Here is a 57,671-nt window from a genome sequence, read left to right on the forward strand (position 1 = left end):
CGGCCGAGATGGCCGTTTTTTTGCGTTCACATTCAATTTCTATTAATGACCTGCTCCTGGGACGTGGATGAACGTAGAGTAATAAGTAAAGCCAACGAAAAAGACTGTCAGATAGGCTCCAAAAATATACATGTACATGCGTTCAGAAATGTTTAAGTATCCAAGAAGAACGAAGAAGCCGGTATTGGCAACCATCAACAATGATACTTCTACCATATCGCCGACATAAAATAAAATTGCAAAGATTCCAGTCCACCATCCCATTAATTTAAACATATTATCCATGGGTAATCCCTCCTTTGCCACAATACAATAATCTCCTATTCATTATATAGGAAGACGAGTCTATGTGTAAACAAGGACTTCGGGCTAGTTTGTGACAAAGCGGTGTAGGTGTATCCATAAAGCGGTCTAAAGCTATAGGTACCTGCCCTGAAAGCCTGGATTTTAGGGCTTTGAGGCGTTCAAATAATTATTTTGGTATTTTCGATATTCAAAGGCCATCTGTGTGCTTATACTAATGGGGAACGGAGAGGCAGCCTCCGCTCGCAGACCCGGACAGGAGGTGACTATGCAAGATATCATTGAACGCCGATGCTTCGACCTATTGTATTCCGCCGTAGAAGAAAAAACCACCGATATCCACATCAGGCCAGAACCCCGCGATTACAGCATTACCTACCGGACGTACAACCATTTCAAGCCGGTGGCGAAAATCCCCTTCGATTTAGGCGATCGCATGATTGCTTACTTCAAATACCTCTCCCTTTTGGACATGAGCGAAAAACGAAAACCCCAAACCGGCTCATTCCATCTCCAGATGAATGGCCATACCCACCATTTCCGAATTTCCACATTGCCATCCGTGATGACGAAAGAAAGCATCGTCATCCGTGTCATTCCAGACAGCACAGCGTTATTTCTTGATGAATTGGCGGCATTCCGCGACTCGGCCAGGCTGCTCGAGAAACTTGCCGGCGAACGGCAGGGCTTGATGCTGCTGACGGGCCCGACCGGTTGTGGCAAATCCACCACTTTGTATTCTCTTCTGCGCCACTGTTCCGAACGGCTCAATCGCAATGTCATCACGCTCGAAGATCCAGTCGAGCGCCAAAACCCTGCTTTTCTTCAAATTCAAGTGAACGAAAAGTCGGGAATGAATTATGCGACTGGCTTGAAGGCGATTTTAAGGCATGATCCCGACATCATCATGATCGGTGAAATCAGGGATGCCGAAACTGCTGAAATAGCCGTCAGGGCCGCCTTGACAGGGCATTTGGTGTTTTCGACGATCCATGCCAGGCATTCGGTCGGCTGTCTTCACAGGCTCCATGACCTGGGGATTCCATATGAAGACATGCTGCAGACGCTTATCGGCATCGCGGCCCAGAAAATTGTGCCGATGTACGAGGACTTGCAGCAGCTCGAGACGAAGCATCGTGCGTTATATGAAATTCTGTGCGATTCAAGTTTAGCGGACGCCATCCGTTCAGCGAGACAGCAACAAGAGTATCAACTGCCGGAGCACTTATCGTTTGGTGGGCAGATCCGGGAAGGGGTGAGGATCGGTGCGCTTCATTCCGGTTTCGAGTTCTAGGCGCTTGCCGTTTCGCGAGCGCGCCCAGTTTTTGACCAGGCTTTCGGCGTTGATGTCGGAAGGCTATTTGTTTCCCGTCGCCATGACGCTTCTTTTGCCGATGCACACAGAACGTGTAGATGAAGCACTTGCAGGCATGGACCGAATCTTGAAGGGCGGCGGCAATGCTGCTGAAGTGCTGAAGTTTCTCGGGTTCCGCGAGCGCGTGCTGTTCCCGGTCGAGATTGCCGAGTTCCATGGCAAGCTCAGCGAAGCGATTCAAGGCATCGCTGCCGGATTCAAGCGGACTGAAGAAGTGCAGAAGAAACTTCGCAACATCCTCGTCTATCCTGTTTCACTATTGATTCTTACCGCCGCTTTGTTCTTATTTTTCAGGACCAATTATGTGCCCAATCTGACCGCTTTAATATCTTCGCTGCAGCACGGCGAAGAAGGTGCGGGGGTTCCGGTTTATTTGCTGCGCATTCCGGACATAGCGATCGCTGTTTTCACGGCTGCTGCGTTACTGGTTCTTGGCTTTCGTGAACACCTTAAACGACAGCCTGCCGAGCGCCAAATGGCGTTATTGATCAAGCTGCCGGTTATCGGGCCAGTTATGCGGCTTTATTGGTCGCAGCTCGCTTCTAGGGAGCTTGGCACGCTTTTGCATAGCGGAATTTCCTTGCAGGAAGCGCTAATCCTTCTGCGCAAGCAGCGCCATCACTCCATCATCAGCCAGATTGCTGAATCGCTTCACGACGAAGTCAAAACCGGTATCGCGCTGTCCGTTGCTGTGGACCGCCATGCATTTGCAGCGAACGATATGGCGGCATTCATCCGCCACGGGGAAGCAACCGGCATGCTCGGGAAAGAATTGGTGCTGTATAGTGAAGTGTTGCTCGACAGAATTGAACTGCAAGCCCAGCGTTCATTGAAAATCATCCAGCCCAGTTTCTTTGTGCTGATTGCCGTTTGTATTGTCGCCGCCTATTTGGCGATTCTCTTGCCGATGTATAATCTCGTCCATACGATATAAGGAGGAATACGATGAAACGATTAAAAAACCAACGGGGCTTTACGCTCATCGAAATGCTGATTGTCATGTTGATCATTACGGTATTGATCGCCATCGCCATCCCGAATGTCTCGAAACAGACTTCGGCTGTTGATGAAAAAGGCTGCAAGGCATTCGTCCAGATGGTCCAGGGCCAAGTGGAATCCTACCGAATGGATAAAAAAGCGGTGCCGGTGATGGCGGACTTGGTTTCCGAAGGCTATTTGAAAACAGGGGAAACGAGCTGCCCGAACGGAGAAGTGATCAATATTTCAGTTGACGGCGTGGTGAGCTCATCAAAAGCATCCTAAAAAGCAGTTCAGGCTTTACCTTAATTGAAATGCTGCTCGTATTGATGGCAGTCGGCATAAGCGCTTCGCTGGTTGTAGCTTCCGCTGCGCCGCTCGAAAAAAAGCGCGAAGAAGACCGGTTTTTTGCGTTGCTGGAACAAGACATCCATTATGCCCAAAGCCAGAGCTATTCACTCGGCACATCCGTAATTTTGGTTTTCAGGGACCACAAGCCAGGTTATGAAGTGATGTATGGCGTGACCCGCGCTGGGTATGTCAGGTCCATGCCGGAGTCGATTACCTTAAACGCATCCAGCAATCTGAGCAGAATAGACTTCTTATCTAATGGCTCAATCCACCAGCCAGGCACCTTGCGCTTTTCGACCAGCAGCGGTGAAAGGACGGTGACGGTCCATCTTGGAAAAGGGCGCGTGGTGGTTTCAAAATGACAAGGGCATCTCCATGGCGGAAACGATGCTCAGCCTGTTTATGGTATTTCTAGTCTTCGGTTCGCTCCTGCCGCTCGTCCATGATATGCAAGTGAGGCTCGAACTGAAAAAAGAGCGCCTCGCCGCTTATGAGACCTTGCACGAAGCGGCAAAAACCATTGCCGCTACAGGCAGTATTGAAGGCCAGCGCTCAGTAAACGGCATCTTGTATTCCTGGCAAGCTGATGGCCATTGTGTTGAGTATGTGGATTTTCAAGGAAAGCAGGTGCGTTTATGCATCGAGTGAACATCCGGTCGTCAAACGGGTTTACGTTTCTCGACAGCTTGTTGGAGTTAATGGCATTGTCGATCATGCTGCCGCTTGCCGCGATGTTTTATTTATTCAGCTCACATTTCCTGGTGAATCTGGATTCTGGTGCAACGGAGTTCCGGCTGTTTGCGCTGGAGCTGCAGCAGTATCTGGATGGCAGCGAACAAATTTACATCATGCGCGATGGAAAAGGTGTGCGTATTGTTCGTGAAGGGGTTGTTTACGATATCGAATTGTATGGCAGCGTTGTGCGCAAGCGAAAAGACCAGCTAGGTCATGAAATCATGCTAACCGATGTGAAAAACAGTTTTTTTCAGCTAGAAGACAAGCGTTTGACCATCCAGCTGGAGTTCCAAAGCGGCGCAAAAGAGGAGGCCGATTATGCGCTCTCGCTTCCTGATTAGCCAATCCGGCGCTGTCTATCCGCTGTCCCTCGTGTTCTTTCTGTCCGCATTGGCGCTGTTATCCCATATGGTGCTGCTTTATACGATTGAATATCAAACTTATGATGGTTTGGAAAATGTTCATAGAAATGCTACTATACAACTACTGATGGAAATTGGGCAAAATAAAATCCCTGAGTAGGGTAGTACGGGTGGGAACAATGAACAGAATATATTTGATCGGTTTTATGGGCTGCGGCAAAAGTGCGGTCGGCAGGAGGCTAAGTTTTTTATTGAAGATGCCCTATTATGACATGGACAAAGAAATTGTCCGTCAAATGGGCATGACGATACCGGAAATCTTCGAGCGTTTTGGCGAAGAATATTTCAGGAATCTCGAAACGGAATTTTTGCAAAATTTGCAACAGGATCATTGCATCATTTCTACCGGCGGCGGTGTCACAATGCGTAAAGTGAACCAGCGCCTCATGCGCCAGACAGGGCTCGTGTTATTCCTGGATGCACCGTTCAAGGAAATTTGGCGGCGCATCCATAAAGACCCGAACCGCCCGATCGTCAGGCGCTCGACGCGCGAGGAAATCGAAGCGCTCCACAAATCACGTTACCGTGATTACAAGCGGACGGCGCATATCACCATCCGGACCGAGCACCGCACGCTGCGGCAGATTACCCAATATGCTGCATTTCAAGTTAAACGCCTGAAAACGAATGATCAGCACGCATAATAACGAAACATTCGTGTTTGAAGCGTTAAGGTAAAAAAGATTGCGCTTTCGTCGTTTCAATGTTAGGATGTAGTCGAAGTTATACTATTCTGTATAGCGGGATGGACCAATTCAACATTGATTTGGGCGGATGATTGTACGGGGAGAGAACGCATTGGCGTCGCCGAAGGAGCAAATGATTAAATCATGAATCTCTCAGGCAAAAAGACTCGTACAGGACGCATCTCTGGAGAATGCTGACGATGTGCAGCTACCGATGAGGAAAGCCGTTACGGTAAACTTTCAGGTGCCAGGACAGAGAATTCCCTTTTATTGTAAAGGGGATTTTCTGTCCTCTTTTGTGTGCTTTGAAAACAGGAGGGAAAGAGATTGGGACAATTGAAGCGAACACCTTTGTTTGACTCGTATGCACGCTACGGCGGCAAAACGATCGATTTCGGCGGATGGGAATTGCCGGTGCAATTTTCTTCCATCAAGGACGAGCATGAAGCAGTCCGCACTAAAGCGGGGTTGTTTGATGTTTCCCATATGGGCGAGATATTCGTCTCGGGCCCGGACAGCTTGTCTTATTTACAGAAATTGCTGACCAATGATGTATCGAAGCTTCAGGACGGCCAGGCGCAATACACGGCGATGTGTTATGAAGATGGTGGCACGATCGATGATTTGCTCGTCTACAAACTCGAAGATGAGCGCTATTTGCTGGTGGTCAATGCATCGAATATCGACAAGGATTTCGAATGGATGCAAAAACATCGCGAAGGCGAAGTCGAACTTGATAATGCCTCAGAACGTTTTGGCTTGTTGGCGCTGCAAGGGCCGCTGGCTGAAAAAGTATTGGCTGCGTTGACGGAAGAAGATTTATCGGCGATCCGCCCGTTCCGCTTCAAGGACCAAGTAGAAGTCGCTGGGCAGCAAGTATTGGTGTCGCGCACCGGCTACACAGGTGAAGATGGGTTTGAAATCTACGGTAGCCCAGAAGCCGTTACGGCTCTATGGGACCGGATCTTGGAAACAGGTGAATCGGAAGGCGTCGTGCCGGCAGGACTCGGTGCACGCGATACGCTGCGTTTTGAAGCGGGCCTTGCGCTTTACGGGCAAGAATTGTCGAAAGACATCACACCGCTTGAAGCAGGCATCGGATTTGCCGTCAAATTGAAAAAAGACTCCGACTTTATCGGAAAACAGGCTTTAGTGGATCAAAAAGAAGCTGGGGTACCCCGCAAATCCGTCGGCATCGAAATGATCGACAAGGGCATCCCGCGCCATGGCTATGCAGTGTATAAAGACGATGAGAAAATCGGCGAAGTCACGACCGGTACACAGTCGCCGACATTGAAGAAGAATATCGGGCTGGCTTTGCTGGATGCTAAGCATAATGAGCTGGGCACGGAAGTGGATGTCGAAATCCGCAATAAGCGGCTTAAAGCAAAAATTATCGCAGCGCCATTTTATAAACGCTCTAAATAATCCGAATAAAGAAGGGGACTGCACACGATGAAACATCGCTATCTACCAATGACTTCCCAAGATGAAAAAGACATGCTCGAGACGATTGGCGTCCAATCGATCGACGAATTGTTTTCGGACATTCCTGAAAAAGTACGCTTTAAAGGTGAATATAACATCAAGCCTGCAAAATCCGAATCGGCCTTGACGAAAGAATTGGCACAGCTCGCCGGCAAGAACGCAGATTCTGTCCGGTATGCCTCTTTCCTCGGCGCGGGTGTCTATGACCATTACAAACCGATCGTTGTCGATCACGTCATCTCCCGTTCTGAATTTTACACAGCCTATACGCCTTACCAGCCGGAAATCTCCCAAGGGGAATTGCAGGCGATCTTCGAATTCCAGACGATGATCGCTGAACTCACCGGCATGGATATTGCGAACTCTTCCATGTACGACGGCGGAACAGCGCTCGCAGAAGCAGGCATGCTCGCAGCCGGTCAGACGCGCCGCAAGAAAATCCTTGTTTCCCGTGCTGTCCATCCGGAGTCGAGAGACGTTGTCCGCACTTATGCACTCGGACAGTCAATCGATGTTGTGGAAATTCCGCTCAAAGACGGCCGCACGGATATAGACGCCTTGAAAGAAATGATCGATGAAAACACCGCGACCGTCATGGTCCAATACCCGAACTTTTTCGGTCAAGTCGAGAACTTAAGAGAAATCGAACCGATCGTCCACGAAGCAGGCGCTTTGTTCACGGTATCGTCCAACCCTCTGGCACTCGGCGCACTTACGCCTCCAGGAAAATTCGGCGCAGATATTACCGTCGGCGATGCACAGCCGTTCGGCATTCCTGAAGCGTTCGGCGGGCCTCATTGCGGCTATTTCGCTGTAACGCAGAAATTGATGCGCAAAGTTCCAGGACGCCTTGTCGGCGAAACGACAGACGATGAAGGACGCCGCGGATTCGTCTTGACTTTGCAAGCGCGCGAACAGCATATCCGCCGCGACAAAGCGACATCGAATATTTGCTCGAACCAAGCATTGAACGCTCTGGCGGCATCTGTTGCCATGACGGCGCTCGGCAAGGAAGGCACGAAGGAAATCGCCGTGCAGAACATTACCAAGACCCATTACATGAAGCAACAGTTGAAGAAATCCGGATTCGAGATCGCATTCGATGGCGCCCATTTCAATGAAATTGCCGTCAAAGTCGGCTCATCGGTCAAGGAATTGAATGCGGCTTTGTTTGAAAAAGGCATGATCGGCGGCTATGATCTCGGCTTGAGCTATGACGAGTTGCAAGGGCATATGCTGATTGCGGTCACTGAGCAGCGTTCTAAAGAAGAAATCGACGCGTTTGTACAGGAAATCGATGCATTCGTGCGAGAAACGGAGGCTTCCCATGCATAAAGACAACCAGCCACTCATTTTTGAAATGACCAAACAAGGCCGTGTCGGCTACAGCCTGCCGGAACTTGATGTGCCGGAAGTAGACTTGACTGAATTGCTCGGCCAAGAGCTAGTACGCGAAGAGTTTGCGGAATTGCCGGAAGTCTCGGAACTCGACATTATGCGTCATTACACGGCGCTATCAAAACGCAACCACGGTGTCGATTCCGGATTCTATCCGCTCGGCTCGTGCACGATGAAATACAACCCGAAAATCAATGAATCCGTTGCCCGTTACTCTGGATTCGCGAACATCCACCCGCTGCAGGAAGAATCGACTGTCCAAGGCGCGATGGAATTGATGTATGACCTTCAGGAACACTTGAAGGAAATTACCGGCATGGATGAAGTGACACTTCAGCCGGCTGCCGGGGCACACGGTGAATGGACGGGTCTTATGATGATCCGTGCTTTCCACGAAGCGAACGGTGATTTCAACCGCACGAAAGTCATCGTGCCGGATTCTGCTCACGGAACGAACCCAGCTTCTGCGACAGTCGCTGGATTCGAGACAGTGACTGTTAAATCGAACGAGCACGGCCTAGTCGATTTAGAAGACTTGAAGCGCGTAGTCGGCGACGACACCGCGGCACTCATGCTGACAAACCCGAACACGCTCGGCCTTTTTGAAGAAGATATCCTTGAAATGGCATCGATCATCCACAAAGTCGGCGGCAAGCTTTACTACGACGGGGCGAACTTGAACGCCGTCATGTCAAAAGCACGCCCTGGCGACATGGGCTTTGACGTTGTCCATTTGAACTTGCACAAAACCTTCACAGGCCCGCACGGCGGCGGCGGCCCAGGATCTGGCCCGGTTGGCGTCCAAGCGGACCTGATCCCGTATTTGCCGAAGCCGATCCTCATCAAGACCGATGAAGGCTATACATTCGATTACGACCGCCCTGAATCCATCGGACGCGTCAAGCCGTTCTATGGCAACTTCGGCATCAATGTCCGTGCCTATACGTATATCCGCACAATGGGGCCGGACGGCTTGAAGAAAGTCACTGAATATGCCGTATTGAACGCCAACTATATGATGAGAAGGCTCGCGCCTCATTTCGATTTGCCGTACGACCGCCATTGCAAGCATGAGTTTGTGTTGAGCGGCCGCCGCCAGAAGAAACTCGGCGTCAGAACGCTCGACATGGCGAAGCGCCTGCTCGACTTCGGTTACCATCCGCCGACGATTTACTTCCCGCTTAATGTGGAAGAAGGCATGATGATCGAGCCGACCGAGACGGAATCGAAAGAAACGCTGGATGACTTTATCGATGCAATGATTCAGATTGCTCGTGAAGTGGAAGAAAATCCGGAGATCGTCCAAAATGCGCCGCATACGACGGTCATTAACCGGCTGGATGAAACGAAAGCAGCCCGCAAGCCGGTTCTTCGTTACCAGAAACCGACAGACAGCGAGTGACATAAAAAAACCCCGGAAGCATTTGCTTCCGGGGTTTTTGATTATTTGGATTTGATTTTGCCTGTCCATTTTTTGAAGCCGCCCTGCAATTGGAACAATTGCTCATAGCCTTTTTTCTTCAGGAACAATGCAACGCGTCCGCTTCTTGCCCCGTTCTGGTCGTACAGATAGACCGGTTTGTCGGCGCGGATTTCCTTGTAGCGCTGACGCAATTGCGATTGCGGGATGTTGCGCGCCCCGAGGATATGGCCGGCTGCGAAATCTTTAGGTTCCCGGACATCGATGAGCTGCGCTTTTCGGTAGCCTTGGATAAATTCTTCCTGGTTGAGATCGGTGACCGCTTTGCGGATGCGGAGGAAGGAGACGACCGCAAAAATGAGGATGGCGATGACGACACCCAATGTGATATACAATAATTCCACTGTTCTTGCCCCTTTCTATACTTACTCATTATAAGAGATAAGGTGACGGATATTCAATGGCTATGTTACAGTAATCGGGGCAAATCAGAGGCAATCCTGTGAAGCCTGCGGGCAGGAAGCGTGCTGCAGCTGGACTTTCAGTTGTCAAGTGCTTTCAACAGGAAATTACATCGATTTTTGCGCTGATTTATGCGAACATACGTGTCTTTCGTCTCATTTTAACAAAAGCCAAATCGCGAAACCCTTGTCATTGCTCGGTTATCTGCCGAGTCGAATTTTCCATCAGAAAAATGTCATTGCGAGTGAGTTTCAATATATAGTATCATGGGAATTGTAATAATACTATATATAGTGTTAACTCCATATAATATAAAGGAGGATTTGTCAAATGGTTTCCGCCACACAATCCGAATATACATTAAACGTCGAGTCCCTGAACAAAGACATTGAAGCTTTCCCGCAAGTCCACGCGGTAACGAAGGACATGAAGAAAACCCATAAAGGCGTATCCCGCCTGGTCATGATCGACCGCTATTCCTTCAAGGACACGAGCAAAAGCACATTGAAGCCGGGCGATTTCGTCGTGTTGACGGTCAAAGAAGACCCGAAATTCCCAGCACGCGGCCTCGGATATATCGTCTCGATCGACCAAGATGCGAACAAAGCACGCGTGTGGATCGAAGAAGATTACCGCAGCGCCATTGACAACCCTGAAGAAGTAGAACAAGGCATCGTCAACCGGCCGATCGATGTTATCGAAAAACCGCTCGAAGTATTTTACGAGCAAATCGCCAAACGCAATGCCACTGGCCTTTCTGCAGTCGAGAAAACCCCTGAAAAACAAAGCGAATGGTTCACGAAATTCTACGAGCAGCTCGTCAACTTGAATTTCGTCCCGGCTGGCCGTGTGCTGTACGGAGCAGGCGCTGACACCGATGTCACGTATTTCAACTGCTACGTCATGCCATTTGTCGCCGATTCGCGCGAAGGCATCTCAGACCATCGCAAGCAAGTGATGGAAATCATGAGCCGCGGAGGCGGTGTCGGGACGAACGGATCGACTCTTCGCCCGCGCAATACACTCGCTCGTGGCGTCAACGGCAAATCATCCGGTTCTGTATCGTGGCTTGACGATATCGCGAAACTGACGCATCTGGTCGAACAAGGCGGTTCACGCCGCGGCGCCCAGATGATCATGCTTGCTGACTGGCATCCGGATATTGCGGAATTCATCATTTCCAAAATGCAAAACCCGCGTATTTTGCGTTATTTGATCGAAAACACAGAAGACGAAACGATCAAACGCCTGGCGAACGATAAATTGAAATTCAAACCTTTAACTGAGCAGGAAGAAGCGATGTACCAAGGCTTGCTCAACTACCGGACCATTCCGGGCATGGGCGGATTCAACGAAAAAATCATGCGCGATGCAGAAACGAAACTGCGCGACGGCGGCACATTCTCTGTTCATAATGAAGAATTCCTCACTGGTGCGAATATTTCTGTCACCTTGACGAAAGACTTCATGGAAGCAGTCGAAAAAGACGAAGATTTCGAATTACGCTTCCCGGCAGTTGAATCTTATTCAAAAGAAGAGATGGCGGTCTATAACGAAGAATGGCATAAGATCGGCGATGTCCGCGATTGGGAAAAAATGGGCCATAAAGTCCGCACATACCGCGTGATCAAAGCACGCGAATTATGGAACTTGATCAATGTATGCGCGACCTATTCCGCAGAACCCGGCATCTTCTTCATCGATAATGCCAATGAAAAAACGAATGCCACTGCATACGGTCAAAAAGTCGTAGCGACGAACCCGTGCGGTGAACAACCGCTTGCGCCTTATTCCGTGTGCAACTTGGCGGCTGTCAACTTGGCACGCTTTGCTGATCCGAAAACGAAGCAAGTCGATTTTGAAGCCCTCAAAGAAACGGTCCGCGTCGGCGTGCGCATGCAAGACAACGTCATCGATGCAACTCCTTATTTCCTGGAAGAAAACCGCATCCAGGCACTCGGCGAACGCCGTGTAGGGCTTGGCGTCATGGGCCTTGCCGATTTGCTCATCTATTCGGACCGTGAATACGGCTCTCCAGAAGGCAACGAGCTGGTCGATGAGATCTTCAAGACGATTGCAGTCGCAGCTTATGAAGCTTCTACAGAGCTCGCTGAAGAACGCGGCAGCTTCCCGTTCTTAGTCGGCGAAACAGATGCAGAAACGGAGAACTTGCGCCGTGCATTTACCGAAACCGGCTTTATGCAAGGGATGCCGGAAGAAATCCGCCAAGCGGTGCTCGACAAAGGGATCCGCAACTCCCATCTATTGACGGTTGCGCCGACAGGCTCGACTGGCACGATGGTTGGCGTATCGACAGGCTTGGAACCATATTATTCATTTACTTATTACCGCAGCGGGCGCCTCGGGAAATTCATCGAAGTAAAAGCGGATATCGTCCGTGAATACTTGAAGAACAACCCGGACGCAGATGAAGAGAATTTGCCGCAGGCGTTCATCACGTCAATGGACCTCGCACCTGAAGCACATGCCGATGTCCAGTGCATCATCCAGCGCTGGATCGATTCCTCGATCTCAAAAACGGTCAACGCACCGAAGGGCTATACCGTCGAACAGGTTGAAGGCGTTTATGAGCGTCTCTACAAAGGCGGTGCCAAAGGCGGCACAGTCTACGTCGACGGCAGCCGTGATTCACAAGTGCTGACATTAAAAGCTGAAGACAATACTTTCGAAGAAGACCACAAGGAAGAAGACACTGGCAAGCGCCCGGTAGTCTTGATCGACACGATCCAAGACTTGCGCTCGACCAATGTCACGATCGGATCGGAAGTAGGCAATACCTGCCCTGTCTGCCGTAAAGGGACAGTGGAAGAAATGGGCGGATGCAATACATGCACGAACTGTGCAGCCCAATTGAAATGCGGACTGTAACAAAAAACTTCATATAGCCGGAGCCATATCCTCCAGTGACAAAAAGCGGAAGCCAAAATAGGCTTCCGCTTTTTTTATGTCTGCTCTTAAGCCCGTCTTCTGGCTTGCCGCGAATTGATCGTATGCTAAAATGGAAAAGGAAAGCCAAGAAAGGGGTGCAAGGGCATGAGAGTCCTGGTGTTGAACGGTCCCAATTTAAACCGTCTCGGCAAACGCGAAAAACAAGCGTACGGAAGCTTTACATTGCAGGAGCTGGAGCAGGAACTGGCGGATTTCGCAGAAAGTGAAGGCTTTGAGCTGATCTGCCGGCAGTCCAATCACGAAGGCGAACTGATCGACTGGATCCACGGTGCTGACGATGATGCCATTTCCGGCATCGTTCTAAATGCCGGTGCCTATACGCATACGAGCATCGCGATACGCGACGCCATCGCATCGGTCCAAGTGCCGGTCGTTGAAGTACATATTTCCAATATCCATGCACGTGAAGAGTTCCGCCACCATTCCCATATCGCGCCGGTAGCCATCGGGCAAATCGCCGGCTTCGGCAAGGACGTCTATCGGCTGGGGCTCCAGTCGCTCTTGCTTCGACAACAGAAAGGATGAAACTGATGAAATTGATGAAACTGCGCGAACAAATGCAAAAGCGGGAACTGGATTCCCTGCTGGTGACAAATCCGTACAATCTTCGTTTTATTACAGGCTTCACCGGAACGGCTGGGCTTGCGCTCATCACGCCGAATGATGCTTGGTTCATTACCGATTTCCGATACACGGAACAGGCAGGGGAGCAAGTTAAGGAATTCAAAGTGGTCCAAGCGCAAAAAGGCTTGCTTGACGAAGTGGCACGCATCGCTAAGGAAGCGGCAGTCGAGCGATTGGCATTCGAACAGGATTATATGACCTTTGCCACATATTCGCAGTATCAGGAAAAATTATCTGCTACGCTCGAACCGGTCAGCGGGCTGATCGAAAAGCTGCGCATGGTGAAATCTCCTGAAGAACTAGAAGTGCTGAAAGCGGCAGCCAAGATTGCTGACGATGCGTTCGAACACATCTGCTCTTACATCAAGGCGGGAATGACAGAACTGGAAGTTTCGAATGAACTGGAATTCTTCATGCGTTCACAAGGCGCAACTTCTTCTTCGTTCGACATCATCGTCGCATCGGGCTTGCGCTCGGCATTGCCGCATGGCGTAGCATCCAATAAGAAAATCGAACAAGGCGACTTGATCACGCTCGATTTCGGCGCCTTGTACAATGGCTATGTATCGGACATCACGCGCACGGTGGCAGTCGGCGAACCGTCTGACAAGCTTAAGGAAATATATCAAGTGGTCTTGGATTCACAAGTGCTGGCGCTGGAGAAAATCAAGCCGGGCATGACGGGAATCGAAGCGGATGCCATCGCACGCGATTACATCAAGTCAAAAGGCTACGAGGAAGCGTTCGGGCATTCAACCGGCCACGGCATTGGTCTCGAGGTCCACGAAGGGCCAGGGCTGTCGTTCCGTTCGGAAACTGTACTTGAACCCGGAATGGCTGTCACAGTTGAACCGGGCATCTATTTGCCGGGAATTGGCGGAGTGCGCATAGAAGATGATATACTGATTACCGAAACGGGGAATGAGCGCTTGACGCATTCTTCAAAAGAGCTTCGCATTTTATAACAAACGGAGGAACTATTACTATGATTTCAGTAAACGATTTTAAAACAGGATTGACCATCGAAGTGGATAACGATATTTGGCGCGTGATGGAATTCCAGCACGTCAAACCGGGCAAAGGTGCGGCATTCGTCCGTTCGAAGCTCCGTAACTTGCGCACGGGAGCGGTCAATGAAAAAACATTCCGCGCCGGTGAAAAAGTCGCGAAAGCGCAAATCGATAACCGTAAAATGCAGTATTTGTATTCGAATGGCGATATGCACGCATTCATGGATACAGAAACTTACGACCAGATCGAATTGCCGGAAAAGAGCATCGCCTATGAGTTGAAATTCCTGCAGGAAAACATGGATGTACAAGTCATCCAATACCACGGCGAAGTGCTGGGCGTCGAATTGCCGAACACAGTTGTCTTGGAAGTGGCTGAAACAGATCCAGGCATCAAAGGAGACACAGCAAGCGGCGGATCGAAACCGGCGATTCTGACAACAGGGCTTTCTGTCCAGGTGCCATTCTTCATCAACCAAGGGGATAAACTAATCATCAATACGACCGATTCTTCATACGTCTCGCGTGCGCAATAAGTAGGAAAGGCCTCTTTTAAGGGGCCTTTTTTTAAAATGTCGGCCTTGCTATTTCAAAATGATTCAAAAAAGTCTAAAATGGTGGAGTAGCTAAAATTAAATACATAACAGGGGAGTAGGTATTATATGAAAATCCAAGAAATTCGCGAAATCATCAAATTGGTGGATCAGTCATCCATCGACGAGTTCAGCTATGAATTCGACGGAGTCAAAGTGAAGATGAAGAAAAACTCATCCAACCCTTCACAATCAGCAGCCGTAAAGTCAAAAGCTGTTGAAGAGCCTGCACAGGCACCTGCACCAGCAGCTCCAAAACAAGTTGAAGCAGCTGAAGCTGCACCGACAGAACAGCCGGTGCAAACGGAAGCGCCTGAAACTGGCAACGCGTCAAACGAAGATTTGCACAAAATCCTGTCTCCGATGGTCGGCACTTTCTACCAATCGCCATCACCGGAAGAAGATGCTTATGTAGCTGTCGGAACGAAAGTTTCTGCAGACCAAGTCGTTTGCATCGTTGAAGCGATGAAGCTTTTTAACGAAATCGAAGCAGAAGTGGATGGGGAAATCGCTGAGATCCTAGTCAAAGATGGCCAATTGGTCGAATACGGTCAGCCTTTGTTCCTCGTAAAAGCAAACTAAGGGGGGCTGACGATGATGAAAAAAGTATTGATTGCCAACCGCGGGGAAATCGCCGTTCGGATCATTCGCGCCTGCAAAGAGCTCGATATCCAAACCGTAGCGGTTTATTCAGAAGCGGATAAAGAAGCGCTCCATGTTGAACTAGCCGATGAAGCTTATTGCATCGGGCCGAAACTATCAAAAGACAGCTATTTGAACTTTTCCAATATCATCAGCGTCGCAAAACTGACGAATTGCGACGGCATTCATCCGGGTTATGGCTTTCTTGCCGAAAACTCGAGCTTTGCTGAATTATGCGAAGCGTGCGACATCATGTTCATCGGCCCGACAGCAGCAGCGATTTCGAAAATGGGCACAAAAGATGTAGCCCGTGAAACGATGCGCCAAGCAAACGTACCGGTCGTTCCAGGCTCTACAGGAATTGTCGGAAGCGAAGAGGAAGGCTTGGAAATCGCCGAGAAGATCGGTTTCCCGGTCATCATCAAAGCGACGGCAGGCGGTGGCGGCAAAGGGATCCGCGTGGCGAGAACGCGCGAAGATTTTGTCAAAGGCTTGAATATGACGCAAAAAGAAGCAGCGGCAGCATTCGGCAACCCAGGTGTCTACATCGAAAAATTCATTGAGGATTTCCGCCATATCGAAATCCAGGTGTTAGCCGATTCGCATGGCAATGCCATCCATCTCGGCGAACGTGATTGCTCGATCCAGCGCCGCATGCAAAAACTTGTCGAAGAAGCGCCGTCTCCTGCTTTATCAGCTGAACTGAGAGCAGAAATGGGCGAAGCGGCCGTAAAAGCGGCGCAAGCGGTCAATTACCGTGGCGCTGGGACGGTCGAGTTCATCTTTGATGTAGAAAACCAGAAATTCTACTTTATGGAAATGAACACACGCATCCAAGTGGAACATCCGGTCACCGAAATGATCACGGGCATCGATTTGATCCAGCAGCAGTTGAAAGTCGCTTCCGGCGAGACCCTCGCCTATAAACAGGAAGACGTTACGTTCAAAGGCTGGTCCATCGAATGCCGCATCAACGCCGAAAATCCGCTGAAAAACTTCATGCCTTCTGCAGGGCGTGTGGATATGTACTTGCCGCCAGGCGGCATGGGCGTACGCGTCGATTCAGCGATGTATTCAGGTTATACGATCCCGCCTTATTACGATTCAATGGTGGCTAAGCTCATCACATTCGCCGATACACGCGAAGAGGCCGTGGCCAAGATGAAGCGCGCGCTGGACGAATTCGTAGTGGAAGGCGTCTTCACGACCATTCCATTCCATCTTCGCCTCATGGACCATGAGGTGTTCAAATCCGGGGACTTCAATACGAAATTCCTGGAAAAATACGATGTAATGGGCTCCTGAGGAGGAACATTCAAATGGCAGAAAAAGTAATCCCATATGTAAAAATGAAATCACCCGGTGCTCAGGATCTCGGGAATATCGAAGTTGCCTCGGAAGTGTTGGAAATCATTGCCAGCATCGCTGCGACTGATATCGAAGGCGTTGCCAGCATGCGCGGCAATTTTGCTTCAGGCGTCGTTGAACGTTTGGGCAAAAAAGTCCATGGCAAAGGCATCAAAACCGAACTATCGGACGAAGGCCTGGCGATCGACGTATATTGCGTTATCGATTATGGCGTATCGATCCCGAATACCGCCAAGAAAATTCAGGAACAAGTCCGCCAGACCTTGGAGACCATGACTTCGCTGCAGACGCAGGAAGTGAATGTGCACATTACCGGTATACATTTCGACAATCCCCAAGTGGACTGATAAGCAGGCTGCCCGGACATGCTGATGCATGTGTCGGCCAGCCTTCTTTTTTATGGATGCGCTGCGCCAGCGGTGATTTGTTGGAACATTTCAAACTTGGAAGTTCCGCGCGATTACCTGTATAATGGGGGGATAATCAGCTTGAAAAAGGAGACCGGAATTATGATGAAACGACACGAAGCACGGGAAAAAGCGCTTCAGACGCTATTCCAGCTCGATGGAACCGAATTGACGATTGAAGAAGCGATGGAACATGTCATGGAAGGGGAAACCGACCAGTTCTATAAACTGCTAGTAGAAGGCACCAATAGCAAGCAACAGGAAATCGATGAAAAACTAAAAGGCCATTTGGAAAATTGGTCGCTTGAGCGCTTGCCGAAGGTAGAACGCACCATTTTGCGCATGGCTGTTTTCGAACTTGAATATATGGATGATGCGCCAAGCCGCGTCGTTTTGAACGAAGCGATCGAATTGAGCAAGACCTTCGGGGACGATAAATCAAGCCGTTTCGTCAACGGCGTTCTTTCGAAATTCACTGACCAAACTGCGAACTAATCATTGGAGGAATCTACGTGACTGCTGAATTGATTGATGGAAAAGCCGTAAGCCTGAAAATTAAAGAGCGAGTGCAACAACGTGTAGAGAAACTGAAAACAAACGGAATCACCCCTGGCCTGTCGGTCGTTTTAGTGGGCGATGATTCCGCTTCGCAAACTTATGTCAAAAACAAAAAGAAAACATGTGAATCATTGGGCATGCGTTCGGATCTTCATTTATACCCTGCTTCACTGACCGAGCAAGAACTGCTCGAGAAAATTGATGAATTGAATAACGACCCGGACATACACGGCATTTTGGTGCAATTGCCGCTTCCTGCCCAGATCGATGAATTCAAGATCATCACGGCAATCGCTCCCGAAAAGGACGTCGATGGCTTCCACCCGATTTCTGTCGGCAATTTGATGATCGGCAAGGACACCTTTTTGCCATGTACGCCCCATGGGGTGATGGTGCTCCTTGAGCATTACGGCATCGATCCTGCAGGCAAGCATGCCGTCGTCATTGGCCGCAGCAATATCGTCGGAAAGCCGGTCGGCCAACTGTTGCTGCAAAAAGATGCGACCGTGACCTATTGCCATTCGAAAACACCGGATTTGAAAGCGATGACCCAGCAGGCGGACATCATCATTGCGGCAATCGGCCGTGCGAAGTTCATCGGGGCAGACCATATCAAAGAAGGAGCAGTCGTCATCGATGTCGGCATGAACCGTGACGAAAACGGCAAGCTGTGCGGCGACGTCGATTTCGAGGCGGTGCGCGAACGAGCCAGCTTCATCACGCCTGTACCGGGCGGCGTTGGGCCGATGACCATCGCAATGCTGATGGAAAATACATTGCTGTCGGCTGAAAAAGGATTATCGAAAGACAAAGCTGCCGAAAGCGTGTAAAATGAATAGCAAATAGAGCTGTTTTTCGAAAGAAAGACAGCTTTTTACTTTCTATAGACAGGGGTTGACATTTTGGCGACCGACCCGTACTTAAGTGTTGCAGCGTTAACGAAATACATAAAAAAGAAATTCGATGCCGACCCCCATTTGCGTGATGTCTACGTAAAAGGGGAGCTGTCGAACGTAAAAATCCATACAAGCGGGCATATCTATTTCACGTTGAAAGACCAGAAAGCACGCATGCCGGCTGTCATGTTCTCAGCGAAGGCGAAATCGATGAAATTCCGTCCGGAAAGCGGCATGACCGTCTTGATCCGTGGGGATATCTCCGTGTATGAAGCATCGGGACAATACCAATTATATGCCCAGTCGATGCAGCCTGACGGCATCGGCGATTATTATTTGGCATTTGAACAGTTGAAAGAAAAGCTCAGCAAAGAAGGCTTATTCAATGCTGCGCATAAACAGCAGCTGCCTGAATACCCTGAAAAAGTCGCAGTCATTACGGCACAGACCGGGGCAGCGGTGCGCGACATCATCACGACGCTCAGGCGCCGTTACCCGCTTGCTCGAATCGTGCTGTTTCCGGCACTGGTGCAAGGCCAGGGAGCCGTCCAATCGATCGTCCAATCCATCCAGCAAGCGAACCGTACAGATAGCGACGTCTTGATTGTCGGGCGCGGCGGCGGATCGATCGAAGACTTATGGGCATTCAACGAAGAAGCAGTGGCACGGGCGATTTATGATTCGCGCATTCCGGTCATCTCGGCGGTGGGTCACGAAACCGATACGACGATCGCCGATTTTGTGGCCGATTTGCGCGCAGCCACCCCGACAGCTGCGGCAGAGCTTGCAGTGCCGAGCCGCATCGAACTGCTCGAACGGGTCATGGGGCAGCGCCAAGTGATGTTCCGGCTCCTGTCGAATGATTTGGAACAACGGCGCATCCGTCTGACGCAGCTGCAAAATTCCTATCCGATGGCATACCCGGACCGGCTCTACCGCCCTTTCATCGAACGCATCGAACGGGCAACGGATGCGCTGCAGCGTGAGACCGTGTTGACGGCCAGGCGTTCAAGCGACCGGTTGGCCATGCTTTCACGCCAATTGGAAAATCGCAACCCGTCTGACCGCATCCGCCAGGCTGAACGCGATTTAGCCAGTCTCGGAGACCGGCTCGACCAGCGCATCACCCAAGTTTTCCGGCAGCGGGACCAGCAATTAAAGTCTGCGATCCGGACACTGGATGCGCTCAGCCCTTTGAAGATCATGGACAGGGGCTATGCGATTCCGTTCAAAGAAGGCAAAGTGGTGAAATCAGTGGAACAGTTGAAGCTCGGCGACCGGCTGAGCCTTTCATTGAAAGACGGGGAAGTCGAAACCGTCATCGAAGCGATCAACCCAAAAGATAAGGAGCGCGACTAAATGGCAGAAAATAACATGATGTTCAACGATGCAATGGAGCAGTTGGAGGAAATCGTCAAGCTGCTCGAACAAGGCGATGTGCCGCTCGAAGAAGCGCTGACGCTTTACCAAAAAGGCATGGAGTTATCGAAGCTGTGCCACGATAAATTGAAGAATGCCGAAACCCAGCTGGTGACGATGATGAAAGATGGAAAAGAAGTGCCTGCTGAAATCGAAGGGGAAGGAAATGCGCAATGAACTTAAAACAATTCAGAACCCATTATGAACCGGTCATCCAGCAGGAGATGGCGGAGTTGATCAGGGCATTGGCCGTTCCGGAATCCTTGAAAGAATCGATGCATTATTCATTGCAAGCAGGAGGCAAGCGCATCCGACCGATGCTTGTGCTCGCGACCATGCATGAACAAGGGGCAGCCCACCCGGATGCCTTGAAAGTGGCAGCTGCAATCGAAATGATCCATACATATTCCTTGATCCATGATGATTTGCCGAGCATGGATAATGACGATATGCGGCGCGGCATGCCGACCAACCATAAAGTGTTCGGGGAGGCAGTCGCCATTTTAGCGGGAGATGCCTTGTTGACCTTCAGCTTCGGTATCTTGGCACGGCTCGAAGATGTGTCTGCAGAAGACAAAGTGCGGCTCATCGACTTATTGTCGACAGCGGCTGGTGCAGAAGGCATGGTCGGCGGCCAGGTTCTCGATATTGAAGGGGAAGAAAAGCAGCTGGGCTTGGAACAATTGGAGCAAGTGCATTTATTGAAGACAGGCGCTTTATTGACCTATAGCATCATTTCGGGAGCCATCCTGGCAGGAGCCAGTTCCGAGCAATTGGTGGCGCTTTCAACATTCGGCCGCCATCTCGGATTGGCCTTCCAGATCCAGGATGATATCTTGGATGTAACAGGCACTTCCGAGGAGCTCGGAAAAACAGCCGGTAAGGATGAAACGAGCGATAAAAGCACGTATCCCGGCATATTGACCTTGCCGAAAGCGAAAGAAAAACTGGATTACCACGCACAACAAGCGCTTGATGCGCTTGCGGAACTGCCTGGTGAACAGCAGCTATTGAAAGAATTGACTGAGCTGATCGTCCAGCGAAAAAGCTGAAAATAGGGCTCTTGTTTGTACATTTGCCCTGTCTTGCTATAATATGGGGAGACAACAATACAGGAAAATATAGAAAAAAGGTGTGTGATGGCAAATGGATCTTCATTCGATAACTGGTCCATCTTTCCTAAAAGAGCTGAATCCAGAGCAGTTGGAGCTCTTAAGTGAAGATATCCGTCGATTTCTCATAGAAAATCTTTCGAAAACCGGTGGCCATATCGGCCCGAACCTCGGCGTAGTGGAATTGACGATTGCGCTTCACCGTGTCTTCGATAGCCCAGACGACAAACTGATCTGGGACGTCGGGCATCAGTCCTATGTCCATAAAATTTTGACGGGGCGTGCAGATCAATTCGAGACGCTGCGTAAATTCAAAGGCCTGTGCGGATTCCCGAAACGCAACGAAAGCGATCACGATGTCTGGGAGACCGGTCACAGTTCCACTTCGTTGTCTGCGGCAATGGGCATGGCGGCAGCGCGCGATATTAAAAAAGACAATAATTACGTCATTCCGATCATCGGCGATGGCGCATTGACTGGCGGCATGGCATTTGAGGCGCTAAACCATATCGGGCACGCACAAACCGATATGACCGTTATCCTCAACGATAATGAAATGTCGATCGCACCGAACGTCGGGGCGCTCCATAGCGTACTTGGGCGCATGCGGACAGCCGGAAAATACAATAAAGTCAAAGACGATCTTGAATACTTGCTGAAAAAAGTGCCGGCAGTCGGCGGCAAGCTCGCTTCTACGGCAGAGCGCGTCAAAGATAGCCTGAAATATTTGGTCGTTTCCGGCATGTTCTTCGAAGAACTCGGATTCACATACCTCGGCCCGATTGACGGGCATGACCTCGAGGAGCTTGAAGACAACCTGGAATATGCGAAAAAAACAAAAGGCCCTGTCCTGCTTCACGTCATCACGAAAAAAGGCAAAGGCTATTTGCCGGCTGAACAGGATAAAATCGGCACGTGGCACGGAATTGGGCCCTATAAAATGGAAACGGGCGATTTAGTGAAATCTTCATCCACTGCTCCTTCATGGAGCGGCTTGATCGCTGAAACCACTCGCAAGCTTGCCCGTACCGATGAGCGCATCGTTGCCATTACGCCGGCAATGCCTGTCGGCTCTAAATTGGAAGGGTTTGCCTCTGAGTTTCCTGAGCGCATGTTTGACGTGGGCATCGCTGAGCAGCATGCGACCACGATGGCTGCGGGACTTGCAACGCAAGGAATGAAGCCATTCCTGGCCATTTATTCGACATTCCTGCAGCGTGCGTATGACCAAGTCGTCCACGATATTTGCCGCCAGAACTTGAATGTCTTTATCGGTATCGACCGTTCGGGCCTTGTCGGGGCGGATGGCGAAACGCATCAAGGCGTCTTCGATATCGCCTTCTTGCGCCATCTCCCGAACATGGTCTTGATGATGCCAAAAGACGAAAACGAAGGGCAGCATATGGTGAAAACGGCAATCGATTACAATGGCGGACCGATTGCGTTGCGCTATCCGCGCGGCAACGGCCTCGGAGTACCGATGGACGATGAACTGAAAGCTATCCCAATTGGAAGCTGGGAAGTGTTGGAAAAAGGAAAGGATGCCGTCATTTTGGCATTCGGCACGACGATTCCGATGGCGCTGCATGCTGCTGAGCAATTGCGCGAAGAAGGAATCCAAGTGGAAGTCGTCAACTCACGCTTCATCAAGCCACTGGACGAAGAAATGCTCGCATCGATTTTCGGCCGTAAAGTGCCGGTTCTGACAATCGAGGAAGCGGTCTTGCAAGGCGGTTTCGGGAGCGCGGTACTCGAATACGCGCATGACAACGGCCACGAAGGAGCTGTCATCGACCGCATGGGCATTCCGGATCTCTTTGTTGAACACGGTGATGTGGCCGAGTTGATGGACGAAATCCATCTCAACAGCGACGAAGTGGTCAAAAAGGTGAAAACACGCGTGAAGCAAAATTCACAACAGCAGGAGCGGTCGAACGCTCTATGAATAAAGTGAAAAAAGAACGGGTGGATGTCCTGCTAGTCGAGCGGGGCATTTGCGAAACACGTGAAAAAGCCAAGCGCGCCATCATGGCCGGGGTGATTTTCTCAGGAACTGAACGCCTCGAGAAACCCGGCGAAAAAATCCCTGAAGATGCGCCGCTTGAAAAAAAGGGCAACGATCTGCGTTATGTCAGCCGCGGAGGCTTGAAACTGGAAAAAGCGCTCGCTGAATTCGATGTTGCGGTGGAAGGCAAAATGATGCTCGATATCGGTTCATCGACCGGGGGATTCACCGATTGTGCATTGCAAAACGGTGCCCGCCATGGTTATGCGCTCGATGTCGGCTATAACCAGCTAGCTTGGAAGATCCGGCAAGACCCACGCGTCACCGTCATGGAACGCACCAACTTCCGCCATTCGAAACCTGAAGATTTTCAGGAAGGCTTGCCGGAAGTGGCGACCATTGACGTTTCCTTCATTTCTTTGCGCATTATCCTGCCGGTGCTGAAGACCATTTTGGTCCCGGGAGGCGATTGCATCGCACTCGTTAAGCCGCAGTTTGAGGCAGGGCGCGAGAAAGTCGGCAAAAAAGGCATCGTCCGCGATCCGAAAGTGCATCAGGAAGTGCTGCAAAAAGTAGCTGCTTATGCGGTCGATTGCGGTTTCGAAGTCAAGGCCATGACCCATTCGCCGATTACCGGCGGTGAAGGCAATATCGAGTTTTTATTCCATCTTATTTCCAATGAACAGGCAACAAAAAGTGAATTGCCGGATGCGCATTCGTTCGCTCAAACGGTGGAGCGTGCCCATTCTGCATTCAAGGAAAAACACGCACAATCCGATTAACCGGGCAGGGGAATTCATTCCCTGCCCTTTTTTTCTGTCTTGCTGTTGAAAATGAGTGAAGCTTGCCCATAAGGGGTAAATAGTTCTAGTGGGGCAGGAAGTTTCCTTGTTTTCAAAGTGGTTTAGATGTACGATATAAAGTATATGGAATAATTATTCACTCAAGGGGGAGCACCATGAATAAAGGACAACGTCATATCAAAATCCGCGACTTGATTTCAAATCGCGAAATCGAAACGCAAGATGATTTGGTCGACTTATTGAAAGCTGCGGGCTATGAAGTGACGCAAGCGACCGTTTCTCGCGATATCAAGGAACTGCATTTGGTGAAAGTCCCATTGCAGGATGGGCGCTATAAATACAGCTTGCCGGCGGACCAGCGCTTTAACCCAATGCAAAAACTGCACCGTGCGCTCACCGATGCGTTCGTCAGCATCGATGGGGCCAGTCATTTTTTGGTCATGAAAACCTTGCCGGGCAATGCCCATGCGATCGGTTCGTTGATCGACCATTTGGATTGGGAAGAAATTTTAGGGACCATTTGCGGGGATGATACGTGTTTAATCATTTGCCGTGACGTGGAACACCGCGAAGTGCTGAAACAGCGTTTGATTGAAATGCTTTAATTAAAGAGGTGGATGTATATGCTGCGAGAATTGGATATCCGCAATTTTGCGATTATCGATACATTATCGGTCAGTTTTACAGAAGGCATGACAGTTTTGACAGGGGAAACCGGTGCCGGGAAATCGATCATCATCGATGCCGTGCACTTACTAGCCGGAGGGCGAGGAAGCCAGGAATTCATTCGCCACGGGGCCCAAAAAGCTGAGATTGAAGGCTTGTTCCACATCGAAAGCGAAAAGCATCCGGTGCATAAAAAACTGGATGATTTCGGGATCCAGGCGAGCGACGGCGATGTTTTGCTGCGCCGCGAGCTGAACGGCAAAGGCAAGAACGTCTGCCGCATCAACGGCAAACTCGTGACCATTTCCATTTTGCGCGAAGTGGGGGCTGCGTTGATCGACATCCACGGCCAGCACGAGACGCAGGAGTTGATGGATGAAAAGCAGCATCTTCATCTATTGGATCAATTTGCCGGGAAATTATTGACCAAAGCCAAAGAAGGCTATAGCCATACATTTGATAAATATACGAAATTGAAACGTGAATTTGCCAGCTATAATGAAAACGAGCAGCAAATCGCACAGCGCATCGACTTATTGACATTCCAATTGCGTGAAATCGAAGAAGCCCAGCTCGTGCCGGGGGAAGAAGAAACTTTGCTGGAAGAACGCAAACGACTGCAGAATTTCACCAAAATCTTCGAGTCGATTTCACAAGCCCATGAAGCGATTCAAGGGGAGTCGAAAGGGCTGGATTGGGTCGGCAATGCGATGAGCGAACTGGAACACGCAGCCGCGGTCGATGAACAATTCCAGGAAGCGTCGGAATCGGTTGCAGGGGCGTTTTATCAGCTTCAGGACACGTCGACGGAAATCAAGCGCATACTGGATCAATTGGAATTCGACCCGGAGCGTCTCAACGAAATCGAACAGCGCCTGGCATTATTGCAATCCTTGAAACGCAAATACGGCGCATCGGTCGAAGACATGCTATTGTATCAGGAAGAGCAAGCGGACGAACTCGATAAATTGCTAAACCGCGACCAGCGTCTGCGCCTCGATCAGGAGAAATTAAAGGAATTGACTGAGGATTTGCGCATCGAAGCGGAAGAACTGACGATGCTAAGAAAGCAGGCGGCTGCCAAATTGTCGAAAGCCATCATGGAGCAGCTAAAAGAGCTCCATATGGGCAAAGCTTCATTTTCGGTGCAATTCAACTTGCTGCCAAAAGGAAAGTTCGACCGTTTCGGCCAGGACAGCATCGCATTCCATATCTCAACGAATGTCGGGGAACCTTTGAAGCCGCTGACGAAAGTCGCTTCAGGCGGTGAATTGTCGCGTATGATGCTCGCGCTGAAGACAATTTTTTCCAAACACCAAGGTATCACATCGATCATTTTCGATGAAGTCGATACAGGAGTCAGCGGACGCGTGGCGCAGGCAATTGCCGAGAAAATTGCTGCCATCGCCCGTCATTCCCAAGTGCTGTGCATTTCCCATTTGCCGCAAGTCGCCGCCATGGCAGACCAGCATTTGTTTATTGAGAAAAAAGTATCGAAAGACCGCACGACTACATCGGTGAAAGAACTGGCAGGGCGCAAACGCACTGAAGAAATGAGCCGCATGCTGTCAGGGGCGGAAATCACCGAATTGACCTTGCAGCATGCTGACGAATTGCTGACTTTGGCGAGGGACCGGAAGCTGTTGATGAAATAAGGGACCGGAGCCTGTATTTTAGGAGAGAAAATTATGGAGAAAATCAAAATCGCCATTGCCGATGACAACCGTGAGCTCGTGGAGTTGATGACTGAGTTTCTTGAATCGCAGCCAAATATGGAAGTGGTGGGCGTTGCGTACGATGGCAGGGAATGCATCGGCATCCTGGAACAGACCGAAGCGGATATTTTGCTTCTCGACATCATCATGCCGTATCTCGATGGGATTGCCGTGCTTGATGTTCTGCGTTCCGATGAGCGAATGAGCAAGATCCACGTCATCATGCTTTCGGCATTCGGCCAGGAGTCGATCATGAGCCAAGCGGCTGACTACGGGGCTTCCTATTTTATCATGAAGCCGTTCGAAACCGAGCGACTGGTCGTCCAGATTAACCACATTATGAAAAACGGAGACCAAACAGCGAAGAGCGGCATGGTGACAAAAGACGAGCTCATCACCTTGAGATTGAAAGACATCGGCGTGCCGCCACATTTGAAAGGCTATATGTATTTGAAAGCGGCCGTATCAATCGTCGTTGATGAACCTTCCGCACTTGGCAAAGTGACAAAAGAGCTGTACCCGAAAATCGCCTTGAAATTCGATACGACGGCGGCGCGGGTGGAAAGATCGATCCGCCATGCCATCGGGCAAGTATGGGTGCGCAGCGAGTCCGTCGCGCATATTGCTAGCGTGTTCGGCTATAGTGAATCGCACCTCCAGTCGAAGCCGTCCAATTCCGAATTCATCGCCATGATCGTCGACAGCCTTGGCACAAACGAATAATCATAGTTACCGACCGTCGCCTGTGAATGGCTTCGGTTTTTTTTGCGCGACAGCGCATCAGTAATAAATGTATTAAACTACATAAGGTTATATAGAAAAATCAAAAAACGCCCACAAGAAAGCCCCACACTTGCAGCTAGTTCATGAGATGATAAAATAAATTATTAAAGCTAGGTCCTATCCAGAAAAGGGGAGGAAGCTATGTCTGAAATTGAAATTTATGCGCATCGCGGGGCCTCGGGGCATGCGCTTGAAAATACATGGCAAGCATTTGAATTGGCGCATCAATTGCAAGTCGGCATCGAGCTTGATATCCAGATGACACGGGATGGCATCGCGATCGTTTACCATGACGATCAATTAAAGCGATTGGCGGGCACTCAAGCGGATATTCATAAAATGCCGTACGAATCGCTGAAGTCGTTATCGATCCGCAAAAGGTTCAAGCGTTTTGGGCGCCATTCGATTCCACTGGCCTTTGAAGTGATCGACTGGGCGAAAAAGAAAGGCATTCCGCTAAATATCGAGTTGAAGTCATCGGTTTCTAGGCATCCCGAGGGTGCTGAGATTGTCTGCGCGTTGTTGGAAGGGGCGGAAGATGTGCATCTCTCTTCTTTTGATGCGGAACTTCTTAAAAAGATGAAAAGTTTGATGCCGCATATTGAGATAGCGTGGATCTTGAAACGCGCCGTGCAGTGGAACGAGCTGGAGAATTGCCAGTGGCTCGACAGCTTCCACTTCCATAAGAGGTTCCATAAGCCAAAATGGATCGAACCGATTGCCGGAATGGGTAAACAGGTGCGGCTATATGGCATATCAGGACATGAACGCATTCTGCGTAAACTTCACCCTTCGGTCAAAGGGATCATCACAGACTATCCTGCGCGCGTAAAAGCTGTATGGGCGCAGGAAACCACCAAATTACAACCGTAACAACGAAAAAGAACGCCAGGAATTTTAGTCCCTGGCGTTCTTTTTAATTTGTTCAAATGCCTGCAGTCATTTATCGCTTTTGGAACCGTTCAGACACATTGCCTTTTTTACGGTCGCGGTTCAATAGGAAACCAGCAAAGAAACCGATGCCGATTACTGTAAAAAGCGTCCCGAGCGTGAATTGCATCCAAAGAGCCGGATACGGCTCGAGCAATTTATTAAAAAGGGTATCCCGCATTAATTTGATGCCGTAAGCGGCCATGACGCCGGGAATGAGCAAAATGATAAATGCAATCAATCGTCCCATCTATTCCACATCCTTCATGTTCCATTGTTTCCAATCCACTCAAAGTTGTCAAGAATTGTCCCCTGCGGTAGGCTAGAAATATGTGTGCAGCTCATTGCACGAATCGGGACAGAAAGGTTTGAAGAGAATTGCAAAAAGTGATCATTATTGGCGGAGGGATTGGCGGGTCCGCGATATTAAAGTTGCTCGTCGAATCTGGATGGTTTCACGTCGAAGGTGTCGCAGATATTCACGAGGATGCACCAGCGTTAAAACAAGCTGAAAAATTCCACATTGCCACCGGCACCGATTATCGCGAGTTGCCGAAAACGGTCGACATCGTCTTTAATGTAACCGGCGACGACGACTTGACGCAGCGGCTGCGCCGCTATTATCCCCCTCGGACCGTCATTATTCCAGGCAGCGTCGCGAACATCTTTGTCCGCCTGATGGATGAAAAAGAGCATTACATCAATCGACTGAGCAACGAGAGCCATAAAGGATCGATCATTTTTAATTCAATCGATGAAGGTATGGTCGGCATTGATCTGGATAACCACATCAATTTCATCAACCGCAGTGCCGCACGCATGCTTTCGGTCAAGCAGGATGAAGCCATCGGGCGCCATATCCACGAATTGATTTCGATGAGCGAATTACCGAGGATCATCGAGACGGGCAGGACGGAATTGAATCGGGAGCTTGAACTGAAAGACGGATCGAAAATCGTCACGAGCCGTTTCCCGATGATCGATGAAACCGGCGAATTAATCGGTGCCTTCGCGGTGTTCAAGGACATCACGGAAGTGGTTTCGCTTGCTGAGGAAATTACCGACTTGAAAGAAATCCAGACAATGCTGCAAGCAATCATCCAATCCAGCGACGATGCCATTTCGGTGGTGGACGAAAAAGGCAATGGCCTGCTTGTCAATCCGGCCTATACAAGAATCACGGGTCTTGAGATGGAGCAAGTGATCGGCCGCCCAGCATCTGCAGACATTTCGGAAGGCGAAAGCATGCACTTTAAAGCCTTGCAAACCCGAAAGCCCGTGCGTGGCGTTAATTTGAAAGTCGGCCCGGCCAAGCGGGAAGTCATCGTCAATGTGGCACCGATTATCGTCGACAATCAGCTGAAGGGGAGTGTCGGGGTCATCCATGACACGACAGAAATTCGCTCTCTCATGAAAGAGCTGGACCGGGCGAGAAGCATCATCCGGACGCTTGAGTCGAAATATACATTCGACGACATCATCGGCTTATCCCCTGAAATGCAATTATCGCTGCAGCAAGCGAAACTAGCTGCACAGACGCTTGTGACGGTGCTGCTGCGCGGGGAGTCTGGAACGGGCAAAGAATTATTCGCCCATGCGATCCACAGCGCCAGCGAGCGCCAATTCAATAAATTTGTCCGCGTCAATTGCGCTGCGGTGTCGAGTGAGCAGCTCGATGCCGAACTGTTCGGCTACGAAGAAGGTGCGACGATTGAACACCGGACGGGAGCGAAGCGAGGATTATTGGAAGAGGCGAACAACGGCAGCATCTTTCTCGATGAGATCGGGGAGTTGTCACCGCAGATCCAAAGCAAATTGCTCCGTGTATTGCAAGAACACGAAACGATGCGGATTGGCGGGACCAAGCCGATCCCGGTCAATGTCCGTGTCATCGCTTCGACCAATGCCAATATGGAAAAAGCGCTGCTTGACGGGACCTTCCGTGAAGATTTGTATTACCGGCTGAACCGCATGCCGATCTTGATTCCTCCGCTTCGTAGCAGGAAACAGGATATTCCGCGCATCGTCGACCGGCTGCTGTTGAAGCTTAACCAGGAATACGGGCGCAACGTCGAAAATGTTTCGGAGAAAGCTTTGCAATTTTTGAAAATGTACGATTGGCCAGGCAATGTGAGGGAACTGGAAAACATTTTGAGCCGCTCGATGATCTTTATGCAAATGAACGACAAAACGATGACAGATGAGCATATCCCCCTGAATATGCTGAAGGCAAAAGAAGCGAAGAACGAAGTGATTATTCCGGCATCTGCGCCATTGCAAGAACAGTTGGAAACGGTTGAACGCGGCATCCTTCATCGTGCACTCGAAGAGGCAAAAGGGAACAAATCAAAAACCGCCAAGCAGCTTCAGATTTCCTTGCGCACTTTATACTATAAATTGGAAAAATTCGGACTACTATAAGGTTTTGCAACTCTTTGCAAGGTTTTGCAAGAATTTGCAAAGAGAACTGCCGTATTTTGCAAATAAAACGCTTACATCCCTTATATCTCAAGCTTTCTTCTGTTTTAATTAAAAAGAATGAGGTGATAGATATGACCACTTTGCAGAACATCGTCGATGAAATCGACTTGCAGGACGAGCATGCAGTCGCAGTTGCAGCAGCAGCTGACCACGCAGTAATGGAAGCCATTTCATTAGCGCTCGACCAAAACCTCGCAAGCTTTCATCTATACGATGACGAAGCAACATTGAAGCAATTAATCGCAGCTGATTTCCCGCATTTGAAAGGGCATCCAAAACTGGCGCTCCATCATGTGAATGGCCCTCAGCAAGCGGCTAAAGAAGCGGTAAGGGCTGTCTTCATGAATGACGCCAGCGTCTTGATGAAAGGGCATATTCCGACCGCTACTTTGATGAAAGCGGCACTTAACGCGGATTACGGCCTTCGCACAGGCTCGGTACTGTCCCACGTGGCGGCTTTTGAAGTCGAAGGCTATGACCGGCTCATTTTCGTCACCGACGCCGGCATGAACCTCGAACCGTCGCTTCAGGAAAAAGCCCAGATTATCCGCAATGCCGTCCAGGTGGCGCGGGCAACTGGTGTCGAATTGCCGATCGTGGCGGCGCTGGCGGCGGTAGAAATCGTCAATCCTGCAATGCAGGCGACCTTGGATGCTGCAGCACTGACCGCCATGAACAAGCGCGGGCAGATCACCGATTGCATCGTTGACGGGCCACTCGCCTTGGACAATGCAATCTCCGTCGAAGCGGCAAAGCATAAACGCATTGAAGGGGATACGGCAGGGCACGCAGACATTTTGCTAGTGCCGAATATCGAAGCCGGCAACATCCTCTATAAATCGCTCGTCTATTTTTCCAAAGCCAAAGTCGGTGGCATTATCGCGGGTGCTAAAGCACCGATCGTGTTGACATCGCGCGCCGACAGTTCAGAAAGTAAATTATTTTCCCTCGCTCTAGCCTTGCGCTCAGCGACTTTATAAAAAGCAGCATGTATCCAAGGGGAACCTTGCTAATTGACTGCTACTAACCGAATCTATAAAAACTATAAAGCTTACACTATTAGGAGGAATTTACTATGGAAATTTTCAAAAAGATGGAAGAACACGATTACGAGCAATTGGTATTTTGCCAAGATAAAAACTCTGGACTTAAAGCCATCATCTGTATCCATGATACAACGCTTGGGCCAGCACTTGGCGGCACGCGCATGTGGAACTACGAAACAGAAGAAGAAGCGATTGAAGACGCGATTCGCCTTGGCCGCGGCATGACATACAAAAACGCTGCAGCCGGACTCAACCTTGGCGGCGGCAAAACCGTTATCATCGGCGACCCATTGAAAGACAAAAACGAAGAAATGTTCCGCGCTTTTGGCCGTTTCATCCAAGGGTTGAACGGACGTTACATCACAGCTGAAGATGTTGGAACGACTGTTGCTGACATGGACATGATCCATGAAGAAACAGATTTCGTCACAGGTATCTCACCGGCATTCGGTTCATCAGGCAACCCATCCCCAGTGACTGCTTACGGCGCATACATCGGCATGAAAGCGGCCGCTATGGAAGCTTACGGCGACGATTCACTAGAAGGCAAAACAATAGCAGTACAAGGCGTCGGAAACGTTGCTTACCCGCTATGCGAATACTTGCACAAAGAAGGCGCGAAATTAATTGTCACTGACATCAACAAAGAAGCGGTTCAACGTGCTGTTGAAGCATTCGGAGCTACGGCTGTCGAGCCAAACGAAATCTATTCGGTAGAGGCGGATATCTTCGCCCCTTGTGCTATGGGTGCCATCATCAACGATGAGACGATTCCACAATTGAAAGTGAAAGTGGTCGCAGGATCTGCCAATAACCAATTGAAAGAACAGCGTCACGGCGATGAGCTCGAAGCACGCGGCATCGTTTATGCACCAGACTTCGTTATCAACTCAGGCGGCGTCATCAACGTAGCGGATGAGCTTTACGGCTACAACAACGAACGTGCGATGAAACGCGTCGAAACGATCTACGACAGCATTACACGCATTTTTGAAATTGCCAAACGTGACGGAATTCCAAGCTATATTGCAGCTGATCGTATGGCGGAAGAGCGTATTGAGCGCGTACGCAACTCAAGAAGCCAATTCTTGCGCAACGGCCACGGCCATGACATTTTAAGCAGACGCTAAGATTGAAGGAAGAAACGGAGGAATCGATGTGCAAAAACAGCTGAATCGAATTCTGGTCATTAACCCCGGCTCAACTTCGACAAAGATCGGCGTTTTTGACAACGATGTCCAGATCCTTGAAAAGACTATCCGCCACTCGACAGAAGAGCTGGCGGATTTCCCTGCCATTATTGACCAGTTTCAATTTCGAAAACAAACTATATTAGAAGCGCTTGATGAGGAAGGCATGAATGTCTCGAAACTTTCGGCGGTATGCGGAAGAGGCGGATTGCTGCGCCCGATCGAAGGCGGTACCTACGTTGTCAACGAAGCGATGCTAGAAGACTTGCGTGAAGGCTATTCTGGCCAACACGCTTCCAATCTCGGCGGCATTATCGCTCATGAAATTGCCGAAGGGCTCAACATCCCGGCATTTATCGTCGATCCTGTCGTTGTCGATGAATTGTCGCCAATCGCACGCATTTCCGGCTTTTCATTGATTGAACGAAAATCGATTTTTCATGCCTTGAACCAAAAGGCAGTTGCAAGACGCTACGCCAAAGAAACAGGGCGTGCTTATAAAGACTTGCGCCTTATCGTTACACATATGGGCGGCGGCATCACGGTCGGGGTTCATGAAGATGGCAAAGTTGTCGACGTTAATAACGGCTTGCATGGCGACGGCCCTTTCAGCCCCGAGCGGGCAGGAACCGTTCCAGCGGGCGATTTGGTCGAATTGTGTTTTTCCGGGCAATATTACCGCCACGAAATCATGAAAAAACTAGTCGGGCAAGGCGGATTAGTTGGCTATCTTGGCACGAATGATGCCGTGACGGTCGAAAAACGCATCCAAAAAGGCGATAAAGAAGCAGCGTTGGTTTACGATGCGATGGCTTATCAAGTCGCGCGGGAAATCGGTTCTGCAAGCGCCGTGTTAAAAGGGCAAGTCGATGCCATCATCTTAACGGGTGGCCTCGCTTATGGAAAAGACTTCGTTAAAGCGATTTCAGACCGGATTTCCTGGATCGCCGATGTCGTGGTCCATCCTGGAGAAAATGAACTGCAAGCGCTCGCAGAAGGCGCTAGCCGGGTTCTCGACGGCGAAGAACAAGCGCGAATCTATCCAAACGGTTAACATTCCAAAGGAGGAATACCCAATGGCTCAAAATTACGATGTCGTCATTCTAGGCGGCGGTACGGGCGGCTATGTAGCGGCAATCCGCTCAGCCCAGCTCGGCCTCAAAACTGCGATTGTCGAAAAGGGCAAACTGGGCGGTACATGCCTGCACCAAGGCTGCATCCCGAGTAAAGCATTGCTCCGCAGTGCAGAAGTATATGCAACGACAAAAAACCATGCTGCCGATTTTGGCGTCAATACCGGTGAAGTATCGCTCGATTTCTCACGTGTGCAACAGCGCAAACAAGGAATCGTCGACCAGCTTCATGCAGGTGTACAAGGCTTGATGAAAAAAGGCAAAATCGATGTGTACGAAGGCATCGGCCGCATTCTCGGCCCATCGATCTTCTCGCCAAACCCAGGGACCATTTCAGTTGAAATGAACAACGGGGAAGAAAACGAAATGCTTATCCCGAATAATGTCATCATCGCGACCGGTTCACGCCCGCGGACATTACCGGGACTTGATATCGATGGAGAGTTGGTCATGAGTTCTGAAGAAGCACTCGCGATGGCCGAACTGCCAAAATCCATTTTGATCGTCGGAGGTGGCGTCATCGGAATCGAATGGGCTTCAATGCTTAACGATTTCGGCGTCGAAGTGACGGTTCTCGAATACGCAGACCGTATCGTGCCGACTGAAGACAAAGACATTTCTAAAGAAATGCAGAAGTTATTGAAGAAAAAAGGCGTAAAATTCGCAACTAGCGCGAAAGTCTTGCCGGAAACCGTTGAAAAAGGCGAAGGCCAAGTGTCGATCCAAGCAGAAATCAACGGCAGCAACGAAACATTCAGTGCTGAAAAAATGCTCGTGTCGGTCGGGCGCCAAGCCAATGTCGAAAATATCGGGATTGAAAATACGGATATTCTCGTCGAAAAAGGCTTTATCCAAGTGAAGAACACGTTCCAGACGAAAGAATCCCATATTTACGCAATCGGTGATGTCATTGGCGGCATGCAACTTGCTCACGTGGCTTCTCACGAAGGCATTACTGCGGTTGAGCATATTAAAGGCAATGCGCCACATGCCATCAACTACGACCTTGTGTCACGCTGCATCTATTCGAATCCCGAAGCGGCAAGTGTGGGTATTACGGAAGACCAAGCAAAAGAGCAAGGCTACGATGTGAAAACCGGAAAATTCTCATTCAAGGCGATCGGCAAAGCGCTGGTCTACGGAGAGTCGGATGGTTTCGTGAAAATCATTGCAGACAAAGAAACAAACGATATCCTTGGCGTCCATATGATCGGGCCGCATGTAACGGACATGATCTCAGAAGCCGGACTTGCCATGGTACTTGACGCAACGCCTTGGGAAATTGCAGAGACAATCCACCCGCACCCGACGCTTTCAGAAGTCATGGGCGAAGCGGCACTAGCAGTAGACGGCAAAGCGATCCATAGTTAAAGGAGGAAATTCAATGGCTACGAAACACGAAGAAGTAGGTTTGACGAACGAAGATGTCTTGAAAATATATGAAACGATGTTGACGGCACGCCGCGTTGATGAGCGCATGTGGCTCCTGAACCGTGCAGGGAAAATTCCTTTCGTCATTTCTTGCCAAGGGCAGGAAGCAGCGCAGGTCGGAGCGGCTTACGCACTCGACAATACGAAAGATTATGTCGCACCGTATTACCGCGACCTCGGAGTGGTCCTTCATTTCGGCATGACGCCGAAAGATCTGATGCTATCGGCATTTGCCAAAGCAGAAGACCCAAACTCCGGCGGACGCCAGATGCCTGGGCATTTCGGGCAGAAGAAAAACCGCATCCTGACAGGTTCTTCACCTGTAACGACTCAGCTTCCGCATGCAGTAGGTGTTGCGCTTGCTGGGAAAATGAAGAAAAAGGATTTCATCACATTCAACACGCTTGGTGAAGGCTCTTCCAACCAAGGTGATTTCCATGAAGGCTTGAACTTTGCCGGTGTACATAAACTGCCGGTCATCACAATGGTTGAAAACAACCGCTATGCGATTTCTGTGCCGTTTGAGCGCCAAGTGGCGAGCAAAAACGTTTCGGATCGTGCAGCAAGCTATGGGATGCCGGGTGTTACAATCGATGGAAACGACCCGATCGAGGTATATAAACACGTGAAACAAGCAGCAGACCGCGCACGCAACGGCGAGGGCCCGAGCTTGATCGAGACGGTTTCAGAACGCATGACAGCCCACTCATCTGATGATGACCACCGCCAATACCGTTCAGCGGACGAACTCGCGGCACAAAAAGAAAAAGACCCGATCTTGTTGTTTGGTGCTTATTTGAAAGAAAACAACGACCGCATCATGGCGCTCGTTAACGAAGCGACAGATTATGCAGAAAACGCAGCATATGCACCAGCAGAAAGTGCAATGAAATACGTCTATGCAGAAGAAGGAGGAAACGAATAATGGCAGTTATGAGTTATATCGATGCCATCACGCTTGCCATGAAAGAAGAAATGGCGCGTGACGAAAACGTTTTCGTACTCGGGGAAGATGTCGGGAAAAAAGGCGGCGTCTTCAAAGCGACACAAGGGCTTTACGATGAATTCGGCGAAGACCGCGTAGTTGACACGCCGCTTGCTGAATCAGCTATCGCAGGCGTTGGAATCGGGGCGGCCATGTATGGCTTGCGCCCAATCGCTGAATTCCAGTTTGCGGATTTCATCATGCCGGCAGTCAACCAGATCATTTCGGAAGCTTCGCGCATCCGTTATCGTTCTAATAACGACTGGTCTTGCCCGATCGTCTTCCGTGCTCCATTTGGCGGTGGCGTCCACGGCGCACTTTACCATTCGCAATCCGTCGAAGCGGTATTTGCCAACCAGCCTGGCTTGAAAATCGTCATCCCATCAACACCATATGACGCCAAAGGCTTGTTGAAAGCAGCGATCCGCGATGAAGATCCGGTCATGTTCTTCGAGCACAAACGCGCATATCGCCTAATCAAAGGCGAAGTGCCGGAAGATGATTACACAATCGAAATCGGCAAAGCCGACGTCAAGCGCGAAGGCGAAGACATCACTGTCATCACCTATGGATTGGCTGTCCATTTCGCGTTGCAAGCAGCAGAACGCCTAGCTGAAGATGGCTACTCCGTCCACATCTTGGATCTGCGTACGATCTATCCATTGGATAAAGAAGGCATCATCGAAGCAGCGAAAAAGACCGGCAAAGTCCTGCTTGTCACTGAAGACAATAAAGAAGGAAGCATCATCGGCGAAGTGGCAGCAATCATCGCTGAAAACTGCCTATTCGACCTTGACGCACCGATCAAACGCCTTGCAGGACCGGACATTCCGGCAATGCCATACGCACCGACCATGGAGAAATTCTTCATGATCAACCCGGACAAAGTAGAAAAAGCCATGAGAGAACTAGCCGAGTTTTAAGAAGAAAAGCGGAAATGGCCGTTTAGCTTCGACAGGCATAAAGCAGGCTGGCGAAGCGGCGCTTTTTGCCGTACAGCCAGAATGATTTATGACCCGAGAAGCTGGCCATTGCAGCTAGACAGAAGAAAAGCGGAGTTGCCCATCTAGCCCCGACAAGCGCTGGAGGTCATGTCAGCACTGGCGCTTTTTGCCAGTGCAGGCGGGACCGAAGCGACCTCGAGGGGCTGGGCAACGGAGCTGGACAGAAGAAAAGCGGAAATGGCCGTTTAGCTTCGACAGGCATAAGCCCGAGAAGCTGGCCGTTAACGCATAAACCTTATAAATGAATTTGCATCACAGATTGAAAAGGAGGAATCCCTTTGGCTATTGAAAAAATCACGATGCCCCAACTTGGCGAAAGTGTAACAGAAGGCACGATCGAAAAATGGCTCGTCCAGCCAGGCGACCATGTAAACAAGTATGATCCGTTGGCGGAAGTCAATACCGATAAAGTAACGGCAGAAGTTCCTTCATCCTTTACGGGGACGATCAAGGAATTGATCGCTTCTGAAGGCGATACATTGGAAGTCGGCGAAGTGGTCTGCACGATCGAAACTGAAGGCGGAGATTCTGCCCCAGTGGAAGAAGCAAAACCAGCTGAAGGCGAAAAAGCCAATGAAATGCCAGCTGCAGGAGCCGCACCGACCAAAAAACTCGAAGGTGAAAAAGGTTCGTCAAAACCGGCTAAACCACAGGGTGGCAAAGCACGTTATTCACCAGCCGTTCTTCGTCTCGCGCAAGATCACGATATCGACTTGAACCAAGTCGAAGGATCTGGAAACGAAGGCCGCATCACCCGCAAGGATTTGATGCAATTAATCGACAGCGGCAACATTCCTCAAGCTGGCAGCGAGACTGCACAAGCGCCACAAGCGGCTGAAACAGCAGAACCTGTTCAGCAAGACGCGCCGCAACAAACACCGAAAGCGCCAGCTGCTAAGGAAGAATCAATCGAATCGGCTCCTGGCGATATCGAAATCCCCGTCACCGGCGTGCGCAAAGCGATTGCAGCGAATATGCTCAAGAGCAAGCACGAAGCTCCGCATGCTTGGATGATGATCGAAGTCGACGTGACGGATCTTGCGCAATTCCGCGATTCCATCAAAGGCGACTTCAAGAAAAAAGAAGGATTCAACATCACGTATTTTGCATTCTTCGTCAAAGCGATCTCCCAGGCATTGAAAGAGTTCCCAATGATGAACTCGATGTGGGCAGGGGACAAGATCATCCAGAAAAAAGACATCAACATCTCGATTGCGGTCGCTTCAGACAACGCCTTGTTCGTTCCGGTCATCAAAAATGCTGACGAGAAATCCGTCAAAGGCATCGGCCGCGAAATCAACGAACTGGCGCAAAAAGCGCGCACAGGCAAGTTGAAGTCGGCAGATATGCAAGGCGGCACGTTCACCGTCAATAACACCGGGTCGTTCGGTTCTGTCCAATCGATGGGCATCATCAACCACCCGCAAGCTGCGATCATCCAAGTCGAGTCGATCGTCAAGCGCCCAGTCATCATGCAGGGTGGAATGATCGCTGCACGTGATATGGTGAACTTATGCCTATCGCTCGACCACCGTGTTCTTGATGGTCTCGTTTGCGGGCAGTTCTTGGCACGCGTTAAAGAAATCCTTGAAAAAATGAACAAGGACAATACACCAGTTTATTGATGAAAAGTTTGGAGTCTTCGGACTTCAAGCTTTTTTTTCCTTTCAGTAACTTGCAACGTCAGGTAAAATGGAGACAGAAAGCTTTGAGGAGGGAATAGTTTGACGATTGAATCGATGAAGAACATTCAGTTTCCTGAGCGTACATACGAAGAATGGAAACAAGCAGCAGAAGCTGCACTGAAAGGAAAAGATTTTGAAAAGGTGATGAAAACCAGCACCATTGAAGACATCACCCTCGAACCCCTCTATACGAAAGACATGCTGGAGCGATCCGTATCCGATGTGGAAGCACAAGTAGCCGCTGTGCAGAGCGGCAAGTTCGGTCCTTCCTGGATCGTGGCGCAGGAAATCACAGCGCATGATGCCGAGGAATTTTTGGCTGTGACAGAAGATGATCTGTCACGAGGAAATGAAGCGGTCGTCTATTCCGGTGCGCAGCCATTCGACTGGACCGAAGCGCAGCTCGAACAACTTGCGGATTTGATTGTCCGCTATCCGATTTATTTCAAGGTGACTGAAGATAACGATCCCATTTTAAAGGTGTTCGATATGCTTCCAGCTGAACAGCAGGCAAAAGTACAAGGCGTCATTTTCACGGAAGAGCCAATTCAGGCACCAGAAAATGTCCGGACGGGCTTGATTGATACTTTGCCGACGCATAACGCCGGCGGGACGATCATCCATGAACTTGGTGTGGCGCTTAGCATGATGGCCGAAGCGCTGGACCAACAGGATTTCGAATCAGCAGCGAAGAGCTTTTGGGTCCGTTTTGCAGTCGACACGCATTTCTTCCAGGAAATTTCCAAAATACGGGCATTCCGCGTATTGTGGCAGGCATTCTGTTCCGCTTACGGAAAACAAGCGCCGCGCATCCCGATATTTACGGAAACGTCGGTGCGCTCGTATTCCAAACTGGACCCTTACGTCAATTTGCTGCGGGCAGGCAATGCCACTTTTTCCGCCGTCCTTGCGGGAACGGACGGGCATACTGTGCATCCGCATGATTTCCTGACAGTTCCGACTGGTTCCAGCCGGCGCATCGCACGCAATGTACAATTGGTCATTAAAGAAGAATCCCATGTTTCGCACGTCACCGATGTTGCAGCTGGATCCTATTACATCGAAAGCCTAACGCGCGAATACGTCGATGCAGCATGGAACTATTTCTTGGAAATCCAGGAAGCAGGAGGCTATTCCGAAGTGAAGCGGACTGGCTGGCTGACAGACGACATTCAAGCCAAATGGCTCGATCGCGAACAGCAAGTAGCCAACCGCAAAGCTTCCTTGATCGGCACGAATATTTACGCCAACCCGCAGGAGCCGGTGAAAGACGCCAAAATCGATACCGCCCATTTGGAGTATATGACAGCCAAACGCTTGGCGACGCCTTTTGAGAAATTGCGTGCGAAAAGCCGTGAAACGAGCGTCAAATCGGCCGTTATCTTGTTGGAGCCGTTAAAAGCCGTGAAACCGCAGGCGGATTTTGTGCAAGGCTTCTTATCCGTCGCAGGAATCGAGCCAGAAATCAGCCCGTATCTTTCATCCGCTGACGAAGTGAATCGGTATATCCGTTCTGAAGAGCTCGACTACGCCGTTCTATGTGGAAGCCGTGAAACACTTGAAAAAACAATCCCGCAACTCGATGCGAAAGCGGCAATTGATGTTGCCGGGAAAATCGATAAAGAAACATTAAAAAGTTGGGAAGCAAACGGGATCCGCGATTCTCTCTATGCGGGCAAGCCGTTGATCGATAAATTAGAAGCTGTTTTGTCAATTGGAAAGGAGGCGCTGTAAATGACGACACCTGATTTTACGAAAATTGACGTCACAAAACTCGATACGGCTAAATTGGGCGACCGGGATGAGAGCGCTTTTATGACCAACGAAGGCATTGCCGTGAAACCGTTTTATTCTTCGAAAGACTTGAATGAAGAACAAACGAGCTATCCTGGATTTGCACCGAACGTCCGCGGGCCATACCCGACGATGTACGTGTCACGGCCTTGGACAGTACGCCAATATGCCGGTTTTTCGACCGCTGAAGAAAGCAACGCCTTCTACCGCCGCAATTTGGCAATGGGCCAAAAAGGCTTGTCCGTTGCATTCGATCTCGCGACGCACCGTGGCTATGATTCCGACCACCCGCGCGTTGTCGGCGATGTCGGTAAAGCCGGGGTAGCCATCGATAGCGTAGAAGACATGAAAATCTTATTCGATGGCATTCCTCTTGACCAGATGTCTGTATCGATGACGATGAACGGGGCAGTTGTGCCGATCATGGCATTTTTCATCGTCGCTGCAGAAGAGCAAGGCGTCTCTCCGGAGCAACTCGCAGGCACGATCCAAAACGACATCTTGAAAGAATACATGGTCCGCAATACGTATATCTACCCACCGGCGATGTCGATGCAGATTATCGCGGACATTTTCAAATACACATCTACCCATATGCCGAAATTCAACTCGATTTCCATTTCGGGCTACCATATCCAAGAAGCGGGTGCTACTGCGGATATTGAGCTTGCCTATACGCTGGCAGATGGGTTGGAATACGTGCGCACCGGTTTGGATGCAGGAATCGGCATCGACCAGTTCGCGCCGCGCTTGTCATTTTTCTGGGGCATCGGCATGAACTATTTCATGGAAGTCGCAAAAATGCGGGCTGGACGCGAAATCTGGGCGAAGATGATGAAGAGCTTCGACCCGCAAAACGCCAAATCCTTGGCGCTCCGCACGCACTCCCAAACTTCGGGGTGGAGTTTGACGGAGCAGGATCCGTTCAATAACGTCACGCGCACTTTGCTTGAAGCGAATGCGGCGGCGATGGGCCATACGCAATCCTTGCACACCAATGCACTCGATGAAGCGATTGCCTTGCCGACCGATTTCTCGGCGCGCATTGCACGCAACACACAATTATTCCTTCAAGAAGAGACTTTGATGAACAATACGATCGATCCATGGGGTGGTTCGTATTACGTTGAAAAGCTGACGGAAGAATTGATGGAAAAAGCGTGGACATTGATCGAGGAAGTCGAAGAGCTCGGCGGCATGGCAAAAGCCATTGAAACGGGGCTCCCGAAAATGCGCATCGAAGAAGCGGCTGCGAAAAAACAAGCGCAAATCGATTCGAATGAAGAAACGATTATCGGCGTCAACCGTTACCGTCTCGACGAAGAAGACCCGATCGATATTTTGAACATCGACAACACGATGGTCCGTAAAAAGCAGATTGAGCGACTCGATCGGATGCGCGATACGCGCGACCAGAAAAAAGTAGAGAAAGCGTTGCTGGAGCTGACAAAAGCGGCAGAAAGCAGCGAAGACAATATTCTTGCCTGCGCTATTGAAGCAGCGCGCCACCGGGCATCACTCGGCGAGATTTCGGATGCTATCGAAAAAGCTTCCGGCAGGCATAAGGCGGTGATCCGTTCTGTGAGCGGTGTATACAGTTCAAACTTCTCCAACCAGGAAGAAATGCAGATCGTCAAACAAATGACGGAGGAATTCATTGAAAACGAAGGCCGCCGCCCGCGTATCCTTATCGCCAAGATGGGCCAGGACGGACACGATCGCGGCGCGAAAGTCATCTCGACCGCATTTGCTGATCTCGGCTTTGATGTCGACATCGGGCCATTGTTCCAAACGCCTGCAGAAACAGCCCAGCAGGCCGCGGAAAACGACGTCCACGTCATCGGCGTCAGCTCGCTTGCAGCTGGGCATATGACACTTGTGCCGGATCTCGCGGCGGAGTTGAAAAAAGTGGGGCGTGAAGACATTTTAATCGTCGTCGGCGGCGTCATCCCGGCACAGGATTACGAATTCCTGCGCAATAACGGCGCAAGCGCGATCTTCGGGCCAGGGACAGTCATCCCGGTTGCCGCCCAAAAAGTCATCGAAGAAATTTACGCACGCCTCGGGTACGAGGAAGAGGCAAACTGATGGATCGCGAGAAGCAGTCCAGACAAGTCATGTCGGGTGTTTCAGATAAGCATGATGGCATGAATGCATTGCCAAGGAAAAAATTTAAAAAGCCGGCTGCCAACCAGTTTGATTTGGACGAGCTCGCACGCGGCGTGGAAAGCGGATCGCGCTTGCATTTAGGTAAGGCGATCACCTTGCTTGAAAGCACCAACCCCGATCACAAAAAGCGCGGCCAGGAATTATTGAATGCGCTGCTGCCGAAAACGGGCAATAGCATCCGCATCGGCATCACTGGAGTTCCAGGAGCCGGCAAAAGCACATTCATCGAAACCTTCGGGACGATGCTGACAGAGCTCGGCCACCGGGTAGCGGTGCTTGCGATCGATCCGAGTTCCTCGCGAACCGGCGGCAGCATACTCGGCGATAAAACGCGTATGGAAGAACTGGCGCGAAATCCTAAAGCGTTCATCCGGCCTTCGCCAACTGCAGGAACGCTCGGCGGCGTCCATAAAAAGACACGCGAGACGATGCTCTTGTGCGAAGCTGCAGGCTACGACGTAATCTTGGTCGAAACGGTCGGTGTCGGACAGAGCGAGACGCTCGTGCGCGGCATGGTTGATATGTTCCTGTTGCTTGTGCTGACGGGTGCTGGAGATGAATTGCAAGGCATGAAAAAGGGCATCTTGGAATTGGCGGATGCGATGATTGTCCATAAAGCGGACCAGAACAATTTGCCGCTCGCCAAGAAAACCGTGCGGGAATACAAACAGATGCTGCATTTTTTGCAGCCGGCGACCGAAGGGTGGACAACACGCCCTTTGGCGGTTTCGTCCATTGAAGGAACCGGCATGCAAGAGATCTGGGATATGGTCAAGGATTTTGAACAAACGGTGAAAGAAAGCGGCTATTGGGATACGAGGCGCCAGGAACAGACGCGCGATTGGTTCCATTCGATGATTACCGATGAATTGCTTGGCCGTTTTTACGGCGACCCAGAGCGCAAACAGCAGGTTAAAGACATGGAACAGCGTATTCTTGACGACCGATTGACGGTCTCGCAGGCGGTCACGGAACTGTTCAAGTAAGCTTTTTTGCAACTGTGCCGCCGTCCTGATATGATAAGAACAGCAATAATGAAGGAGTGGTACAGATGAGCATGGATTTTAATTTCCTGATGAATGATATTGTTACACAAGCCCGCCAAGAACTAACTGACGGTGGCTATACACAGCTCGAAACGGCAGAAGACGTGCAAGAGGCATTCGCAAAACCCGGCACGAGCCTTGTCATGATCAACTCGGTTTGCGGATGTGCAGGCGGCATCGCACGCCCGGCTGCTCTTCACTCGGTCCATTACGATAAACGCCCGGACCACTTGTACACAGTGTTTGCCGGCCAGGATAAAGAAGCAACAGCGCAAGCGCGTGACTTGTTCGGCGATGACCATTTGCCATCGTCACCATCATTCGCTTTCCTGAAAGACGGAAAATTAGTGGATGAAATCGGCCGCCACGAAATCGAAGGGCACGATCCGATGTCGGTCATTACGCATATCCAGTCAATTTTCGAAGAGCATTGCGAAGAAATGTAAGAAAAAATGCCCCCGGCAGCGGGGGCATTTTTGTATTTTGAGGGGAGACGCCTATGAAACTGAAACCTTATCGCATCGGCTATCGGACCATGAAAACAGCGCTCGGGGCCGCCATCGCCATTTATCTGGCCCAGTTAATCGGACTCGAATATTACGTGTCGGCCGGTATCTTGACGATTCTGTGCATCCAGCCAACGAAAAAAAAGTCGGTTCGTGCCGCGTTCTCCCGCTTTGTCGCCAGTATGATCGCCGTCGGATTTGCCTTAGTCTTTTTCGAACTAGGCATGTATCATCCTGTCACGCTCGGCATTCTCATCTTATTGTTCATTCCAGTGCTCGTGAGCCTGGGCTTTTCGGATGGCTTTGTATCCAGCGCAGTTATTTTAATGCACCTATATGATGCAAAGAATTTGACAATGGGGTTATTCCTCAATGAAGTCCTGTTGATGGTGATTGGTTTCGGCACGGCGTTGATCGTTAATATGTACATGCCGAGCATCGAGAAAAAGCTCGACCGCTACAGGGAAGAAGTCGAACGGCTGTATTCGACGATTTTCCGTGAAACGACCATTTACTTGCGGCACGGGGAATCGGGTTGGACCGGCAAGGAATTGATGGAATCGGAAAAGCTGATCGATAAAGCCAAAGCGCTCGCTTATCAGGACGTTGAGAATCACTTGCTGCGCCACGAAAACAAGTATTACCATTATTTCGATATGCGCGAGCAGCAGCTTCAAATCATCGAACGCATCTTGCCGAAAATCACGGCCCTCCCAGTGATCGTCGGACAGACCCAGCTTGTTGCTGACTTTTTGGAAGACTTGTCCGAACATGTGCATTCCGGCAATACCGCCGACCAATATATCACCAAATTGGACCGGCTGAAAGCGAATTTCGCCGAGATGCCATTGCCTGATACGCACGAAAAATTCCTCGCGATGGCGGATCTGAATGCCATCATTCAGGAAATGGAAACCTATCTCGAGATCAAGCAGAGCTATAAAGGCTTCCACAATAAAAAAGGGCTCAACCCAAGCCTAGCCTAATAAACCGGCCAGAGAAATCACGCTCTGGCCGGTTTTTGTGTGCGCACGAAAAAAAGGGCCCTCTCAGCGCGTAGTTCATGCGCGGAAAGAAGCCCTTCAGCAGATTTCAAATTAAATGACGAAGCTTAAGCCCATCATCAGGCTCGATAGCAGCATCAATCCGACCATTGCGTAGACAATGACTTTACGGAAAGCTTGGTTTCTCATGGATAGCATAGCTCCTTTTTTTCCTGTACTTTGAAAGAATCATACCACATATGGGCTGATTTTTAAACTGGCAGCGTCGCCATTTTCTTAATATTCGATAACAACTAGAGTTTTTGGCTTTGAATGGGTACAATAAAGAGGAAGCCAAAAAAGGAAGTGAATAAGGATGAAGAAAGTAGATCATATCGGAATCGCTGTAAAAGATTTAGAGCAGGTCCTGCCTTATTACACAGAGACACTCGGGTGTCCGTTGATGAAAATCGAAGAAGTGGAAGGGCAGAAAGTGAAAGTGGCCTTTATCGATGCAGGCAATATCAAGCTGGAACTACTTGAGCCGATGAGCGAAGACAGCCCGATCCACAAATTCATCGAGAAAAAAGGCGAAGGCATCCATCACATCGCGTTCGGTGTCGACGGCATCGAAGAACGCATGGCGGAACTTCGTGAAAACGGTGTCAAATTATTGAGTGACGAACCGAAACCGGGAGCAGGCGGGGCAATGGTCGCCTTTTTACACCCGAAATCGTCAAATGGCGTTTTGTATGAACTGTGCGAAAAGAAGTGACGGAGGAGTGGGGAAATGGACATTTATGAACGCATCAATGAGTTGTATGACAGAAAAAGAGAAATCGAACTAGGCGGCGGTGAAGCCCGCATTGACAAGCAGCACGAAAAAGGCAAACTGACAGCCCGCGAGCGCATCGACTTGTTGCTCGATGAAGACAGCTTTGTCGAGCTGAGCCCATTCGTTGAACACCGCACAACCGATTTCGGCATGGGCAAAGGCCCGGGAGAAGGCGTCGTCACTGGCTACGGCAAAGTGAACGGCCGCCCAATTTACTTGTTTTCTCAGGATTTCACCGTTTTCGGGGGAGCACTCGGGGAAATGCATGCGAAAAAGATCGCCAATGTCATGGATATGGCAGCGAAAAACGGCGCTCCGTTTATCGGTTTGAACGATTCCGGCGGTGCGCGCATCCAGGAAGGCGTATTATCGCTTGATGGCTATGGACATATTTTCTACCGCAATTCAATTTATTCGGGAGTCATCCCGCAAATTTCCGTCATCATGGGGCCATCTGCAGGCGGAGCGGTCTATTCGCCGGCCATTACCGATTTTGTCTTCATGGTCGACAAAACGAGCCAAATGTTCATCACCGGTCCGAAAGTTATCGAAACGGTCACTGGAGAAAAAATCTCCTCTGAGGATCTCGGAGGATCACGTGTACATACCGCCATCAGCGGAAATGCCCATTTCCGTTCAGGTTCAGAGCAGGAAGTACTCGAAATGGTGCGCCAATTGGTCAGCTATTTGCCGCAGAACAACCAAGAAATGTTTCCGCCCGGATCTGGCTGATATCGTCCCTTACGAAGCGATTCGCCCTTATGACGTCCGGAAAGTCGTTGAACAAGTCGTCGACAAGGACAGCTTCATGGAAGTGCAGCCGGAATTCGCACGCAATATCGTGATTGGCCTTGCCCGTATCAAAGGCGAAACGGTCGGGCTTGTTTGCAACCAGCCGAAAGTGATGGCAGGCGGCCTCGATATCGATTCTTCTGATAAAGCAGCGCGGTTCATCCGCTTCTGCGATAGCTTCAATATTCCGCTCATTACCTTTGAAGATGTCACTGGGTTCTTCCCGGGCATCAAACAAGAGCACGGGGGCATCATCCGTCACGGGGCGAAAATCCTCTATGCTTATTCGGAAGCGACCGTCCCGAAAATGACCGTCATTTTGCGGAAAGCTTACGGCGGCGCCTATGTGGCACTCAACTCGAAATCAATCGGTGCGGATTTGGTGTTCTCTTGGCCGAATGCCGAAATCGCGGTCATGGGCCCGAACGGCGCAGCGAATATCATCTTCGCCCGTGAAATCGACGCAAGCGACGATCCCGAAGCGACACGTGCAGCGAAAATCGAAGAATACCGCGAGAAATTCGCGAATCCTTATGTTGCCGCCGCACGGGGCATGGTCGATGACGTCATCGACCCGCGTGAAACACGCATCAAGCTCATCCAGGCTCTCGAGATGATGCGCCACAAGAAAGACGAACGGCCGAAGAAAAAACACGGCAATATGCCACTATAAAAGACTTTACGACCAATCTCTTCCTGTTAACAGGAAGAGATTGATGCGTTTTGCATGAAGTCGGCAAGTGCTAAGGCTATAATAGGAACTGGACTAAATGGAATAGAAGAGGAGTTTTTGGAATGAAAACCGATCGCTTATTGGAAGAATTTTTGGAGCTTGTGCAAATCGACTCCGAAACAAAAGAAGAAGCCGCCATTGCGAAAGTATTGACGGAAAAGCTGGAAGCTCTCGGCTTTAGCGTCGTCGAAGACGATTCAAAACAACGCACAGGACATGGTGCAGGAAACCTGGTGGCGACACTTGAAGGCACGAAAAAAGATGCGCCGCCGATTTATTTCACCGTACATATGGATACAGTTGTTCCCGGTAAAGGCATCAAGCCGGAAGTCCGCGACGGCTATGTGTATTCAGACGGCACGACTATCTTAGGCGCTGATGACAAAGCTGGTGTTGCGGCATTATTGGAACTTGCACGCCATTTGTCAGAAGAAAATGTTGAACACGGGGATATCCAATTCCTGATTACAGCTGGCGAAGAAAGCGGTTTGGTCGGGGCGAAAGAATTCGATGCGTCCCTATTGAAGGCAAAATTCGGCTATGCAGTCGATAGCGACGGCCAAGTCGGCGGCATTGTGACGTCTGCGCCGAACCAAGCAAAATTGTGGACAACGATCTACGGCAAGACGGCGCATGCCGGCGTTGCGCCGGAAAAAGGTGTATCTGCGATCACCATCGCATCAAAAGCGATCGCGCGCATGAAACTCGGGCGCATCGATGAAGAGACGACCGCAAACATCGGCCGTTTCGAAGGCGGCAAAGCGACCAATATCGTTTGCGACGAAGTCCATATCTTGTCTGAAGCCCGCTCGATTAGCGAAGACAAATTGGCAGACCAAACGGCTCACATGGAATCCGTTTTCGAAGAAGTTGCCAAGGAAATGGGCGGACGTGCGGAAACAGATGTCCAGCTCATGTACCCAGGATTCCGTTTTGATGAAATGGACCCTGTCGTAGATATCGCGAAAGCTGCAGCTGAGCGCATCGGCCGCCCATCACCTGTCCTCACAAGCGGAGGCGGAAGCGATGCCAATATCATCAATGGCCACGGCGTTCCGACGGTCAACCTATGTGTCGGCTATGAAGAAATCCACACAACGAACGAACGCATGCCGGTCCTAGAGCTTGAGAAACTGACCGAGCTCTTGGTCGAAATCGTCAAAGAAGCAGCTACACGTTAATCAAACCATAACAACTGCCCCGACAGGCCATTACACTTGGCTTATCGGGGCAGTTGTTTGTATATAGGGATGGTGATGGAGATTACGCTGCAAGGGGACGCTTTCCGGAGGGCTCGCATTGAGCCGCTTCGATCGCTGCGCAAAACCCCGCCTGCTCAACTCTCACGATGTTCGAGCTTCGCAAACGAATCCGCTCAATGTCTTTCGCGTATTCGCTTGCAGGGTCTCAATTGTCTCGCTGATCCTCCCGGAGTCGCCCCTTTCCGCTCCATCTCTAAGTATAGTGTGGAATTGAAATTCTTCTGACATTGAAATTAGCATGAGCAGTTTTAGACAGCTTTGAATATATAAATTGAATAGATACTAAGCATCTTTTTATCTATCAAGTTTAATTAAGCGTCTCCAAACCGGATGAAGACAACTAAGAATGGTGCTTCCTCGCATGCAAAATATAGTGAAATCTAAAGCCGAACCGCGCACAAGGGCGAGCCGACGCAATAAGACAAGTGATTTTCTTGGCTTATTGCCAAAGGCCAGCCCAAAGCGGGAGGCGGCTACTTAATAGATGAAACAAACAATAACCAGAACACTACACTCACAAGTCCAACTAAGAATTACAATAAGCGGATATACTTGATGTAACAGTGCTCCATGCTCCACAACAAAAAGGTGAACAGGATGCCTGTTCGCCTTTTTTTTGATACACTGAAAGAAAAAGGAAAGCGAAGCGATTGTTATGGCGGGGCGAGTTATTTTCCACATTGATATGAATAGCTTTTATGCATCCGTCGAGCAGGCGCACGATCCGTCGCTGAAGGGAAAAGCCCTGGCGATTGCGGGAAATCCGAAAGAGCGCAAAGGTATCATCGTCACTTGTTCTTACGAAGCGCGGGCGCATGGCATTTACACGACAATGCAAGTGCACGAGGCGAAGAAGAAATACCCGGGACTCTTGCTGATGCCGCCGAACTTCGACCGCTACCGGGAAGCGTCACGGCAAATGTTCGAGATCTTGCGCACCTATACCGATGCCGTGGAGCCAGTGTCGATCGATGAAGCCTATATCGACGTGACGGAATTATCGGCTGACCGGCACCCGGTAGACATTGCCGAAGAGCTGCAGCAGCGAATCTTAAAAGAGTTGGATTTGCCGTGTTCCATCGGCATCGCGCCGAATAAATTCCTCGCCAAAACAGCGTCCGATATGAAAAAGCCGCTTGGCATCACCATCCTCAGAAAGCGCGATATCCAGCGCATCCTGTGGCCAAGAGAAGTCATTGAAATGCACGGCATCGGAGAAAGTACCGCGAAAAAACTCAATAGCTTGAAGCTGTATACGATCGGCGATTTGGCGAATGCGCCGGAGGGCTTGATTAAGGAGAAGATGGGGAAAAACGGTGTGCGGCTGCAGGCGCGTGCCAGAGGAGAAGACAGCCGCGAAGTCGACCCGGATTCGATCTATGACCGCAAAAGCGTCGGCACGTCGACAACTTTGCCGTTCGATGAAACCGACTTGGAAAGCTTACAGAAAATCTTCAAGACTTTAAGCTCGAAAGTCGCATCCAGGCTGCATGCGAAAAACTTGGCAGGCCCAACCGTCAGCATTCAAACGCGCAGCGCAGACTGGAAAAACCGCACCCGCAGCGTCACCTTGAACAATACCGTGTGGAAAGAGCAAGACATCATGGTACAGGCGTGGCAATTGTTCGAAACGCATTGGAACGGTGAACCGTTGCGGCTGGTCGGAGTGACCGTCTCGAACGTCGTCGACAAAGGCGATATGACCGAACAATTGTCTCTATTCAATTTCGAGGAACACGCGAAGGATGAACCGATTCTGGACTTGGTCGCCAAGCTAGAAAGCCGTTTCGGTAAAGGCTCCGTCTCTAGAGGCATGCCGTATCATCAATCGAAGCACGATGCACAAACCAGTTTAAGCAAAGATTTTCTGAGTGACCACGAGAGGAAGAAACGCTAATGCAAGTTTTATTTTTAGGAACAGGGGCGGGCATGCCGTCGAAACAACGCAATACTTCGGCGCTCGCCTTGAAATTACATGAAGAACGGGGAGCTGTCTGGCTGTTTGACTGCGGGGAAGCGGTCCAGCATCAGATCCTCGAAACGACCCTCAAGCCGAGAAAAATCGAGAAGATCTTCATTACCCATATGCACGGTGACCATATTTTTGGCTTGCCGGGGCTGTTGGGATCGCGTTCGTTCCAAGGCGGCGATGAACCGCTCGACCTGTACGGGCCGAAAGAGCTGAAGGAATACGTGGAGATGACCCTGCGCTTAAGCCGGACGCATTTGACTTACCCGATCCGTTTCCATGAAGTAAAAGAAGGTATTATCTTTGAAGATGACACGATGACCGTCGAAGCGGGCCTCTTGGCGCACGTCATCCCGACTTACGGCTATCGCATCAAGCAAAAACCGTTGTTGCCGAAGCTTGATATGGACAAAGCGAAACAGCTCGGTGTTCCGAAGGGCCCGCTGCTTGCCAAGTTAAAGGCGGGCGAAACCGTAGAACTTGAGGATGGCCGAAAAGTGGAATCCGCAGAAGTGACCGACCCGGCAGAACCCGGCTTTACGGTCGCGATTCTTGGTGATACCCAGTACTGCTTGAAGTCGGAACAATTATCGCAAGATGCCGACCTGGTCGTCCATGAAGCGACGTTCGACGGCGAAACGGAAAAACTCGCCAAGGAATACGGCCATTCGACGACTTTGGATGCGGCCAATGTGGCAAGACGAGCCCGAGCTCAAAAACTCATCGTCAATCATATGAGTGCGAGGTTTATGCCGGAACATGAAAAAGAGTTATTGAAAAGCATGCGCCAAGTCCACGAGGACAGCGAAATCGCCCACGACTTTGACGAATTCGGGTGGAATAAAAAAGAGCGCCAGATGGTGAAGATAATAGAGGATTGAGAGTCAGGCGTTTTCCGGTTGTTTCGATAGCATCGAATGAACAGCAGGGAAAACGTCTTTTATTAGCGAAAGGAAGTGCGGAACATGGATTTCCAGACTGTCATGCAAGAACTCGAAGCCTTGGGGAAAGAACGCACGAAGAAAATGTACGTGTCGAGCGGGGCAAAAGAGCCAGTATTCGGCGTGGCCACAGGCGCAATGAAGCCGATCGCTAAGCAAATCAAAATTGACCAGCCTTTAGCAGAACAGTTGTATGAGACCAGCAACTACGACGCGATGTACTTTGCAGGCATCATTGCTGACCCAAAGGCGATGACGGAAGCTGACTTCGACCGCTGGATGGACGGGGCTTATTTCTACATGCTGTCGGATTATGTTGTGGCGGTTACCTTGTCGGAATCCGATATCGCGCAGCAAGTGGCCGACAAATGGATAGAAAGTGGCGATGAGCTGCGCATGTCTGCCGGCTGGAGCTGTTATTGCTGGCTGCTTGGCAACCGTAAGGACAGTGAATTCTCGGAAGACAAAATTTCCGCCATGCTGGATACCGTGAAAGAAACGATTCACGCATCCCCTGAACGGACGAAAGCATCGATGAATAATTTCCTCTACACAGTCGGCATTTCCTATAAGCCGTTGAGCGACAAAGCGGCCGAAACCGCAAAAGCCGTTGGCAAAGTCGAACTCAAACGGGAAAACAAGAAACCGACACAGCTCTATGCCTATGACAGTATCCAGCAAGGCTTGGAGAAGGGGCGTCTTGGATTTAAGCGCAAATTTGTTAGGTGTTGATTGTAGAGTTTAGGGTTGAATAAACAATAGAACTGCAAGTTGTTTGTGGTACAATATGATTTAAATGGTAATTTAAAGGAGAATGTAATCATGGCAAATGAAACCAAAACACTGGCAGGACTCAATTTGAATTTCTGGAAACAGGATGAACATACGATTCATATGTCTATCAAAAACCCACATGCCGGAAAAGATTCATGGCTTACGAGCATTGAACATACCGATAAGCATGAAGGGACGCAAATGGCTCGTACACATAATAATTTGTTCAGAGACTTAAAATCAATTCTTGAAGAAAACGGCAAGTGGTAAAAAAACCTTCGTGATGAGTAAGCGACAAACCTAGATGGCTGGCATGATAAATGCCGCATTTGGGTTTTTTTCTTTGCTCTCAATTCTCTCCGTCATTTGCCGATCATAAGCGCTGTGGGGGCCATCTCTTTTTTCATCACTTTGATTTCCAGAATGTGTTATATGGTAAAATAAGTTGACATAAAATTCTTACATACCAATAGACCATTCAGATAGCAGGGAAATCGATGGAACTGCGCCCGAGATTTTCATTACATGTATAAAAGGAGAGCTAGTGTTGTCGGATTTGGTTTTTGCGTCGCTTGGCGCTTTATTGTGCAGTTCTACGGTTGTTTACTATATAAAAAGAAAAAGAAAAGCCGAGGATTTTTATTTAGTGGTCATTACCACTGCACTATTTGGTTTACTCTGCCTAATGCTTATATTTTGGACCGTACAAGACATGATTGCGATTAAGAACGGTGATTTCGAAACTGTAAGTGGCAATTGCAGCATTACAAAATTTGAAACGAGCGGAAGAACTCATATAGAAGAAATCCATATTGAATTAAATGGGAAAGTGATTTTTGGAGACTTTGCAGAATTCGACTCTGTCAGACTTGGTGATTACCCCTGTAAGGTTGAATACATTGAACAAACGATGACTTTATACTCTATTGAAGAACTGTCCGCAGATGACTAAAAAACCCATTGAGACTTGGTGGTAAGGAGTGACATGCTTTGAAGAGGGGAATCAGTTTTGAATTGCCGAATGACTATGGAAGTTTTTTAAAAGACATCCTTCATCCAATAAACGTTAAAGCCTTTAAGTGGCACATAGACAATGTAGAAGCTTTTGCAAGCAGGAATGGAAGTCATACGAACGATCTGTTTCCACATAATAGAGAGCAACTGACAGGTTCAGAGCTGAAGGAAGTAATCGAAACCGAACGAGCTTACGTGATCTTTGCAGAACTTCGCGCTTTTCAGGGGCCTGTTACTTCACATCCAGAAACTTACGAGGAGTTTGCTGCAAGCGACTGTCAATTGGTCCTGCTAATTGTCGATACAATCTATACGACAATCTATTGCAAAGATCAGCAAATGCTCCATGCGCTCTATGAGAACGCACACAGTTTTGGTTTTCAAGATTTGGAATATTTAAATGAACAAAACGATTCGCGTACAAGACTTTCAGTGTGGTGAGTGAGGAGGGTATCGATGGCTGAGCGAATTGAGGAACAAGTGATATATACCATAGAGAAAAAAGAAACTGGGTCTGTGCAGATAGTTGATGCAGATTGGACAGAAGATGATGGGTTAGCTATTATTTTTGAGAAGAACAAACAATCATGGATTCAGTTAAATGGCGTAGATGTAAAGCTAGGCATTCAAAGAAACTTCCACAGTATTCGATGGATTGATTCAGCAAATTTAATCGTGAGTGCGCTTTCTGACTTCCCCATCAAAGAAAGCAGCAAATTGGAACAATTGATTATAAATAGAGAAGGCAAGATTATAGAAACCCTTTACGCAGGGGAATATGTGGCAGATCAAATTGCCTGCAAAGAAGGCATCTGGTTCAGTTATTATGATGAAGGAATATTTGGCGGTGGGATTGATAAAGAAGGCTTGATATTGAAGGATTTATCGGGTAAGACTGTTTTCAGGTATCATAGCGATTTACTTGATCGGCCGGATATAGATGACTGTTATGCAATCTGTAAAGGGAAGGGCAGGGAACTTTGGTTGTTCCCATATCCGACTTTTCAATTAGTTGCCGTTGACCCACATAAGCGGGGCTTGTGGTTGTTTAATGTTCCGGAAATGCTCCACGGTTCAGCTGGACTTTGTGTTCGCGGGGCTTATGCGTACTTTTATAATCCTTACGATAGCAACGGGAAATTGTATCAGCTGAAAATAGGAACAAGTCAATTAGAGTTGCTAGGGGCATTTTCAGGGCGTCTTAGAGGAATGCCTCCTTCAGAACAGGCACACTTTATTTCAATTGAAGAGAACACAGTAAAATTATTTAAAATATTGAACAAAGATGAATACATATATTCGTAAGAACTTCATCATAAAAGGAGGACCATTATGAACGCATTAGTGATCGGTGCAACAGGAGCGACAGGAAAAGACCTTGTAGAGCAATTGATGGAAGATGATTCATTTGAAAGAGTCGATGTATTCGTAAGGCGTCAATTGAATATCCAGCATGATAAATTAACAGTCCATGTCATCGATTTTGACCGGACGGATATGTGGCGTGATTTGGTAAAAGGGGATGTGCTGTTTTCCTGTTTGGGTACGACGATCAAAGTGGCAGGAAGCAAAGAGGCACAATGGAAAGTAGATTATGGCTATCAATATGAATTTGCGAAAGCCGCAAAAGAAAACGGAGTCGGCCGGTATGTATTGGTTTCGGCTGAATTTGCATCGCCAAAAGCCCGCAGCTTTTATTCGAAGATGAAGGGGCAGTTAGAAGAAGCGGTCAAAGAACTAGGCTTTCCGAAGTTAACCATCATCAAGCGCGACCGCACCTTCGAAGTGATGGGTTTGAAAGCTATTCAATTTATGAATAAAGCAGGATTGTTTCGTTCCCAACAGCCGCTTCCCACTGAAGAGTTGGCTATGGCGATGATCAACTCAGCGAAACGAACACAAGGTGATATTGAACCATTGATAGGGACAGCCATACGCGAACGCGCGTCTTTAAAATTTGATTGAATAGAACTATTCGATCAAACGGGAAGTATAGATTCCGCATAATGAATATTATTATTCATTTTCTTATTGAGTGAAGGAGGTGTGCTAGTGAAAAGGAAAATCGGGTTCCTGGCTTTTTTGGTTTTTATTGCAGTTTTCATTTATTTGGTTATTCAATATTATTCAGAGGAACCAAGTGAGCAGACGGGGAATGCCAGCATTCCACAAAGCAACACTAGCTACGACATTGACCTCGATATGAGAGAAGCAGGAGTTTTCCGGGTTTTTGTAGACATCCTAATTACAAATGACTCACAGGAAAGTTGGGAAGACATCGCGTTCCACTTTGTCCCCAACGCCATGAATCCAGAAATGACTACTGGTTATTCAGAGAACCCAGCGAGTGTAGAAGTGAATTCAATCACTTCGAGTGAAGATAGATTGCAATATGAATTGGATAGTGGTGGTTTATTCATCGAACTGGAATCGGATTTAACACCAGGCGAGCAACAAGCTGTCACGATTGAATACACACTCACCTTACCTGAAAATGGCATGCGCTTGGCGCGGGTGGAAAACAATTATTACTTAGCTCATTGGTATCCGATGCTTGCTGAATATGACGGGGGCTGGCAAGTCAATGACTATGATCCCAAAGGAGAATCCTATGAAACGGGGTACGGCGATTATACGGTCACTTATCAATTGCCAGGCGATTACCTGATCGCCACTTCTGCACCAGACGGTACGGCAGAGGCCAGTTCATCTGGAACCTTAACCGGAAAGCCCATCAAGGATTTCTATGCGGCGTTTTTGGATCCAGCCGATTGGCAAGTCGTAGAACGCACGTCTGGAAATACCGAGTTGCGTGTGTTTGTGCCGGCTGAGTCGGAAATCCTGGAGAAGACGGCTGAACTGTCAGACGAAGCATTTGCTTATTTCGAAGAAAACATTGGCGATTATCCGTTTGCTGAACTGGATTTGATTGCGAATGACGGCTATATGGAATACCCAAATATTGTGGAAGTGCCGATGGACGAAGATTTACTTGATTCGATCTTGGTACATGAAATTGCGCATCAATGGTTTTACTATTTGGTCGCCAATGATCCATACGAAAACGCTTGGCTCGATGAGAGTTTGACCGAGTTCAGTACCGGCTTGTTCCTCAGCGATTATTACGGTGATGAAGACAGCGGTTTTCAAAATGCAAAGGCCTATGAAGAGTCATATGAAACGGAAACCTATGCTGATTTGGCGCTTGATGAATTTGACACCCCGGCCTATTATGCGACCGTCTATGGCAAAGTCCCTTTATTGCTGAAAGACTTTTTCGATGAACAGGGCGGAAACGAGGCCGCGCTGGAGTTTCTAGCGGATTATTACGAAGAGTTTCAATTTCAGCGGGTGACGAAACAACAATTTAGGGAGTTCTTTGAGGATTCTTTCGAAGGGGACCAGCAGGAGTTTTTGAATAGTTGGCTTCAATAAAACAATAAGCATTTTTAGGCGGGGGACTTAGCTGAAATTGAGCGGGTTCTCCGTCTTTTGTTTATGCCGCAGCCGTTTAATAAAAAAGGAGCGGAGGATGTGAGTGATACATGAAGCAATCGTCCATTATCCAAAAGCAAGACAACCAATCCAATGATGCCCTCGAAAGCGTCGAACGTTCGGAGCTTTGAAGCTTTCAATAAATGAATGCAGTTGCTGCAAATCTTGCTTTCGAACAGGAGAGCGGGATTTTTTATGGTATGATTAATTGAGAATTATTATCAGTTAAAAGAGGTGAATGCTGTGCTGGGGAAATTACATACCTTTCAAGTGCTGGCTGAATG

At 49.4% G+C, this 57,671-nt stretch carries 58 protein-coding genes, 1 pseudogene and 1 riboswitch (1 of these 60 running past the window's edge); of the genes and pseudogenes, 55 read left to right on the forward strand and 4 right to left on the reverse strand.

Annotated features, from left to right (window positions below):
• Positions 1-42: 42 nt before the first annotated feature.
• Entirely contained in the window at positions 43-285 is a 243-nt protein-coding gene (locus ON064_RS00840) for a DUF2626 domain-containing protein (protein WP_058380895.1), read from the reverse strand.
• Between the two features lie 286 nt (positions 286-571).
• On the opposite strand from ON064_RS00840, the gene comGA reads away from it, so the two are divergent.
• The 11 genes from comGA to gcvPB all read left to right on the forward strand — a co-directional run bounded on the left by comGA (position 572) and on the right by gcvPB (position 9,138).
• Positions 572-1,597 (forward strand): competence type IV pilus ATPase ComGA, encoded by a 1,026-nt coding sequence (gene comGA, locus ON064_RS00845; RefSeq protein WP_274623220.1) that lies wholly within the window; start codon positions 572-574, stop codon positions 1,595-1,597.
• The gene (gene comGB / locus ON064_RS00850) at positions 1,569-2,612 is read left to right on the forward strand and encodes a competence type IV pilus assembly protein ComGB (RefSeq protein WP_274623221.1); all 1,044 of its coding nucleotides are present in this window, start codon (positions 1,569-1,571) and stop codon (positions 2,610-2,612) included. The genes comGA and comGB overlap by 29 nt, the downstream gene beginning before the upstream one ends.
• An 11-nt stretch (positions 2,613-2,623) precedes the next feature.
• The gene (comGC, locus tag ON064_RS00855) at positions 2,624-2,941 is read left to right on the forward strand and encodes a competence type IV pilus major pilin ComGC (protein ID WP_058380892.1); all 318 of its coding nucleotides are present in this window, start codon (positions 2,624-2,626) and stop codon (positions 2,939-2,941) included.
• Positions 2,935-3,369: a competence type IV pilus minor pilin ComGD gene (comGD, locus tag ON064_RS00860; RefSeq protein WP_274623258.1), complete on the forward strand. Its 435-nt coding sequence runs from the start codon at positions 2,935-2,937 to the stop codon at positions 3,367-3,369. Before comGC ends, comGD begins: the two co-directional genes overlap by 7 nt.
• Positions 3,370-3,382: 13 nt before the next feature.
• Positions 3,383-3,655, forward strand: a complete 273-nt coding sequence (locus ON064_RS00865; RefSeq protein ID WP_274623222.1) for a hypothetical protein — start codon at positions 3,383-3,385, stop codon at positions 3,653-3,655.
• On the forward strand, positions 3,643-4,083 hold the full coding sequence (locus ON064_RS00870) for a ComGF family competence protein (protein ID WP_274623223.1): 441 nt from the start codon (positions 3,643-3,645) through the stop codon (positions 4,081-4,083). The genes ON064_RS00865 and ON064_RS00870 overlap by 13 nt, the downstream gene beginning before the upstream one ends.
• Positions 4,061-4,264 carry a hypothetical protein gene (locus ON064_RS00875; protein WP_274623224.1) on the forward strand — a complete coding sequence of 68 codons (204 nt, stop codon included), beginning with the start codon at positions 4,061-4,063 and terminating at the stop codon, positions 4,262-4,264. The genes ON064_RS00870 and ON064_RS00875 overlap by 23 nt, the downstream gene beginning before the upstream one ends.
• Before the next feature lie 19 nt (positions 4,265-4,283).
• Entirely contained in the window at positions 4,284-4,808 is a 525-nt protein-coding gene (locus ON064_RS00880) for a shikimate kinase (RefSeq protein ID WP_101190250.1), read from the forward strand.
• A gap of 130 nt (positions 4,809-4,938) precedes the next feature.
• A riboswitch (glycine riboswitch) is annotated at positions 4,939-5,029 on the forward strand.
• Positions 5,030-5,177: 148 nt separating this feature from the next.
• The gene (gcvT, locus tag ON064_RS00885; protein WP_274623225.1) at positions 5,178-6,278 is read left to right on the forward strand and encodes a glycine cleavage system aminomethyltransferase GcvT; all 1,101 of its coding nucleotides are present in this window, start codon (positions 5,178-5,180) and stop codon (positions 6,276-6,278) included.
• 27 nt (positions 6,279-6,305) lie between these two features.
• Positions 6,306-7,673 carry an aminomethyl-transferring glycine dehydrogenase subunit GcvPA gene (gene gcvPA, locus ON064_RS00890; protein WP_274623226.1) on the forward strand — a complete coding sequence of 456 codons (1,368 nt, stop codon included), beginning with the start codon at positions 6,306-6,308 and terminating at the stop codon, positions 7,671-7,673.
• The gene (gcvPB, locus tag ON064_RS00895; protein WP_274623227.1) at positions 7,666-9,138 is read left to right on the forward strand and encodes an aminomethyl-transferring glycine dehydrogenase subunit GcvPB; all 1,473 of its coding nucleotides are present in this window, start codon (positions 7,666-7,668) and stop codon (positions 9,136-9,138) included. The genes gcvPA and gcvPB overlap by 8 nt, the downstream gene beginning before the upstream one ends.
• A 41-nt stretch (positions 9,139-9,179) precedes the next feature.
• On the opposite strand, the gene ON064_RS00900 is transcribed toward gcvPB, so the two are convergent.
• On the reverse strand, positions 9,180-9,560 hold the full coding sequence (locus tag ON064_RS00900; protein WP_058380884.1) for a rhodanese-like domain-containing protein: 381 nt from the start codon (positions 9,558-9,560) through the stop codon (positions 9,180-9,182).
• A 388-nt stretch (positions 9,561-9,948) separates the two neighbouring features.
• Between ON064_RS00900 and ON064_RS00905 the strand changes: the two genes are divergently transcribed.
• From ON064_RS00905 to ON064_RS00990, 18 genes are all read left to right on the forward strand, one after another.
• On the forward strand, positions 9,949-12,507 hold the full coding sequence (locus tag ON064_RS00905) for a vitamin B12-dependent ribonucleotide reductase (protein WP_121299953.1): 2,559 nt from the start codon (positions 9,949-9,951) through the stop codon (positions 12,505-12,507).
• Between the two features lie 165 nt (positions 12,508-12,672).
• Entirely contained in the window at positions 12,673-13,113 is a 441-nt protein-coding gene (aroQ, locus tag ON064_RS00910) for a type II 3-dehydroquinate dehydratase (RefSeq protein WP_274623228.1), read from the forward strand.
• 5 nt (positions 13,114-13,118) lie between these two features.
• A complete protein-coding gene (locus tag ON064_RS00915; protein ID WP_274623229.1) occupies positions 13,119-14,177 on the forward strand; it encodes a M24 family metallopeptidase in 1,059 nt (352 codons plus the stop codon).
• A gap of 20 nt (positions 14,178-14,197) precedes the next feature.
• Positions 14,198-14,758, forward strand: coding sequence for an elongation factor P (gene efp / locus ON064_RS00920; protein ID WP_121299947.1), 561 nt, complete (start codon positions 14,198-14,200; stop codon positions 14,756-14,758).
• A gap of 126 nt (positions 14,759-14,884) precedes the next feature.
• Positions 14,885-15,397, forward strand: a complete 513-nt coding sequence (gene accB, locus ON064_RS00925) for an acetyl-CoA carboxylase biotin carboxyl carrier protein (RefSeq protein WP_274623230.1) — start codon at positions 14,885-14,887, stop codon at positions 15,395-15,397.
• A 12-nt stretch (positions 15,398-15,409) separates the two neighbouring features.
• Positions 15,410-16,762, forward strand: a complete 1,353-nt coding sequence (gene accC, locus ON064_RS00930) for an acetyl-CoA carboxylase biotin carboxylase subunit (RefSeq protein WP_058380878.1) — start codon at positions 15,410-15,412, stop codon at positions 16,760-16,762.
• Between the two features lie 14 nt (positions 16,763-16,776).
• Positions 16,777-17,172: an Asp23/Gls24 family envelope stress response protein gene (locus ON064_RS00935; protein ID WP_058380877.1), complete on the forward strand. Its 396-nt coding sequence runs from the start codon at positions 16,777-16,779 to the stop codon at positions 17,170-17,172.
• A gap of 165 nt (positions 17,173-17,337) precedes the next feature.
• The gene (nusB, locus tag ON064_RS00940; RefSeq protein ID WP_274623259.1) at positions 17,338-17,727 is read left to right on the forward strand and encodes a transcription antitermination factor NusB; all 390 of its coding nucleotides are present in this window, start codon (positions 17,338-17,340) and stop codon (positions 17,725-17,727) included.
• Between the two features lie 17 nt (positions 17,728-17,744).
• Positions 17,745-18,620: a bifunctional methylenetetrahydrofolate dehydrogenase/methenyltetrahydrofolate cyclohydrolase FolD gene (gene folD, locus ON064_RS00945; protein ID WP_274623231.1), complete on the forward strand. Its 876-nt coding sequence runs from the start codon at positions 17,745-17,747 to the stop codon at positions 18,618-18,620.
• Between the two features lie 72 nt (positions 18,621-18,692).
• A complete protein-coding gene (gene xseA / locus ON064_RS00950) occupies positions 18,693-20,045 on the forward strand; it encodes an exodeoxyribonuclease VII large subunit (protein ID WP_274623232.1) in 1,353 nt (450 codons plus the stop codon).
• The gene (gene xseB / locus ON064_RS00955; RefSeq protein WP_058380874.1) at positions 20,046-20,282 is read left to right on the forward strand and encodes an exodeoxyribonuclease VII small subunit; all 237 of its coding nucleotides are present in this window, start codon (positions 20,046-20,048) and stop codon (positions 20,280-20,282) included. It abuts the gene before it with no gap.
• Positions 20,279-21,157, forward strand: a complete 879-nt coding sequence (locus tag ON064_RS00960; protein WP_274623233.1) for a polyprenyl synthetase family protein — start codon at positions 20,279-20,281, stop codon at positions 21,155-21,157. The genes xseB and ON064_RS00960 overlap by 4 nt, the downstream gene beginning before the upstream one ends.
• A 94-nt stretch (positions 21,158-21,251) precedes the next feature.
• Entirely contained in the window at positions 21,252-23,162 is a 1,911-nt protein-coding gene (dxs, locus tag ON064_RS00965; RefSeq protein ID WP_274623234.1) for a 1-deoxy-D-xylulose-5-phosphate synthase, read from the forward strand.
• Positions 23,159-24,004, forward strand: a complete 846-nt coding sequence (locus tag ON064_RS00970; RefSeq protein ID WP_274623235.1) for a TlyA family RNA methyltransferase — start codon at positions 23,159-23,161, stop codon at positions 24,002-24,004. Before dxs ends, ON064_RS00970 begins: the two co-directional genes overlap by 4 nt.
• 176 nt (positions 24,005-24,180) lie before the next feature.
• Positions 24,181-24,630, forward strand: a complete 450-nt coding sequence (gene ahrC, locus ON064_RS00975) for a transcriptional regulator AhrC/ArgR (RefSeq protein WP_058380870.1) — start codon at positions 24,181-24,183, stop codon at positions 24,628-24,630.
• 18 nt (positions 24,631-24,648) lie between these two features.
• On the forward strand, positions 24,649-26,346 hold the full coding sequence (recN, locus tag ON064_RS00980) for a DNA repair protein RecN (protein ID WP_121299933.1): 1,698 nt from the start codon (positions 24,649-24,651) through the stop codon (positions 26,344-26,346).
• A gap of 33 nt (positions 26,347-26,379) precedes the next feature.
• Entirely contained in the window at positions 26,380-27,129 is a 750-nt protein-coding gene (gene spo0A / locus ON064_RS00985; RefSeq protein ID WP_274623236.1) for a sporulation transcription factor Spo0A, read from the forward strand.
• A gap of 201 nt (positions 27,130-27,330) precedes the next feature.
• Positions 27,331-28,062, forward strand: a complete 732-nt coding sequence (locus ON064_RS00990) for a glycerophosphodiester phosphodiesterase (RefSeq protein WP_274623237.1) — start codon at positions 27,331-27,333, stop codon at positions 28,060-28,062.
• Between the two features lie 70 nt (positions 28,063-28,132).
• Here ON064_RS00990 and ON064_RS00995 read toward each other — a convergent pair whose 3' ends face one another.
• The gene (locus tag ON064_RS00995; RefSeq protein WP_101190263.1) at positions 28,133-28,369 is read right to left on the reverse strand and encodes a DUF2627 domain-containing protein; all 237 of its coding nucleotides are present in this window, start codon (positions 28,367-28,369) and stop codon (positions 28,133-28,135) included.
• Between the two features lie 128 nt (positions 28,370-28,497).
• Here ON064_RS00995 and ON064_RS01000 point away from each other — a divergent pair, with 128 nt between their 5' ends.
• The 13 genes from ON064_RS01000 to ON064_RS01060 all read left to right on the forward strand — a co-directional run bounded on the left by ON064_RS01000 (position 28,498) and on the right by ON064_RS01060 (position 45,575).
• Positions 28,498-30,540, forward strand: a complete 2,043-nt coding sequence (locus tag ON064_RS01000) for a sigma-54 interaction domain-containing protein (RefSeq protein WP_274623238.1) — start codon at positions 28,498-28,500, stop codon at positions 30,538-30,540.
• A 107-nt stretch (positions 30,541-30,647) separates the two neighbouring features.
• Entirely contained in the window at positions 30,648-31,580 is a 933-nt protein-coding gene (yqiS, locus tag ON064_RS01005) for a phosphate butyryltransferase (RefSeq protein WP_274623260.1), read from the forward strand.
• Between the two features lie 95 nt (positions 31,581-31,675).
• Positions 31,676-32,776 (forward strand): Leu/Phe/Val dehydrogenase, encoded by a 1,101-nt coding sequence (locus ON064_RS01010; RefSeq protein ID WP_274623239.1) that lies wholly within the window; start codon positions 31,676-31,678, stop codon positions 32,774-32,776.
• A gap of 28 nt (positions 32,777-32,804) precedes the next feature.
• Positions 32,805-33,890: a butyrate kinase gene (buk, locus tag ON064_RS01015; protein ID WP_274623240.1), complete on the forward strand. Its 1,086-nt coding sequence runs from the start codon at positions 32,805-32,807 to the stop codon at positions 33,888-33,890.
• A 22-nt stretch (positions 33,891-33,912) separates the two neighbouring features.
• Positions 33,913-35,340, forward strand: coding sequence for a dihydrolipoyl dehydrogenase (lpdA, locus tag ON064_RS01020; protein ID WP_274623241.1), 1,428 nt, complete (start codon positions 33,913-33,915; stop codon positions 35,338-35,340).
• Positions 35,341-35,353: 13 nt separating this feature from the next.
• Complete coding sequence (locus tag ON064_RS01025) at positions 35,354-36,325, forward strand: thiamine pyrophosphate-dependent dehydrogenase E1 component subunit alpha (protein WP_274623242.1); 972 nt, start codon at positions 35,354-35,356, stop codon at positions 36,323-36,325.
• Entirely contained in the window at positions 36,325-37,308 is a 984-nt protein-coding gene (locus tag ON064_RS01030) for an alpha-ketoacid dehydrogenase subunit beta (protein WP_058380859.1), read from the forward strand. The genes ON064_RS01025 and ON064_RS01030 overlap by 1 nt, the downstream gene beginning before the upstream one ends.
• 359 nt (positions 37,309-37,667) lie before the next feature.
• On the forward strand, positions 37,668-39,014 hold the full coding sequence (locus ON064_RS01035; protein ID WP_274623243.1) for a dihydrolipoamide acetyltransferase family protein: 1,347 nt from the start codon (positions 37,668-37,670) through the stop codon (positions 39,012-39,014).
• Positions 39,015-39,113: 99 nt separating this feature from the next.
• Positions 39,114-40,808: a methylmalonyl-CoA mutase family protein gene (locus ON064_RS01040; protein ID WP_274623244.1), complete on the forward strand. Its 1,695-nt coding sequence runs from the start codon at positions 39,114-39,116 to the stop codon at positions 40,806-40,808.
• Complete coding sequence (gene scpA / locus ON064_RS01045; protein WP_274623245.1) at positions 40,809-42,956, forward strand: methylmalonyl-CoA mutase; 2,148 nt, start codon at positions 40,809-40,811, stop codon at positions 42,954-42,956. It abuts the gene before it with no gap.
• Positions 42,956-44,023 carry a methylmalonyl Co-A mutase-associated GTPase MeaB gene (meaB, locus tag ON064_RS01050; protein WP_274623246.1) on the forward strand — a complete coding sequence of 356 codons (1,068 nt, stop codon included), beginning with the start codon at positions 42,956-42,958 and terminating at the stop codon, positions 44,021-44,023. The genes scpA and meaB overlap by 1 nt, the downstream gene beginning before the upstream one ends.
• 65 nt (positions 44,024-44,088) lie before the next feature.
• A complete protein-coding gene (locus ON064_RS01055) occupies positions 44,089-44,529 on the forward strand; it encodes a BrxA/BrxB family bacilliredoxin (RefSeq protein ID WP_058380854.1) in 441 nt (146 codons plus the stop codon).
• A 53-nt stretch (positions 44,530-44,582) separates the two neighbouring features.
• The gene (locus ON064_RS01060) at positions 44,583-45,575 is read left to right on the forward strand and encodes an aromatic acid exporter family protein (protein ID WP_274623247.1); all 993 of its coding nucleotides are present in this window, start codon (positions 44,583-44,585) and stop codon (positions 45,573-45,575) included.
• Between the two features lie 111 nt (positions 45,576-45,686).
• On the opposite strand, the gene prli42 is transcribed toward ON064_RS01060, so the two are convergent.
• Positions 45,687-45,782 (reverse strand): stressosome-associated protein Prli42, encoded by a 96-nt coding sequence (gene prli42, locus ON064_RS01065; protein ID WP_156889046.1) that lies wholly within the window; start codon positions 45,780-45,782, stop codon positions 45,687-45,689.
• A gap of 166 nt (positions 45,783-45,948) precedes the next feature.
• Between prli42 and mce the strand changes: the two genes are divergently transcribed.
• From mce to ON064_RS01130, 13 genes and pseudogenes are all read left to right on the forward strand, one after another.
• Positions 45,949-46,347, forward strand: a complete 399-nt coding sequence (gene mce, locus ON064_RS01070; protein WP_068462108.1) for a methylmalonyl-CoA epimerase — start codon at positions 45,949-45,951, stop codon at positions 46,345-46,347.
• A 15-nt stretch (positions 46,348-46,362) separates the two neighbouring features.
• Positions 46,363-47,872, forward strand: a pseudogene (locus ON064_RS01075) (acyl-CoA carboxylase subunit beta).
• Between the two features lie 122 nt (positions 47,873-47,994).
• The gene (locus ON064_RS01080; RefSeq protein WP_121299905.1) at positions 47,995-49,113 is read left to right on the forward strand and encodes a M20/M25/M40 family metallo-hydrolase; all 1,119 of its coding nucleotides are present in this window, start codon (positions 47,995-47,997) and stop codon (positions 49,111-49,113) included.
• A gap of 736 nt (positions 49,114-49,849) precedes the next feature.
• Positions 49,850-51,091, forward strand: coding sequence for a DNA polymerase IV (locus tag ON064_RS01085; protein WP_274623248.1), 1,242 nt, complete (start codon positions 49,850-49,852; stop codon positions 51,089-51,091).
• Positions 51,091-52,044 carry a ribonuclease Z gene (rnz, locus tag ON064_RS01090; RefSeq protein ID WP_274623249.1) on the forward strand — a complete coding sequence of 318 codons (954 nt, stop codon included), beginning with the start codon at positions 51,091-51,093 and terminating at the stop codon, positions 52,042-52,044. The genes ON064_RS01085 and rnz overlap by 1 nt, the downstream gene beginning before the upstream one ends.
• An 84-nt stretch (positions 52,045-52,128) precedes the next feature.
• The gene (locus ON064_RS01095) at positions 52,129-52,836 is read left to right on the forward strand and encodes a DNA alkylation repair protein (RefSeq protein ID WP_274623250.1); all 708 of its coding nucleotides are present in this window, start codon (positions 52,129-52,131) and stop codon (positions 52,834-52,836) included.
• 90 nt (positions 52,837-52,926) lie between these two features.
• The gene (locus ON064_RS01100; RefSeq protein ID WP_058380847.1) at positions 52,927-53,148 is read left to right on the forward strand and encodes a hypothetical protein; all 222 of its coding nucleotides are present in this window, start codon (positions 52,927-52,929) and stop codon (positions 53,146-53,148) included.
• 277 nt (positions 53,149-53,425) lie between these two features.
• Positions 53,426-53,830 carry a hypothetical protein gene (locus ON064_RS01105; RefSeq protein WP_274623251.1) on the forward strand — a complete coding sequence of 135 codons (405 nt, stop codon included), beginning with the start codon at positions 53,426-53,428 and terminating at the stop codon, positions 53,828-53,830.
• A gap of 38 nt (positions 53,831-53,868) precedes the next feature.
• Positions 53,869-54,333 carry a DUF2691 family protein gene (locus tag ON064_RS01110; protein WP_274623252.1) on the forward strand — a complete coding sequence of 155 codons (465 nt, stop codon included), beginning with the start codon at positions 53,869-53,871 and terminating at the stop codon, positions 54,331-54,333.
• A 15-nt stretch (positions 54,334-54,348) separates the two neighbouring features.
• Positions 54,349-55,197 (forward strand): TetR family transcriptional regulator, encoded by an 849-nt coding sequence (locus tag ON064_RS01115; RefSeq protein ID WP_274623253.1) that lies wholly within the window; start codon positions 54,349-54,351, stop codon positions 55,195-55,197.
• 27 nt (positions 55,198-55,224) lie between these two features.
• On the forward strand, positions 55,225-55,857 hold the full coding sequence (locus ON064_RS01120) for an NAD(P)H-binding protein (protein ID WP_274623254.1): 633 nt from the start codon (positions 55,225-55,227) through the stop codon (positions 55,855-55,857).
• Positions 55,858-55,944: 87 nt separating this feature from the next.
• A complete protein-coding gene (locus tag ON064_RS01125; protein WP_274623255.1) occupies positions 55,945-57,327 on the forward strand; it encodes a M1 family metallopeptidase in 1,383 nt (460 codons plus the stop codon).
• A gap of 303 nt (positions 57,328-57,630) precedes the next feature.
• Positions 57,631-57,671: the 5' portion of a LysR family transcriptional regulator gene (locus tag ON064_RS01130; RefSeq protein WP_274623256.1), read on the forward strand. 841 nt of this gene lie beyond the right edge of the window; only the first 41 of its 882 coding nucleotides appear in the window; it begins with the start codon at positions 57,631-57,633; its stop codon lies beyond the right edge, outside the window.

The sequence above is a fragment of the Planococcus sp. A6 genome (genome assembly GCF_028823615.1).
Taxonomy (GTDB): domain Bacteria; phylum Bacillota; class Bacilli; order Bacillales_A; family Planococcaceae; genus Planococcus.

Coding starts and splice junctions, on each gene's coding strand:
- ON064_RS00840 (WP_058380895.1), bottom strand. CDS start 285: ATGGATAATATGTTTAAATTAATGGGATGGTGGACTGGAATCTTTGCA.
- comGA (WP_274623220.1), top strand. CDS start 572: ATGCAAGATATCATTGAACGCCGATGCTTCGACCTATTGTATTCCGCC.
- comGC (WP_058380892.1), top strand. CDS start 2,624: ATGAAACGATTAAAAAACCAACGGGGCTTTACGCTCATCGAAATGCTG.
- ON064_RS00865 (WP_274623222.1), top strand. CDS start 3,383: ATGGCGGAAACGATGCTCAGCCTGTTTATGGTATTTCTAGTCTTCGGT.
- ON064_RS00870 (WP_274623223.1), top strand. CDS start 3,643: ATGCATCGAGTGAACATCCGGTCGTCAAACGGGTTTACGTTTCTCGAC.
- ON064_RS00875 (WP_274623224.1), top strand. CDS start 4,061: ATGCGCTCTCGCTTCCTGATTAGCCAATCCGGCGCTGTCTATCCGCTG.
- ON064_RS00880 (WP_101190250.1), top strand. CDS start 4,284: ATGAACAGAATATATTTGATCGGTTTTATGGGCTGCGGCAAAAGTGCG.
- gcvPA (WP_274623226.1), top strand. CDS start 6,306: ATGAAACATCGCTATCTACCAATGACTTCCCAAGATGAAAAAGACATG.
- gcvPB (WP_274623227.1), top strand. CDS start 7,666: ATGCATAAAGACAACCAGCCACTCATTTTTGAAATGACCAAACAAGGC.
- ON064_RS00905 (WP_121299953.1), top strand. CDS start 9,949: ATGGTTTCCGCCACACAATCCGAATATACATTAAACGTCGAGTCCCTG.
- aroQ (WP_274623228.1), top strand. CDS start 12,673: ATGAGAGTCCTGGTGTTGAACGGTCCCAATTTAAACCGTCTCGGCAAA.
- ON064_RS00915 (WP_274623229.1), top strand. CDS start 13,119: ATGAAATTGATGAAACTGCGCGAACAAATGCAAAAGCGGGAACTGGAT.
- efp (WP_121299947.1), top strand. CDS start 14,198: ATGATTTCAGTAAACGATTTTAAAACAGGATTGACCATCGAAGTGGAT.
- accB (WP_274623230.1), top strand. CDS start 14,885: ATGAAAATCCAAGAAATTCGCGAAATCATCAAATTGGTGGATCAGTCA.
- accC (WP_058380878.1), top strand. CDS start 15,410: ATGATGAAAAAAGTATTGATTGCCAACCGCGGGGAAATCGCCGTTCGG.
- ON064_RS00935 (WP_058380877.1), top strand. CDS start 16,777: ATGGCAGAAAAAGTAATCCCATATGTAAAAATGAAATCACCCGGTGCT.
- nusB (WP_274623259.1), top strand. CDS start 17,338: ATGAAACGACACGAAGCACGGGAAAAAGCGCTTCAGACGCTATTCCAG.
- xseB (WP_058380874.1), top strand. CDS start 20,046: ATGGCAGAAAATAACATGATGTTCAACGATGCAATGGAGCAGTTGGAG.
- ON064_RS00960 (WP_274623233.1), top strand. CDS start 20,279: ATGAACTTAAAACAATTCAGAACCCATTATGAACCGGTCATCCAGCAG.
- dxs (WP_274623234.1), top strand. CDS start 21,252: ATGGATCTTCATTCGATAACTGGTCCATCTTTCCTAAAAGAGCTGAAT.
- ON064_RS00970 (WP_274623235.1), top strand. CDS start 23,159: ATGAATAAAGTGAAAAAAGAACGGGTGGATGTCCTGCTAGTCGAGCGG.
- ahrC (WP_058380870.1), top strand. CDS start 24,181: ATGAATAAAGGACAACGTCATATCAAAATCCGCGACTTGATTTCAAAT.
- recN (WP_121299933.1), top strand. CDS start 24,649: ATGCTGCGAGAATTGGATATCCGCAATTTTGCGATTATCGATACATTA.
- spo0A (WP_274623236.1), top strand. CDS start 26,380: ATGGAGAAAATCAAAATCGCCATTGCCGATGACAACCGTGAGCTCGTG.
- ON064_RS00990 (WP_274623237.1), top strand. CDS start 27,331: ATGTCTGAAATTGAAATTTATGCGCATCGCGGGGCCTCGGGGCATGCG.
- ON064_RS00995 (WP_101190263.1), bottom strand. CDS start 28,369: ATGGGACGATTGATTGCATTTATCATTTTGCTCATTCCCGGCGTCATG.
- ON064_RS01010 (WP_274623239.1), top strand. CDS start 31,676: ATGGAAATTTTCAAAAAGATGGAAGAACACGATTACGAGCAATTGGTA.
- lpdA (WP_274623241.1), top strand. CDS start 33,913: ATGGCTCAAAATTACGATGTCGTCATTCTAGGCGGCGGTACGGGCGGC.
- ON064_RS01025 (WP_274623242.1), top strand. CDS start 35,354: ATGGCTACGAAACACGAAGAAGTAGGTTTGACGAACGAAGATGTCTTG.
- ON064_RS01030 (WP_058380859.1), top strand. CDS start 36,325: ATGGCAGTTATGAGTTATATCGATGCCATCACGCTTGCCATGAAAGAA.
- scpA (WP_274623245.1), top strand. CDS start 40,809: ATGACGACACCTGATTTTACGAAAATTGACGTCACAAAACTCGATACG.
- meaB (WP_274623246.1), top strand. CDS start 42,956: ATGGATCGCGAGAAGCAGTCCAGACAAGTCATGTCGGGTGTTTCAGAT.
- ON064_RS01055 (WP_058380854.1), top strand. CDS start 44,089: ATGAGCATGGATTTTAATTTCCTGATGAATGATATTGTTACACAAGCC.
- ON064_RS01060 (WP_274623247.1), top strand. CDS start 44,583: ATGAAACTGAAACCTTATCGCATCGGCTATCGGACCATGAAAACAGCG.
- prli42 (WP_156889046.1), bottom strand. CDS start 45,782: ATGAGAAACCAAGCTTTCCGTAAAGTCATTGTCTACGCAATGGTCGGA.
- mce (WP_068462108.1), top strand. CDS start 45,949: ATGAAGAAAGTAGATCATATCGGAATCGCTGTAAAAGATTTAGAGCAG.
- ON064_RS01080 (WP_121299905.1), top strand. CDS start 47,995: ATGAAAACCGATCGCTTATTGGAAGAATTTTTGGAGCTTGTGCAAATC.
- ON064_RS01085 (WP_274623248.1), top strand. CDS start 49,850: ATGGCGGGGCGAGTTATTTTCCACATTGATATGAATAGCTTTTATGCA.
- rnz (WP_274623249.1), top strand. CDS start 51,091: ATGCAAGTTTTATTTTTAGGAACAGGGGCGGGCATGCCGTCGAAACAA.
- ON064_RS01095 (WP_274623250.1), top strand. CDS start 52,129: ATGGATTTCCAGACTGTCATGCAAGAACTCGAAGCCTTGGGGAAAGAA.
- ON064_RS01100 (WP_058380847.1), top strand. CDS start 52,927: ATGGCAAATGAAACCAAAACACTGGCAGGACTCAATTTGAATTTCTGG.
- ON064_RS01115 (WP_274623253.1), top strand. CDS start 54,349: ATGGCTGAGCGAATTGAGGAACAAGTGATATATACCATAGAGAAAAAA.
- ON064_RS01120 (WP_274623254.1), top strand. CDS start 55,225: ATGAACGCATTAGTGATCGGTGCAACAGGAGCGACAGGAAAAGACCTT.